This is a genomic window from Acinetobacter sp. YH12249, from assembly GCF_013417475.1.
Classification (GTDB): Bacteria; Pseudomonadota; Gammaproteobacteria; order Pseudomonadales; family Moraxellaceae; genus Acinetobacter.
Genome location: NZ_VPDX01000009.1, coordinates 1 through 57,671, shown reverse-complemented (window position 1 = coordinate 57,671; position 57,671 = coordinate 1). Strand labels below are relative to the sequence as shown.

The window sequence follows — 57,671 nt, the reverse complement described above, 5'->3', positions numbered from 1 at the left end:
TGCAACTGCATAAGACGTAATGACCCAGGTGCCTTGTGAGCTGGATACCGCCAGACTACCGGTAATATGCGGCACCGAGACATTGGCAATGGTCATGTCCAGCACGACCATGAAATTGGCCAATGCCAGCACAAAGGCTGCCAGCATCAGCTTGCCGCCAGTCAGATTCCCATATGGAACATATTTATTCATCGGGAATTACTTCTTGAAGTGGATTTCAGCTTCCATCGACAGACCCACACGTAGCGGATGCTCAGCCAGCTCTTTCGGATCCAGCTGAATACGCACTGGCAAACGCTGTACCACCTTAATCCAGTTGCCTGTGGCATTCTGAGCCGGAATCAGAGCAAAAGCTGAACCTGTACCGCCAGAGAAGCCAACCACAGTGCCGTGATATTTCACCGATTTACCATACAGATCAGACGTCAGTTCAGCTTTCTGCCCGACACGGACTTTTTCCAGCTGGCTTTCTTTGAAATTGGCATCAACATAGAGCTGATCTACTGGTACGACCATCATCAGCATTGTACCTGGCGCAACACGTTGACCCACCTGAATTGAACGGCGTGAAACCACCCCATCAAAAGGTGCTTTAATTACAGTACGTTCTAAGTCTAGCTCGGCCTGTTTCAGTTTGGCTTCAACCACAAGTACATCAGGAGTCGAATTTTCATTCGCGCCTTGAATCAAGGCTTCATTCGCCGCTAAATTGCTTTGTGCGGCTTTCTGGCTGGATCTTGCTTGTGCCAGACCCGCTTCAGCAGAAGCTACGCCAGCTTTGGCCGTATCCAATGCAGATTGTGCTGTACTGAGTTCTTCTTTAGACACTGCACCGCTCGCACTGAGTTTTTCACGACGCGTATATTCATCTTGTGCTTTTATGTAAGGCTGCCTGAGCCTGAGCCAGCTGGGCTTCGGCACTGCGAATTGCATCATCACTAACCCCAATCTGTGAGCTTAAAGCCCCGCTATTGGCCGCAGTCTGTTTGTACTGGCGCTTGGCTTTGGTCAGTTCTGCACGTGCCTGAGCCACTGCAATTTTGGCATCACGGTCATCGATTTTGGCCAGGATATCGCCCTGTTTGACCGCTTGGGTATCATGGACAAGTACTTCAGCAACCTGGCCACTCACCATAGACGTGATAGAAGCCGTTTCAGCACCGACATAAGCATTTTCAGTACTGACTGAATTGTTCAGAAAGAATTTCCACACCAGAAACAGCACCAGTGCAATCACCATAAGGAGGGCAACAATACTCAGGGCTTTTTTACGTTTATTTTTTAAAGCTTGATCCGAAGTTGTATCTGATGCGTTTTCTGGCAGGGTGTCTTGTACATCTGTCATTGATTTTTTCCTAAATCCAACAGACTTGGTCACGCAGCCACACTGACCAGCACTGACATGAATGTATAGATTCATATCCCGTTTATTGATCAATGGGTAAAATGAGAAAGCCGTATTAATTTAATTTTCATGCATTCTAATAATAAAAATTAGAAAATATGCAAAAAAATATTACTCGGAAGTTTAAAAAACTAAGCCCCTATTCCAGGAATAAGGGCTTAGTTCGGGCCCGAAGTGAGCCAGGATCGAGGAGATAAACTTAATTAATAGGCATATGAAGCAATCGCTGTGGCAATCGGCTTGTCATCATCGTTGACCATGGTCATGCGCATGGTGCAGCCCTTACGCCCCAAACGTAAGGTTTCTGCACGGGCAATAAAATATTTACCACGACCGGGTGCCAGATAATCCACGCGCATATCTACCGTCGCCAGACGTGATACCTTTTTAATCGTATCGGCAATAGTTTCCGGTTCGGCTTTCTTATACAGCTCACCCATCGCCACAATTCCGCCAATACTGTCGAGTATGGTCGCTGCAAGACCACCATGCAGAATCTGAAATGCCACATTGCCAATCATGAAATCCTGCATTTCAACATATGCTTCGATCTGACCATCGACCACTCGCATGGTCATGCCATTATGCTTAAAAAAAGGAGAGGTATTAAAAGCGTGTACCAGCTGGTTTAAGACCACTTCAATATCCACTTTTGCACCTAAATGTATATTACCTGTCCAATTTCTTTCTGTCTTAGTCATAAGTCTGCCCGAAGCTACAACAATAAAAAACCGCTAATTTATGCCCAAAAAATTCAGATAGGGCTACAATAGGGGCCTAGTTTAATACTGATTACTGAGATTTTTATGACCTATACGTTCAATCGTCCCGCGTTTCCTGCAACTCGCATGCGTCGTATTCGTAAAAATGAGCATTTACGTTCTATGGTACGTGAAACCCATCTCAGTGCTGATCACTTGATTTATCCAGTATTTGTGCTGCCGGGACAAAACCAGACCCAAGACATTCCAAGTATGCCAAATGTGCAGCGCCTGTCTGCTGACTTGTTGTTAAAAAAATCAGAACGTTTACTGGAACTGGGTGTCAATAAACTGGCGCTGTTTCCGGTCACACCCCAAGAAGATAAAAGCCTGACTGCAGAAGCGGCTTGGCATGAAGATGGCTTGGTACAGAAGACCGTTCGCCTGCTGAAAAAAGAATTACCGGAAATGGTGCTGATCACTGATGGCGCGCTAGACCCTTATACCACGCATGGCCAGGATGGCATCATTGATGAAACCGGTTACGTGCTGAATGATGAAACGGTTGAAGCACTGATCAAGCAGACTTTAAGCCATGCCGAAGCCGGTGCTGATATTGTCGCGCCAAGTGACATGATGGATGGCCGCATCGGTGCAATTCGTCAGGCCTTTGAACAGAATGGCCATATCTATACCTCTATTATGGCTTATTCAGCCAAATATGCGTCTAGTTTCTACGGTCCATTCCGTGATGCGGTTGGTTCTGCCAGCAACCTGAAAGGCGGCAATAAATACAATTACCAAATGGATTTCGGTAACCGTGCCGAGGCACTGCATGAAATTGCTCTCGATATCCAGGAAGGTGCAGATATGGTGATTGTTAAACCGGGTATGCCTTATCTGGATGTGGTTCGTGAAGTCAAAGATACCTTCGGTGTACCTACCTTTATTTATCAGGTTAGTGGTGAATATGCCATGCTGGCTGCTGCGATTCAGAATGGCTGGTTATCTGATAGCGTGATTCTTGAATCCCTGATGTGCTGCCGCCGTGCCGGTGCAGATGGTATCTGGACCTACTTCGCGGAAGAAGCGGCGCTCAAACTGAAAGACATGAAATAAAATAGAAGGACCTTGGCGCAATGCATATCGCCATTATCGGAGCAGGCATCACCGGTTTGATGTCAGCTCTGGAATTGCTTGAACAGGGATGTTCTATTACGATTTTCGATCAGCAAGCGGCTGGACAGGCAGCCTCTTGGGCCGGAGGTGGTATCCTCTCCCCAATGTATCCTTGGCGTTATCCTAATGCCGTTAATGCCCTCGCCCGCCATGCCAAACCGTTGTATCAGGAATGGAACCAGAAACTGCAACCGGTGACTGGCATTGATTTCCAGATTCACGAAACCGGTATGCTGATTTTTGATGAAACGGATTTTGAAATTGGACTGCGCTATGCCGAGCAATATCAGGATCCACAGCAACATGCCGAATATCTGAATCAGCCTCAAATCCAGCAAATCAATTCCAAAGTAGATCCGAAATTTAAACAGGCGATCTATTTTCCAGAACTTTCCAATATCCGCAATCCGCGACTGTTACAGTCCATTATTGCTTACCTTAAACAGCATCCGCGTGTCACTTGGCAAGAGCATTGCAATATTAGTCAGCTAAATATCCAGCAAGATCATGTACACAGTGTTTCCACTAAAAATGGCCTGAGCTTTAAAGCAGATCAGTTCGTCATTGCCACCGGTGCATGGTCTGCACGCTGGTCTGAACAGCTCGGTCTGGACATTCCAGTTCATCCGGTTCAAGGCCAGATGTTGCTCTTTAAAACACCAGAAAACTGGCTACCAACCATGTGCATGAACAAGGTCATGTATCTGATTCCACGTCGTGATGGTCATGTACTGTGTGGTTCCAGCATGCGTCAGGTCGGTTTTGATACTTCGCCTTCTGCTGAAATCCGTCAGGATATTTTGGAAGCCTGCCTGGAAATGGTACCGGAGCTGGCTGATTTCCCAATTGTGAAACAGTGGGCTGGTCTACGACCAAGCTCCCCGGATGGCATTCCCTATATCGGCAAAATTCCGCATCTGAACAATCTCTGGACCAATTTTGGCCAGTTCCGTAATGGCTTATGTATGGGTGCTGCTTCTGGAAAATTGCTGTCTCAGTTAATCCTGGAACAACCGACCATCGTAGATCCACAGCCTTATAGTCCGGTACAGCGTTTACAGCCGCACTCTTTAACGGTTTAAAATTTCAATCAAGGCTTCTTTCAGGGTCGGATAGCTAAATTCAAATCCGGCTTCCTGCAAAGCTTTGGGCTGGACATATTGACCATTCAGAATCAGTTGTGACTGTTCACCTAGCATCATTTTCATACTGCAAGCTGGTAACGGTAATAAAGGTTTACGCTTCAGCACCTGTGCTGCGATCCGGACAAATTGCGCCTGACTGACTTTTTCAGGTGCCACCACATTAAATACCTGTTGCTGGGTCGGCTGCTGCATCAGAAATTCGATCGCCCGCATGACATCCTGTAGATGTACCCAGGTCACCGGCTGACGCCCATGACCAATCCGGCCAAATATATTCAGCTTAATTGGCAATAACATCTGCGGAAGAATCCCGCCTCCTTGACCAAACACCACAGCAAAGCGAACAATTTTGGTGTCCTGCCCGGTATAGGACAAGGCCAGTTTTTCCCATTTCTCACACAGTTCTGACATAAAAATGGATTGTGGTGGACTTTGTTCAGTACACACCGTCTCCCAGTGTTCTTGCGGATCGATTCCATAGTAGCCGACCGCTGAAGTCGAAATAATACGTTTGGGCTTAATCTGATTTTTCTCTAGATAGTCATATAACTGCCTGGTGGTATTTAGCCGACTGTCCAGCAATTTCTTTTTCCGGGCGGCTGTCCAGCGACCCTGACCGATACTTTCACCAGCCAGATTAATCACATAGTCAATCTGATGATTTTTCAATTCTTCCAGATTATTAATCCAGTGAAAATCAGGATGCTCTTCTCGCAATTTTTTCTGCCGGGTCAGGCCGATCACGGCATAATCACGAGCCAGTAAAAATTTCACCAGATGGCTGCCAATAAAACCGCTGGCGCCTGTCATGAGGACTACAGGTTTATACATGGTTATTCTGTGCCATTATTATTGTATTGCTCAAATTATACGTCACTTATGAATCAGAATATTCGGGAAAGTGATATGGGTCGATGAATGCAAAATTGTCTCATCATGCCATACAGAAAACTTCTAATTTTCTATATAGCCTGATTTAGCATCTTGAATTTAATCTCAACGATTTTGATATAAAGAGTCGAAATCTTAGCCAAACATTTTTGCTGCCATACGCTGTGCCTGTTTGCCATAAAACCAGTAGGTCAGCAGATAAAGCGGAATCGCGATGAGCAGGAACATGATCACGACAATACTCATAAATTGGGGCTGTTGCAGATATAGTAAAAAGTCCTGCCAGGCATTCGGATTGGAACGCGTCGCAATAGCAATCCCTAGAATTAAAAATACCAGATTATAGCCCCAGTAAATCAGACTGAATCCTAAGGTGAATTTTTTACGTTCTGCTTGGGTTGGCGCCCGTTGTTCCTTTTTTAAAAAATTAAACAGTACCCAGATCATCGCCACCAGATAAGGCACAATGGTTAATACTGCGCCCATGCCAGTCGGCATTAACGCCGCCACGACCCCGCAAATGCAGGTAAAAATAAAGCATAGGAAGAAAAACCAGAGAAAATAGCGAGTTAGAGGCACCATTAGTAGGACTCAAGGACAATTAATCAACTAGTATAAAAAAAATTAATTTTTTTTTCATTTTATTGTCAACCTAAAGCGAGATGCTGACGTTATATAGGGTACAAGGTTCGGAAATTTGGACTGGCATCCACAAATTTTCGTTCTCTTTGCTAAAGCAATAAGTCCAGTGTTTTAGAAAATTTTGAATAGCAGCCAAAATTTTCACTATACACAAATCTTTGACCGACGATTTCATCATCACTCGAATCGTCGGTTTTTATTTTTTGGACGAACCGTTTTTAGCAATTCGCCTGCAAATTTTTATCAGCTTCTTATGCAGCATAAAATAATGATCGGCTGCATTTTTTCAAGTCTGTTTTTAGCAATTTTTATAAAAAATATTGGTTCTGCTACCCAGATGCTATGAAAAATGCCTGAAGTAAAATTTAAAATAAAAACGCTGTATTCAATACTTTATATATAAACATCATATTTTATTGATTTCATAGATATTATTCTAATATTCAAAACTACGCTGAAAATAGTTTTAATGACGGGCAGCAATGAAATAGATCAAAATATTTTTTTCAAGTAGATTTTTAGCTGGGCTTTTTTCTATAGTAGGAAGGCAAAAATAAAGGTGGGTATACATGGCAGTTCATTTTCTACATACTTCTGATTGGCATTTGGGACAGTTTTTCCATAACCATGACCGTGAATTTGAACATGCACAATTCCTGAATTGGCTCCTTGAACAAATCAAGGAAAAACAGCCACATGCCCTACTGATTGCCGGTGATATTTTTGATGTCATCAATCCCGCTTCCAGTGCCCAAAGACAGCTATACCAGTTCCTTGCCGATGCTCATGAGCTGGCACCGCATATGCAAACCCTGATGATTGCCGGCAACCATGATTCAGGTTACCGGATTGAACAGGTTCAGCCTTTACTCACTAAATTCAATGCCAAAGCGGTGGGTATTGTCGGCCGGACTGCGGACAATGCTCTTGATCTGGATCGTTTGCTGGTTCCGATTTATGACCAGCAGCAAGAGATTATTGCCTGGTGCCTAACTCTACCTTATTTGCGCAGTGCCGAAATTACCGGTATTAATGAACATACCCATAATAGCCAGAATGCCATCAGCTATCTGCACCAACAGTTGATTGCCGAAGCCAAAGCACGTAAGCAGCCACATCAGGCACTGATTCTTATGTCACATGCACATATGCAAGGCGGTGAAACTTCCGATTCGGAACGCCCCATTATTGTCGGCAATGAAGAGGCTCTCTCAACGGCGCTATTTGATGAAGTCATTGACTATGTCGCTCTGGGACATCTGCATAAACCGCAGAAAGTCGGTCAGCCGCATATTCGCTATAGTGGCTCCCCGATTCCCCTATCCTTTAGTGAGATCAACTATTCGCATCAGGTTGTTGAAGTCAGAATCGATCCTGAACAAAATGCTGAACAGCGTTTTCAGTTTGAAGCGCTGAAAGTTCCTCGTACTGTCGAGCTATTTAGAATTCGGGAAAATCTGGAAAATCTGCTCAGCAAAGTAAAAGCACTGCCGACTGGGGAAATTGAGCATCTGGCAGCACGACATTTTCTGGAAATTGAATACACTACCGATGCACCGCCACCGGTAGATTTACGTCAGCAGATTGAACAGGTACTGCCACCAGATCGTTATCGTCTGCTACGCATCAGCCGGATTTATCAACGACAAGCAGAAGATCAGACCGATAGCTCTAAAATTGACTTGGCACCTCCAACACCAGAAACACTGTTTTTCAATATCTGGGAAAAAATGGGCTATAGCCACGATCATTCGGTGCAGCAGGATTTTCAGCAGTTATTGGTCGAAGCCCAACATGAACTTGCACAAAAACAACAAGCTTAGGATCAGCCATGAAAATTATCCGTCTGAGCCTAAATAACATCGCCTCTCTCGCTGGTACGCATCATATTGATTTTGAATCGAATCCACTGGCACATGCCGGATTGATTGCGATTACTGGAAAAACCGGTGCTGGAAAATCTACCCTGCTCGATGCCATGTGCCTGGCGCTGTACAACGAAATTCCACGTTTAAAAGGCGCGACAGGCAGTCTGAAAGATGCAGGTGGTCAGGATGTCTCGATCAAGGATTCCAAAAATATTCTGCGCCGCGGCTGCGTACAGGGTTTTGCCGAGCTTGAATTTATTGCCCTAGACCAAAAACGTTATACCGCACGTTGGGAAATTCGTCGTGCCCGGCAGAAAGTGGATGGTAATTTAAAGGTCGATCGTGCCATTACCTGTCTGGATGATCAACGTGTGTTGAACCAGAAAATTTCTGAATGCACACCGCTGATTGAAAAACTGGTTGGCCTGAGTTTCGAGCAATTTACCCGTGCGGTTTTGCTGGCACAGTCCGAAGTTGGTGCCTTTCTAAAAGCCAAAGATAATGAACGTGCCGATTTACTCGAATATCTGACCAATTCTCAGATTTTCAGTCTGGTCAGCCAGAAAGCATTTGAAAAACACAGTGAAGTGAAGCAGAAACGTGCTGACCTGGAAAAATTAATCGGTCATCTGGAACTGTTATCTGAAGAAGATATTTCTGCCTTACAGCAGCAACACACGACTTTAAAACAGGTGGTTGAGCATCTAAACCAGAGCGAAAAGGTACTGGAAAATGACCTGAAATGGCATCGCCAGCAGCATTATCTTTATACTGAAATTCAGGCAAAAAAAGAAATCTATACGGTTCAACTGGATGCTGAACAGAAGATGGCACCGCAAAAACAGTTATTAGATCAACTGGACCAGTTTCAGCAGATTCGGGAACAGTTTGTCCAGCAACAGCAGTTTCAAAAGCAGCGTAGCTATTTACTGATTGAGCAGCAAAACTTTGTTGCCGAATTCACAGCAGTTCAACAGCAACGTGATAGCGAACAGCACAAGTTGCAGCACATTCAGCAACAGCAACAACAGCATGAACAAGAGTTCCAGAAGATCAAACCTTATCTGAATCAGGGACTCAAGCTGGATCATGAAATGCTGTCGATTGGCGATCAGTACAGACAGCTTGCAGCTGAACAGCAGACCTATAGAACCCAGAAGATTCAGCCTGTTCAGAATCAACTGGTGCAGACTGAGCAACGGTTACAACAGGTTCAGGCTCAGTACCAGCAGATTCAAAAGCAACTAGAACAACAGAGCTTTTTAGCGGTTTTTGATGACGAACCCCAGGCGACTCTGCAACGCTTACAGGATTATCAGGAACTGCACCAGAAATTCATGCGGCAGCACCCGGCACTTTTCCAATCCAGCCGGCCTGAATTGGAACAGCAGCAACAGGCTTTATCTGCTAGCTTGCAGGAACTCACTCAGCGTTATACTCATCTGGATCAGCTTGAACAGCAGATCCAACAGTTCCATACGCAACAGCAGCAACTCAGTACCCAGCATTCGAAGCTTGAAGCTTTAATGCGCACTGTACAGCAAATGGCTGGCTTAGAAACTGAAAGCCTGCAATTGAACCGCGAGTTAGAAAGCTATCATGACCGCTTAAAGCAACTAGAAACTGAGCTGGTTCAATTACAGCAACAACGTCAGGAAGCAGAACAGGCTTTCGAACAATTGCAACAAGTACTGGTTCATCAACGTTTATTACAGGCACAAAGTGTTCAGGAGTTACGTGCACAGCTGAAACCAAATGAGCCTTGTATGGTCTGTGGCAGTCATGAGCATCCTTTTGTACAGCATCAGGAACTGCTAGAAAATGCTTTGCAACAGCTACATGACCAGCAGCTTAAGGAAGCTCAGAAAAAACTACAGCAACTGACTCAGACATGGCAGCAAGCACAAATCCAGCAATCTCAACTACAAACCTTAATTGAGCAACATCAGCAACGCAGCAGTCAGCTCAATACGACACTACAACAGCAGAAGGTTCAGTTAAATCAGGATTTGCAGCAATTTGATTTGCTGTTTGATTTAAACCAGAGTACAGATCATTTGCAGCAACAGCTTGGCCAGCATGTGCTTCAACTTCAACAAGAGCAACAGCAGCTAGCACAGACCCTGCAAAATCAGCAAAGTGACTGGAAACAGTGGCGTCAGCAACAGCAACAGCGGGATCAGCTACTTTTTAGCATGCAGCAGCATTTACAGCTAGAACAAATGATTCATCCGGTTCTTAATCTACTGCCTGAGTCCTTGCAGAAATCCTGGATTACTGATGCCTCATCAAGCTGTCAGCAGTTATCCCAACAACTGCAACAACGTCAGAAACAGTCTCAGGAATTCAAAACCCTAGAGACTCACATCCAAAGCTTAAACCAGCAGATTGAAAAAACACGTGATCAGCTCAGCCTGCATCAACAATATGATGCACAGTTACAGCAAAAGATGGATACGGCGCTGAATATGGGTAAAGCGCTACGTGAACAGCTCAACCATCTGACCCTTACCCATGCCGGTCAGACATATCCTAAGGCACAAGAATGGCGTGACCGTTTGGAGCAACAACAACAGGCGTTGGATGAACAATTACGGGCACAGAGTCTGATGACCCAGCAGCATGATCAGCATTTGCAACAAGCTGAACTGAAAAAACAGAGTTTCATCACTCAGATTCAGCAACTAGAACAGCAGATTAGGCAATGCCAGCAATCTATTCAGAACTGGCAAAATATACATCCTGCGTTTGATGCCGAGTATATCCAGCATTGCCTGAATATTGACTTGCAACAGCATCAGCAAATTCGCCAGCAATTACAGGCACAACATCAGGTGGTTGAAAATGCCAAAACGGCTTGGGACATTCTGGAAGAACAATATCAGCATCATTTGAAATCCAAGCCTGAACTTAGCTTTGAAGAAGTTGAACTGCGCTTAAGTAGTCTGGCACAGGAAAAAGCTGAACAGGAAAATGCCTGTAATGAGGTTGCCACCAAATTAAGAATACATGCCAATAACCAATCGACCTTACAACGCTACCAGCATCAGATTGAACAGGTCAAAGCTGAAGAATATCGTTGGGGTCGGATCTATGACCTGATCGGCCATAAGGAAGGCACCAAATTCCAGAAAATCGCGCAGGAACATCACCTGGATATTCTGGTCGAATATGCCAATCAGCAATTACAGCCCCTGGCTCCGCGTTATCAGCTGTACCGGATTCCAGACAGTTTAAGTCTGGCGATTATCGATCTGGATATGAACAGCGAAGTGCGTCCTGTCCTGTCACTCTCTGGCGGTGAAACCTTCCTGGTCTCTCTGGCTCTGGCCTTGGCGATTGCCAATATGGCTTCCGGCTCAATGAAACTAGAATCGCTATTTATTGATGAAGGTTTTGGTACTTTAGACCCGGCTTCCTTACATATGGTCATGAATGCACTGGATCATTTGCAGAGTCAGGGCCGTAAAGTGGTGCTAATTTCACATGTACAGGAGATGCATGAACGGATTCCGGTTCAGATTCAGGTTAAACCGGTCGGTGCCGGTGCCAGTACCATTCAGATTATAGGTTAAAGCATGAACTCTATCCCGAACAAGCTCTCGCCCTATTTCAGCTTACAACTTGAGAGCTTACGGGGTATCAGTGCCATTGTGGTGCTATTCAGTCATAGTTTTCAGGCTTTTATCGCGCCTTTTGATCTGAGCCTATATTCCTGGGTACGTCTATTAGGCCAGGCTGCTGTGATGATCTTTTTTGTGCTCAGTGGCTATTTAATCGGAACATCAATCCAGAACAACATCCAAAAACATGAAAATTTTAATCTGCGGCAGTATATATGGCAGCGTTATCGCCGCATTTTACCGCCCTTTCTGTTTGCATCCGCTTTCAGTCTGCTTCTATATGCACTAGCACCTACATTTTTTGCTTCACATAGCCATGAGTTCCAGAACAGTTTTGGCATGATGATTCGGACTGCCTATAACATTGATACTCAGGATTTTTTGGGTTCTTTCTTCTTTCTCAATGGCTTTATTACACCGACGGTATCTGCCAATGCACCGCTCTGGAGCCTGAGCTTTGAAGTCTGGTTTTATGTGCTGGCCGGATTTCTGCCTTTTTTAAAAGATTCTGGAATCGCTAAAATCGGCTTTTTTATCTTGCTTCTAGGGCTTTCTCTACTGAACTATCAGTTTCTGTTTTATTTCCTGCTCTGGCTAGTTGCCTTTGCCAATTCATTCCGGCAGATCCAGCTGCGTTTTTTAAGTCGACTACAACCCATTAAATTGGGCCTATTTGGTCTGGCATTTATAATTGCCTGTGCGGATGCTTACCAGTTTCATGTCATTGAACAGGCTGACTTATATCGTGTAAATTATTTTGTGCCGTTTAACCTGTGTATGGGACTCGCCTTTGTCTGCTGGATTGTGCAGCTGCAACATCAACAAAGCCAATATCAACCAGTTTGGCCTCAGTCTGCAAATTTCTCCTATACACTTTATGTCACTCATTTCCCTTTACTGCTTTTTATTCTAGGCTGCTTTCCTGCAACGCTTGATCATGGTCTTGAGGGTGCCGTTTTATCCTTATTTATGAGCATGTGCAGCTTAATTTTCTTTGCCTGGTTCATGGCCAAATGGCTGGAACCCCAAAGAAAAAAAGCGTTATCAACTACTCTGCAATAACGCTTTCCCAAAACTCAATTGTCAGTACAAATCAGTCCGCTTTTTTAGGACGTGCGCCAAACAAGGCAGTTCCCACACGTACCATGGTAGAACCTGCTGCAATCGCCTCGGTCATGTCGGCAGACATCCCCATACTTAAAGTATCCCAGTCTTCAGGTTTTGCATGATGGCTTTTGACCTGCTCGAACAAGGCTTTGGCATCTGCGAAAGCCTGAGTATTTTCTGGCGCAGGAATGACCATCAGACCACGTAAGCGCAAATTCGGTAATTGACTGATCTGTGCTACTAGATCGGCCACTTCCTCAGGCTGACAACCGTCCTTGCTATCCTGCCCATCAATATTGACTTGCAGACAGATATTAAGTGCAGCTTGAGAATCACTACGCTGATTAGATAAACGTTCAGCAATAATCAGACGATCCACCCCATGCACCCAGGCAAAGTTTTCTGCCAGATGTTTGGTCTTGTTGCGCTGCACATGACCGATAAAATGCCACTCAATATCCAGGTCTTTGAGTGCCGTGATTTTTTCCAGTGCTTCCTGTAAATAGTTTTCACCAAAGGCACGCTGACCAGCCTGATACATTTCTGCCAGCACAGGGCTAGGCTGGGTTTTGGAGACGGCCAGAAGTTGCACCGAATCCGGCTCACGCCCCGCCAGAGCGCAGGCGGACTGGATCTGAGCTAAAACCTGATTTCGTGACTGTTGCAGCATATTCATTGATGGGGTTCTCATTTCGTGCGGATTTTTTTCCCTTGCTCATCAACTAAGTGTTGGTTAAGCTGTGGGAAAGCCTTATTATTCTAGCAAAATAAATAACATTTTAATGAACTCGGGGACCTTATGGATATTACAGAACTGTTAGCCTTTTCTGCTAAAAATGGTGCGTCGGATTTACACTTATCAGCAGGTTTACCACCCATGATTCGTGTGGACGGGGAAGTACGCCGCATCAACCTGCCTGCACTAGAACATAAAGAAGTACACAAACTAGTGTACGACATCATGAATGACAAGCAACGCCGTGATTATGAAGAAAATCTGGAAACTGACTTCTCTTTTGAAGTTCCAGGCGTAGCCCGTTTCCGTGTGAACGCATTTAACCAGAACCGCGGTGCAGGCGCAGTATTCCGTACCATTCCATCTAAAGTACTGACCATTGAAGATCTAGGTATGGGCCAGATCTTTAAAGATATCTGTGAATATCCACGTGGTATTGTACTGGTGACAGGACCAACCGGTTCGGGTAAATCAACGACGCTTGCAGCGATGCTGGACTATATCAATGACAACCGCTATGACCATATCCTGACCGTCGAAGATCCAATCGAATTTGTACACCAATCAAAAAAATGTCTGATCAACCAGCGTGAAGTGCATCGTGACACGCATGGATTTAATGAAGCATTACGTTCTGCATTACGTGAAGACCCGGATATTATTCTGGTCGGTGAGATGCGTGACCTTGAAACCATCCGTCTGGCACTCACTGCTGCGGAAACCGGTCACTTGGTCTTCGGTACCCTGCATACCACCTCAGCAGCAAAAACCATTGACCGTGTGATTGACGTATTCCCTGCTGAAGAAAAGGACATGGTGCGTGCCATGTTGTCTGAATCGCTGCAAGCTGTTATTTCGCAAACCCTATTGAAGAAAAATGGGGGTGGTCGTGTGGCTGCACACGAAATCATGATCGGTATTCCGGCGATCCGTAACCTGATCCGTGAAAACAAAGTGGCACAGATGTACTCTGCGATTCAAACCGGTGCCAACTATGGCATGACCACGCTGGATCAAAGCCTGAAAACGCTGGTATCGAAAGGCATTATCAGTCCGCAAGTCGCCCGTACTGCAGCAAAACAGCCTGAATCATTCTTATAAGAATAATTAATTTTTTTGGGGTTTTATCATGGACTTTAACGGCTTACTCAACTACATGGTAGAGAAAAAGGCCTCGGATCTGTTCATTACAGCCGATGTTGAACCCTCTATCAAAATTAATGGTCAGATTGTACCGATTGGCTCGGTAAAATTACCGGGTGCAGCTGTGGGACAGCTACTTAACTCAATCATGACCGAGAAGCAGCGCAAGGAATTTGCGGACACACGCGAGTGTAACTTCGCCATCAGCAACCCGGACAAATCGGCACGTTTCCGTGTCAGCGCATTCCAGCAACGCGATCAGCCAGGTATGGTACTGCGTCGTATTGAAACCGTCATTCCGACTATGGATGAGCTGAAATTACCGCCTATTCTAAAAGAATTGGCAATGACTAAACGCGGTATCATTATTTTTGTGGGTGCAACCGGTACCGGTAAATCAACTTCCCTCGCCTCTTTGATTGGCTACCGTAATGAAAATTCCAAAGGTCATATCATTACCATTGAAGACCCGATCGAATTTGTGCACCAGCATAAGGGTTGTATCATTACCCAACGCGAAGTCGGCATTGATACTGACTCCTTTGAAGTCGCATTGAAAAATACCCTGCGTCAAGCACCAGACGTGATTCTGATCGGTGAGATCCGTTCTCGTGAAACCATGGACTATGCGATTGCCTTTGCGGAAACCGGTCACCTGGTTTTTGCGACCCTGCACGCCAACAACGCCAACCAGGCCATCGATCGTATCATTCACTTCTTCGAAGCCGACCGTCACAGCCAGCTGTTTATGGATCTGTCCCTGAACATGAAAGCCATTGTGGCACAGCAGCTAATTCCAACTATCGATGGTAATGGCCGCCGTGCAGCGATTGAAATCCTGATCAATTCGCCATTGATTGCGGATCTGATCCGTAAGGGCGATGTGCATGAAATCAAGGATCTGATGAAGCGTTCACGTGAACTGGGCATGCAAACCTTCGACCAGGCATTATATGACCTGTATAAGGCCAAGCAGATTAGCTATAAAGATGCACTAAAACACGCCGACTCACCAAACGACCTGCGTCTGCAAATCAAACTGTCAGAAGAAGGTGGCGAGCATTTATTACGTGCGCATTCCAATATTACTTTTGATGGTCAAACCTGATCATTTTCAAAGCAAAAAAAACAGGCTTTTAATAAAGCCTGTTTTTGTTTCAACCTAAAGTCGAATTATTTCTTACGGTAAGCTTCCTGACATTCAGGCGCGTCACAATAACCGTAAAGATTAAGTGAATGTCCAGTCAATGCAAAACCAAATTTCTTCGCAACTTCGTGCTGTTCATGTTCAATCACATCATTTGTAAATTCAACGACTTTGTTGCAATTTTGACAAACCAAGTGATCATGGTGATCTTCCTGCATAATTTCAAAAACTGAATGATTATTTTCAAAATTATGACGCTCGATAATCCCTGCTGCCTCAAATTGTGTTAACACACGATACACAGTTGCAAGACCCACGTCTTCCCCTTGTTCGAGTAAAGTCTTATAAATGTCTTCAGCGCTAAGGTGATGCCGTCTAGAGTTTTCTAATAGTTCTAATATTTTAATTCGTGGAAGGGTAACTTTCAGTCCAGCTTTTCGTAAATCTTGGTTTGAAATAGGCATGTAAAAAGGTCTCTCAACAAAATCAAAGTTGGAATAGGCAACAAAGTTTAGATGCAGTATGATCTATCCTTGGATCAAATGCATCATAATTAATTTGGGATAGTGTAGCAAAATGCAAAAAATCATGCTGACGTTATTCGTCACTTCATTGCTTGTCGGCTGTTCGACATTAGGTGTGTACAAAGTTGATATTCCTCAAGGAACACCTTTAACTCAAGCACAAGCCTCTAAAATTCAGGTAGGAATGAGCCACCAACAGGTGCGTTTCCTGCTCGGTAGTCCAACAGTATCTGATCCGCTCAATCCGCTACGCTGGGACTACATCTACAACTATACCCCAGGAACCTATGCTAAAAAAGCCAAGATCCCAGCAGCCCAAGGCCAGCATCTAAAAATTTACTTTAATCAGTCTGGTATCGTAGAGCGTATTGAAGGTCTGGAAACCATTCCAGAATCTCAACCAGGTCTACCAGGTTCCAAAGAAGCGATCTTAAATGCCCCACCACTATAATCGCTTTTGCATAAAAAAACCCCTGTATGATCAGGGGTTTTTTTAATTAAATAGATTGATTTATCAAATAATCAGACCATCTGTTCAATAAAGCCACATTCCACTAATCGGAACGTTTATTTTGCTTGAAACGGTTACCTTTGGCATAACGTCCTACCGGATTCTTCTCAGCGCGTTTACGGCGGATATCCTTGGGATTAATGGTTAAAGCACGATAAATCTCTACCCGGTCCCCTGCTGCCAATGGCTGGGTATGATCCTGTAGCTTAGCGCCAAAAATACCCAGATTCAGAGGTTCAGACAATTCCACCTGTGCACGGATTCCGCTTTGCTCAATTGCATCCAATGCAGTCATGCCGGGCTGGAAAGGTACAGCAATATGAAACTGTTGTTCCGGGGTAGCATAGGCCACCCAGATCATTGCCTCAGTCATCAGAAAAATTGTCCTAATACCGCAACAATCGCCAGAATAATTGATACTGGTAAGACAATACGAACCGCAATACGCCAGATGTTATACACTGCTTCTGAGCTAAAGTTCATCGATTTACGCAAATGGCTAATCTTCATGATCCAGCCAGCAAACAAGGCATAAATCAGACTGATCACCAGTCCCCAAAGAATCAGCAGATTATTGAAAATTGGAGCAACATTTGGAATTAACCAGACCAAGGTGGCAGCGATCACAATCGCCCACTGAATGATAATATTCATTTGACGTTGCTGTAATTGCTCACGTGCCATTTGCATAAGCAAAGCAGCGGCTGCGACAATGGCTGCGATTAAAGCAAATGCAGGGATTTCAGCTTTTACTGCAAAGAAACCAAAGGCGATGATCGCTAATAGCTGCGCCACCCAAATCGGTAAGGCTGTTTTAGTCGCAACATCCTGCTGTTTTACGACAGCCAGACTTGATTGCCAATACAGCCCCATACCTAGACCACTCGCCACCAAAGCCAATACAGTGGCATTGCCCCACTCTACGAATTGGACGGGTGTTACCTGCCAAGCCGGTAATTCAGTTCCCATCACATTCGCCATAATCAAAGATGCAAGTACGCCGATCGTGGTAATCCCAACCAGAATTAAACGTGGTACCAGCGACAATACAAATGCAGCAATTGCCAGCACCGCAAAAATCACTGGCTGCTGAACATCGAGATTGGCCACTGCAATCACATTAGAAGCATGATTGAGCATCGCACCCGCAAGGAACGGAATAAATACAACTGCCAGCCAGCCGACGATCCGCCAGCGCTGAGAACTATCAGCTTCACGGGTAAGGCTCGACAATGCCTGTAATGCAGTGGTTTTTGAGCGTTTCGCCAGAGCAATTTCCAGATAACAGACTGGAAGGGCCAGTATTAGCATGGTCGCTAACCACAACATCCAGAAATCAAGCTGACGGTCAATCTGAATACCTGTTATCGGTGCGAGCGTCGCAATAATAAGAAAGGATAAACAGAAAGCCATCAGAGGCGATAACCATTTTGACATAGCATTGTCCTGCATGATGTATTCCTATAAAAATCTAGCGCTATTTTGCCTTGTGAGGCGATGAAAATCAAAAACAAAAAAGCAAACCACCATGCCCGTGATTTGCTGCGCAAATTTATTATTAAGCTTTATTTTTTATTTTCCCGATTTATCTTTATTTTAACAACAATCGAGTTATGAGAAGAAACGGGCAAACCAGTTTTTACCCTTTTTCTTTTCTTTATCTTTAATGATTCCCATCATATTTTCTTTTACCGCACCGACATAATCCGCGTCATCGTGCTGAATATGATTGATCAGCCATTTAGATAATACTTCATGTAATTCCGCTTCAATAGATTGGCCCAATTCAAAACGGTCACGATAAGATTCAATCTTTTTAATAAACAGGTCATGCACACGTTTATGTGGCACACGATATTTATAACCCGCTTCTTCCTGAAGTGATTCTTCAAAGGTAAAATGAGACTGGGTATAATCAATAATATTTTCTAGAATCTGTTTAATACGAGCACGATCGGTATTGGCATCAATTCCATCAATCTCATTGATATAATCGAGAATTCGTTTGTGCTGATCGTCAATCACATCGATACCAGTATTATAATCTGGAACCCATTTCATTTTCATTACGACCACCTATTGATATTAATGATTTATCGCTTGAAAAAGATCATATATCTAATTGATTTAAATAAAAATGAAGTAAATCGGTTGGTTTTCAGTTTATTTTCTACTTAATTAATGTAAATCATTGTTTATCCAATCAATTATATTTTAAACCCGACTACAAGAATAAAGTATTTTTTGATCGATTTTATATTTCATGGTTTATTTATTTTAATGATTTCACTATAAAATAAATATCAAATTCAAAAAAACAGGAGCGATGTCCTGTTTTTTAATATCGAATTTTAACCAGATTTAATATAAATCTGCTTTAGTCACTCTTTTAAGCGAAGGATCCAAACGTTCTCTTTCCAGACGGGCGACATGTGTCAATTGGGAACGATATTTGGCTCCATCTCTGAACAAAATCATTTCACCTTCCTGAAATGCTGTCCATTCTTCATTCTGCGTTAGCGGCTCTGTGGTAATCACAGCGACCCGATCTTCAGGCGTGGTGACTTGGCTAAAATCAACTTCAACTTCGATATCAATCAGGTGGGCTGGCTTAAATGGATATTCACGAACCAGCCAATGCAGTTTAGTCGTTGCATAGGTAAATAAAGCCTGACCATTGGACAGACAGAAATTAAAAGTGCCATGCTCTGCAATGGATGGAGAAATCTCGGCCAACAAATCAAAAACCTGATCCAGCTTCGGTTCATCATAACCAAAATGTTTCACCAGCTGATCCAGCAAATAACAGAAAGCGCGCTCACTGTCAGTGTTACCGACTGGCGTAAAACGTCCAGAAAGCTCAGGTAAAAAATCTTTTAAATCACCATTATGGGCAAAGATCCATTGTCGTCCCCATAATTCACGACTAAACGGATGCGAATTTTCCAGATTAATTTTGCCTTGCGTCGCCTTACGGATATGTGCAATTACATTACGGGATTTGATTGGATAATTGCGCACTAGTTCTGCAATCGGTGACTCAACAGCAGACTGATTATCAACGAATAATCGGCAGGCCTTATCCTCAAAGAAAGCAACCCCAAAACCATCAGAATGATCTGAGGTAATCCCCGCCCGCTGAGAAAAACCTCGAAATGAAAAGGTAATATCTGTTGGTGTCGCACAATTCATTCCCAGTAGCTGGCACATAATCTTCATTCAGGTCACAGAGTATTCTTAAGGTTATTGTGCATCACAGGCTGAACCTTTTCAAATCTCGATCATTGCAATGCTATGCGCTAAAAATGCTAATAAACTATTTTTTTATATTTAATTTAGCAAAAGGAGTTTAAGCTTCAAAACTTAGCTTAAAAATAAATACTTTAGATTTAACTTTCATATTTCTAGTGATCAAAATCTTAAAATAAAAGAAATAAAAAAGAGCCTCAAGTGAGACTCTTTGATATTCAATTTATCTTTATGGACGATGTGGATTAGAACGATTGGTAATTAAAGTTCCTACACCATGATCAGTAAAGATTTCTAACAGGCTCGCATGTGGTACACGACCATCCACGATATGTGCACTGATCACGCCGCCTTTTACTGCATCAAGCGCACAGCCGACTTTAGGAATCATGCCACCATAGATCACACCCGTTTCAATCAGACGATCAACTTCCTGCGTCGTTAAACCGGTCAGCAGATTTTTATTTTCGTCGAGCACCCCCGTAATATTGGTCAGAAGAATCAGCTTTTCTGCCCCTAATGCTTCTGCCACTTTACCCGCAACCAGATCCGCATTGATATTATAGGTGTTGCCTTCTTCATCGACACCGAGTGGTGCAATCACTGGAATGAAGTCACTGTTGGTAAACATTTCCAGTACGTCAGTTTTCACGCCAACGACTTCACCCACCATACCCAGGTCCACTTTTTGGATTGAACCGTCTTCAGCCGTCTTTTCCATTAATAGCTTTTTGGCACGCAGCAAGTTGCCATCTTTACCGGTTAGACCAATTGCACGGCCACCATGTTTGTTGATCAGGTTCACAATTGATTTGTTTACGCTACCGCCCAGAACCATCTCGACCACTTCCATGGTTGCCGGATCTGTCACGCGCATACCATCAATACGGTCAGATTCACGACCTAGCTGTTTCAGCATAGAATCGACTTGTGGACCACCGCCGTGTACCACAATCGGATTTAAACCGACTGTTTTTAATAAAACGATGTCACGTGCAAAAGAGCTTTCTAGCTCAGGATCCGTCATCGCGTTGCCACCGTATTTTACCACCAGGGTTTTACCCGCAAAGCGTTGGATATACGGCAAAGCTTCAGTCAAAATTTGTGCTTTGTCGATGCCTGTATGCTGATTTGGCATTCGCCTCTCCTTATTGAGCATCTAAAATGTCTTGAGCGATCTGTGGATAACGGTCACGCAACATGGATACAAACAGATGTCGAATTTCATTCAGGCCTTGTGCATCATTGGCATCAAAGCGCACCGTGAAATATTCACCCGTATTGGATGCTCGAATGATGCCAAAACCATCATCAAAATCAAGACGTATCCCGTCAATTTTACTGATTTGTGCATTTAATTGCGTAGATTGCTGCTCAACAAAGTTTAAAAGCTCAACAGGCTGCACCTGATGAGTGGAAATATATAAATCTTCAGTCCCATGACGTTTTGGATAAGCGCGCAAGGCCTTACTTAAAGTCATACTTTTCTGATCCAGATATTCCATGACCCGAAGCGCTGCATAAAGACCGTCATCATAGCCCCAGCCACGTCCGTCATTAAAAACATAATGCCCGGCATATTCACCACCAAAAATGGCCTGATGCTGGGACTGCGCCAGATATTTTCGCAGGAATGAGCTACCAGTACGAATCATCACCGGTTTTCCGCCCAGGCGTTGAACTGTATCGCGAATCAGGGTTGAACATTTAACGTCATAAACAAACTGACATGCTTTTGTGCCAGTCATACAAATTTCTGCGAATAAACAGAGAAGCTGATCAGCACTAATAATGACACCCTGCTCATCCACCAGTACCAACCGGTCCCCATCACCATCTAGGGCAATACCCAGATCCGCCTGCTGTTGCATGACAACCTGACGCAAGGTTTGTAAATGCGCTTCCTGAGAAGGATCAGGCGCATGATCCGGAAAATGCCCATTGGCTTCACAACGTAAGGCGGTAACTTCACAACCTAGTTTTTGCAGCACCAAGTTGGCACAACGTCCTGCTGAACCGTTCAGACCGTCCAGCACTACTTTAAATGGGCGCTTCAACTGAATATCTTCAAGCATTTCCTGCTGATATTGCAGACAAAATTCGGGAATAATTTGGTGAGGCAAATCATTCAAACACGATAAAGAACTATTTACATGAAGTTTTGCTTTTTGTGCGACCTGCTGAATCATCTCGGGACAAGGCGGCTCCCCTACAATAATCCATTTAATTCCATTATCTTCTTTAGGATTATGGCTGGCCGTGACCATCACACCATTACCATCAAACTGACGCGCTGTGTAATACAACATCGGACTGGAACAACAGCCGATAATGGCAGCTTCAATAGCATAGTCCTGAAAAATACGGCGAATGGTTTCAGCAAAAGCCGGACTGCTGATGCGGGCATCATAGCCAATCGCAACCCGAGTCTGCCCCGCAGCTTGATATTGCTGAGCCAGACCATGCGCAATAGCATCAATCACACCTGTACTGAGTAAACTGACTTTACCCCGGATATCGTAGGCACGAAAAATGTGAGCCGGAAAGGGTTGATTCATGGATCCCATAAACTGTTCTTTTCACTATTGAATATAAGGAGATAAAATAATGATTAAGCAATCATCATGACTTTAAACATTTGTTTTTGTTTTAAGACTCTGTATTTTTATATGAATTGAATGTGACAATCAATTATAAAAGTATAATTATTAATCTTTTATGTATTTAATTTGTATAACTAGTAAAATAAATAAACCCAACTAAAAATGACTTCTTGCATTATTTATCATCTATTTTCTTAAATTCTGAATGATTTTATTTTTCTATTTAAATGATACTAAAAATTTATTTAAATATTTTTCATTGAAATAAAATTCAAGAATAAAGTTTATTAAATAGCTCTGTCATTTTTTTATTGTTTTTATGATTAAAACTCTAAAAAAAGATGACTTAACTCAAAACATCCAAGTTAAGTCATCCTTTAATTTTAGTTTTTACCAGTATGACCGAAACCGCCCGCGCCACGCTCGGTTGCTTCAAACTCATTCACCAGATCAAATTCGGCCTGTACCACAGGGACTAATACATATTGGGCTAAACGCTCACCAGGTTCCAGGCTAAATGCCGTCTGACTGCGGTTCCATACAGAAACCATCAGCTCGCCTTGGTAATCTGAATCGATCAAGCCAACCAGGTTACCTAAAACGATCCCATGTTTATGACCTAAACCAGAACGTGGCAGAATCAAGCCAGCAAATGCTGGATCTTCAATATAAATTGCCAAACCAGTTTTCACTAAAACCGTTTGACCTGGTTCAATCACAGTCGTTTCATTGACACATGCACGAAGATCGAGTCCTGCTGAGCCAGTCGTTGCATAAGTCGGCAATGGCCATTCCTGCCCCAGACGCGAATCAAGGACTTTCACCTGAACTTTCATGTATTTATTCCTGTTGTTTAATATCAAAAAATTTAAAGAATCAAAATTGTAGCGTTCTGTTACTTTTACCGTTTAATCAAGGCACGCAAATTATCCAGATAGTGCTGAGCCTGCTGTTTTGGATCAATATTGCCTGCAAGTTTTTTCTTGCGACCTAACCATTCCAGTTCATCTTCTGGCAGCTCATCCAGGAAGCGGCTTGGGGTCATCTGTTTCATCTGTCCACCCGCCTTACGTTGCTCAGCCAAGGTAATAGTCAAGCCCTGACGCGCACGAGTAATCCCCACGTACATTAGACGGCGTTCTTCCTCGACTGTTTCGGCAGCAATCGAGTTCTTATGTGGCAGAATTTCTTCTTCCAGTCCGATTAAGTAGACATAAGGGAATTCCAGACCTTTGGATGCATGCAAGGTCAGAAGGTTAACCTTATCGGTATCTTCTTCTTCCTGCTGCTGTTCCAGCATATCGAGGAGCACCATCTTACGGATGACACTTTCAATATTCTTTTCATCGACATCTTCTGCACGATTGATCAGACTCTGAATACTGCTATACAGCACTTCAATATTATCGAGTTTGGTTTTTTCCTGTGCCGGCGTCGCTGCGGATTCCTTGATATAGTCAATATAGCCGGCTTCCACCATCATCTGGCGGATAATCGGTACGGGCTCATCATCTTCCAGCAAGTTACGGGTAAAGTTATTGATAAAATCTGAAAATTCTGCTAGTTGTGTGGTCGCTTTCTTTGGAATGACCATAGTTAAACGCTGATCGCCTGCCGCTGACAGTAGAGACAGATTATTTTCCTGGGCAAACAGACCGAGTTTTTCCAGCGTCACCGGGCCAATGGCACGTTTCGGTGTGTTAATAATCCGCAGGAAAGCACTGTCATCTTCCGGGTTAATGATCAGACGCAGGTAACTCATGATGTCCTTGATCTCTGCACGCGCAAAGAAAGACTGACCACCAGAGAGCTTGTAAGGAATCTGCATCTGGCGCAGCTGAGTTTCCAGAATACGTGCCTGGAAATTACCACGATACAGAATCGCGTAATCTTTCCAATTTTTACCATTCATCAGCTTATGCGTGATCAGGTCTTTCACTACGCGTTCTGCTTCATCATCATCATTACGACAAGTGATAACCCGAATCACTTCACCGTGACCTTTATCTGACCAGAGCTTTTTATCAAAGATATGCGGGTTGTTGCCAATCACGGTATTGGCAGCTTTTAGAATACGGCTAGTGGAACGATAGTTCTGTTCCAGCTTGATCACTTTCAGATTCGGGAAATCCTGTTGTAACAGCGCCATATTTTCTGGCTTGGCACCACGCCAGGCATAAATCGACTGATCATCATCCCCTACAGCGGTGAACTGCCCCATGACCCCGACCAGTAATTTCACCAGAATATACTGTGCAGTATTGGTATCCTGATATTCGTCCACCAATAGGTAACGCACGCGGTTCTGCCACTTATCCCGGACTTCAGCATTTTCCTGTAACAGACGCGTTGGCATGACAATTAGATCATCAAAGTCGACAGCGTTGTAGGCACGCAGATTTCGCTCATAAAGTTGGTATAAATGCGCGAACTGAACATCTTCTGGCGTTTCACAGGTGGTATGTGCTTGCTCTGGGGGAATCAGATCGTTTTTCCAGTCCGAAATCATCTTCATCGCTTTGGTAATCAATTCTTTGCTTTCAGCACCCGACAAGTTATCGCGATGCATCAGATCCATCAGAATCCGCTTACAGTCATCGGCATCCAGAATCGAGAAATTATTTTTTAGCGGTGTGTGTTTGAGCTCTAAACGTAATAAATTTAGACCAAAAGTATGGAAGGTCGAGACTGAAAGGCCTTTGGCTTCTTCTCGGGTCAGCAATTTGGTGACACGCTCTTTCATTTCACGTGCTGCCTTGTTGGTAAAGGTCATTGCCGTGATCCGGTGGGCCGGAATACCACAATGCTTGACCAAATACGCGATTTTTCTTGTAATTACCGAGGTCTTGCCTGAACCCGCTCCGGCAAGTACTAACAAGGGTCCTTGAGTATATTTCATGGCTTCAAGTTGCTTGTCATTTAACTGACTGGCGAGTGACATATGGCTTCCTCTTCTAGATTCGGCTCCGATTATAGTCATCTCATGCCCAGATGCCTAATTGAAAATTCATTTTCCTGCGTCATCTTTCAGACATAAAAAAACCACCCGAAGGTGGTTTTTCTGCAAAATCAGTGATTACTGAACGGCATATACTGCGATTTCAACACGACGGTTTTGTTCTTTACCAGCCGCAGTTGAGTTATCTGCGATCGGGTTCGCTGAACCAAGACCTTGTGCATTGATACGAGTACGTGCTACGCCTTGACCAGCAAGGTAGTTCGCAACAGATTGTGCACGTGCTTGAGACAATGGAATGTTGATTGAGTCATTACCAGTGCTGTCTGTATAACCAGTTACCAAGATACCGCTTTGGCTGTCTTCAGTCAGAACTTGGGCAACTTTATTCAATGTTGCATAGAAGTTTGGTTTGATGTTTGACTTGTTAGTGTCAAATGTAATCGCACCAGGCATTACCAAGTTGATTGAACCGTCTGGATTACGGTTTACATCTACACCAGTACCCGCAGTCGCTTGACGTAATTTTTTCTCTTTATTGTCAAGGTAAACACCCGCTGCACCACCAAGTACTGCACCAATTGCAGCTGCACGGTTGTTTTGACGGCTAGTATTGGCATTACTTTTAGAAATACCATAACCTGCAGCAGCACCAATTACTGTACCCAAAGCTGTTTTGTCGTACTCAACACCACCCAGGTTATTGCCAGTAGTTTGACAACCTGTAAGTGCTACTGCCCCTGCTACAGCTGCTGAAATTAATAGTGCACGCATTGCATGCCTCCTTTGTAGTGTAATTTGTATCTTAGGTCAGATAATGATTTAAAAATAATGGGATAACCATTGAATTTTTGTTAATAATAAATCTTTTAGTAATATTTTATAATGTTTATGTGTAACCAATTTCCTGAATTTCATCATAGTTTCTTCATAGTTTAACGATCGGACTTTTCTATTCGCTCAACTCCCTCTATATTGTTCAAAATGTGATGAAATTTAGACGATTATTCTCTGGGACTGTTTTTATATGTCATCTAAAAGCAAGCAACAAACGACTTTAAAAAAACTTACCCGTGGCCTCACGGTGACATCTGTCATGACTGGCAGTACTTTTTTTCATGGACCACCCGTACTGGCTTTGGGGCTGACCAAACTTTTTAAGAAATCTTCCAAGATTGATGAAACTAATATCAAGATTACCAATAGCTGGTTGGGCGTAAATAACTGGCTGATTGACAATGTCCTGAAAAATACCGAATGGCAAATCAGTATTGACGAATCTCTGGATCTGAACATGCAGGGGCGTTATTTAATGACCTGTAATCATCAGAGCTGGGTGGATACCACGGTAAACCAATATTTCGGTTTAACGCGCATGCCTCTCACCCGCTTTTTTACAAAATGGGAACTAATTTTTATTCCATTTGTAGGTCAAGCCTTTAAAATTCTGGGCTTCCCGATGATGAAAAGGCATAGCAAGGAACAGATTGCCAAAAACCCTTCCCTGAAATATCGGGATATGGAAGAAGCACGTAAGGCATGTGAACAACTGGTTAGCCAGCCATTTACCTTGCTGAATTATCTGGAAGGTACACGTTTTACCCCAGAAAAGCATGAACAGCAAAAATCGCCTTATAAGCATTTGTTGAAGCCTAAGGCGGGCGGTCTCGCGCTGGCACTGAACATTCTGGGGGACAAAATTGATGCACTGGTGGATATGACTATTGTTTATCCTGACGGTGTGCCAGGTTATGGGGAATTCTGGTTAGGCGAAGTTCCGCGTATTGCCGTGAACTTAAGAAAAATTGACATTCCGGATTGGGTACTCGGCGGCAATTATGAAGATGATGCAGATTACCGTGCACGTTTCCAGCAATGGGTAGACCAGATCTGGACTGAAAAAGACCAATTAATTGAGCAAATGCAGCAGAATCTGATTTCCGCTTCTGCCTGACATTTGCCAGAGAGACTATGAAGAACGACAATCCGGACCTCGTGTCCAGCTCATTTAAGTTTATTCGCAAAGGTACCTGGGGCTGGAAAATTGCACTGATTTACGACATTTTCATGATGGTTGTCATCATCATCAATTTGTTCTGTCTCTGTGCCAATGCCATTCTGATGAGCGATTTTGGGCACTGGTTGTTTGACTTTATTCGTCTGCCTGATGTCTTACAGTTTTATAAGAGTGAATTACGTCCCTGGGTAGTGATTACCGAGGGATGGTTTACCACCTTCCTGATTATTGAGCTCATCGTTCGCTGGTTCATTGCCATTATTATGCGCCACCATGCCCGCTGGTGGTTCTTTCCCTTTGTGCACTGGTATGAAATTTTATCCATCATCCCACAGCTACGTTTTCTGCGTTTGTTACGTGCAGTCGCGATTGGCTACAACCTGCATAGCCATGGATACAAAGTCATACCGGCAAGCTGGTATAGACGGGGTAATTTCTACTATAACCTGCTGATGGAAGAACTTTCGAGCCGTGTAGTATTGACGGTACTGGATGGCATTAAGCGTGAACTCAGCACCAGCACATCACATAAACAATTAATTGATGATTTGGTGGAACATCACCGTAAATTACTGGCTGTTGCTTTGACAGATATCTTGCAAGAGTCTTTGGGCAAGGAATTACAGGCACAGCGCTTCATGATTTCAAAAAATGTCGGGCAAGTCGTCAATCAGGCCATTGAAGATACACCTGAGCTCACCCAGCTTCTGCGTCTGATTCCCATTGTGGGTGGACGGCTGGAACGCCAGATCCAGAGTATTGGTCAACGTCTGGGAGAAAATATCACCCAAGGCCTGATCGATCCTTTTACACATAGTGGATCACAAGAAAACCCGACTTTTGCCATGATTTCAGATAAGATTAGCCAGATTCAGATTGAACATAATCCACATATTGATAAATTAGTCGAATCGGCTGTTTTTGAAACACTTGAAGCCATTCAAAAACAGGTCAAAGTAAAACAGTGGCAACAGATTTTAGAAGAACACGAACAAAATCAGGGCTCAATAGATAGATGAGTTTTCATTTGCAGACTCGGCTAAGATAAGCTGATTCTATTCGTATAAAAAAAATAACTTGGATCGCTAGAGAATTAACGAAATTTGTTCTAGGATTTGCACTATTTACAACATTGCTTCGACATAAAACAGCAAGTCAGAAGTATTAAGGAAAAATTATGGCTGACATACGGATAAAAGGCAGAATGGTCAATGCGCTACGCATTAGCCTCGATACCAATGATCATGATGCAATCCGCCAGCAACTGAAACCAAAATTACAAGCGGCTTTTCCGCCAGGCACATTGGCGGTAATTGAAAGTTCAGTCGATCAGGAACTGATTGCCCTGATCCAGTTACTGATTGATCTCGAAGTTCAGCCTATGGCAGTGACTGAAGGGATTCTGGGGGATCAGGCTCGTGCGATTCAGTTCCCTGTTCTGCCACCAGACCGTCAGTTACAGGAAATTAAGGCGACCAAAGAACAGGTCATGGAAGTCAAATCCGAATCTGCTGCTGACGATGAAAAAGCTGATGCAGCACCGATCGTCGCGCATGTGACTTCTTATCACGATGAAATTCTGCGCACCGGCCAATGCATTGTGCAGAATCAGGGTGACATTATTATTACGGCCGGAATAAACAGTGGTTCAGAAGTGATTGCCTCAGGCAATATCCATATTTATGGCAGCGCGCGTGGCCGTGTGATTGCAGGTGCGGGTGGCAATACTGCAGCGCGTATTTTCTGCCATGCGCTGGAAGCCGAACTGATTTCTATTGCAGGTACTTATTGTGTGGCCGACGACATTCCACCGAATGTTGTGAAAAAACCCGTGCATATTTACTTGAATGATCAACAAGAGCTTGTATTTGAAGCTCTACAATTTTAATGTATAAATAAACACCAAAAACCCCATTTTATAGGGGATTTGAACCATAACAGGAGTGGATTCGGTGGCGAAAATTGTTGTCGTAACATCAGGCAAAGGTGGCGTAGGTAAGACTACAACAAGTGCATCTTTTGCAACAGGTTTAGCCCTACGTGGCCACAAAACTGTGGTAATCGATTTTGATGTAGGCTTGCGTAACCTTGATTTGATTATGGGCTGTGAACGCCGTGTAGTATATGATTTTGTAAATGTTCTCAATAACGAAGCACGATTACAACAAGCACTGATTCGCGATAAAGATATTGAAAATTTATATATTTTACCTGCTTCACAAACACGTGATAAAGACGCTTTAACTGATGAAGGCGTAGAACGTGTAATGGATGAGCTTTCACAGGAATTTGATTATATCGTGTGTGACTCACCTGCAGGTATTGAACGTGGTGCCATTTTAGCCATGTACCATGCAGATGAAGCTATCATTGTGACTAACCCTGAAATTTCTTCAGTACGTGACTCTGACCGCATCATTGGCATGTTAGATAGTAAAACTAAAAAAGTAGAACAAAACGAAGGTCGCATCCGTAAACACCTGTGTATTACCCGTTTCAATCCGGAACGTGCCGATAAACAGGAAATGTTAACGATTGACGATATTTCTAAAGATATTTTACGTGTTCCAACCTTAGGTGTTATTCCTGAGTGTCCAAGCGTTCTACAGGCATCGAATGAAGGTAAACCAGTGATTCACTTTACCGAATCTGCCGCAGGTCAGGCTTATGATGACCTTGTAGCACGTTTCCTGGGTGAAGAGCGTCCTTACCGTCATATTGAAGTAAAACCTAAGGGCTGGTTAGCACGATTATTTGGAGCGTAAACATGGCTGGATTCTGGAGTAAACTTTTTAGTAGCGAGGATAAACCATCAAGCGCACAAACCGCGAAAGACCGTTTGAAAGTCATTGTTGCTTCTGAACAGGGTTTGGGGCGCCGTTTGAGTCAGGATAAAATTGACCAGATGAAGACAGAGATCATGCAAGTGGTCAATCGCTACGTCCGCGGGGTTGATGAACAGCACATTCAGATGCAGGTACGTTCTGAAGCAAACATTGAAATGCTTGAAATGAATATCAATTTACCTGAAGAGCGATAATCTGAATTTTGATTAGTCAAGTAAATTGATTCAAGGCAAAATATGAGCCTCAACAAAGCACCGCTTTGTTGAGACGCAAGACCAGAAGCTTGGCTTCGCGTAGACTTGATAGTAATTAGTATTTTTTTACCTCATCTCAAAACGTGAAGTGATACTTCGAATAGACAAAGTGCATGATAAGACTTTGCCTCTTGCGAACTCATATTTTGCCTTTTTTCATGCCGAAGAATTACATCAAGGAGATTGCGATGGCATTATCTCAACCAGCGACCTTTAACGAAGAATGGTCAGATGAGCGTGTATATGCCTACCTGAATCAGCTTCCTCCTGCAGGCGTCAATGCAGATTTTCATGTGCTTTATCATGCATTCAAGCATATGCGTCCTTTTGACTATGAGCGCCTGCTAACCAAATTTGTCGCAGATGGCCGCGATCTTAACGCCACCAATCCGGAAGGACAGTGCATTCATGACGTGATTGCCACTTATCCGCGTCAAAGTGCCGAGTTCCTCGCAGTATTAGAAAAATTTGCATAAGTTGTAATGCATAAAAAAGCCTGCTTAAAGCAGGCTTTTTTAATCGCTAGAGATTCTGGATTTAAACCAAGATCTCACGCTTCCCATTGGCACCCATTGAGCTGACAATGCCATTTTCTTCCATCTGGTCAATGATCCGTGCAGCACGGTTATAACCCAGACTGAACTTACGCTGCAAAGATGAAGTTGATGCTTTGCGGGTTTCCAAGACGAAGGCTACACACTGGTCATACAGCGCATCTCGATCCGATCCACCATCTCCACCATCCTCAAAGCCACGACTAGACGGTTCTTCATCAAATGGAGTCAGGATCTCATCCACATAGTTAGGCGCACCACGCTCACGCCATGCATCACAGATCCGGTTCACTTCATCATCGGCAATAAAGGCACCGTGTACGCGCTCCGGCTCAATTTTACCCGGGCCAAGGAACAGCATATCACCATGACCGAGCAGATCTTCTGCACCACCTGCATCGAGAATGGTACGTGAGTCGATTTTCGAGTTCACACGAAGTGCGACACGTGTCGGAATATTCGCCTTGATCAGACCAGTGATCACATCTACTGAGGGACGCTGAGTTGCCAGTAACAGGTGAATACCGGCAGCACGGGATTTTTGTGCCAGACGGGTAATCATCTCTTCAGCTTTCTTACCGACCTGCATGATCATATCCGCGAACTCATCGGCAACAATCACAATCGATGGCAATGGCGTTAAGCGCGGTGCACGTTCCCCTGCGACTGATTCACTCGCTTTCCAGGTTGGATCAAATAGCTCTTCACCATTGGCAAGCGCCTCTTCTACCTTACGGTTATAGTCGCTGAGCTTACGAATTTTCAGGAAAGACATCAGTTTGTAACGACGTTCCATTTCATTCACACACCAGTTCAAGGCACTGACTGCATCTTTCATATCGGTCACAACTGGGGTTAACAGGTGTGGAATATCGTTATAGTTGGCCAATTCAAGCTGTTTCGGATCGATCAGGATCAGGCGTAACTGGTCTGGTGTGTACTTCAATAGCATCGATAGAATCATCGAGTTAACCGCCACCGACTTACCAGAACCCGTAGTCCCTGCTACCAGCATATGCGGTGCTTTACCTAGTTCAGTAATCACCGGATTGCCCGAAATATCCTTACCCATGGCCATCGACAAAATGCCATCTGGATCATTGAATTTTGGAATCTGTACCAGTTCAATCAAACGCACCATTTCACGGCTACTGTTCGGAACTTCAATGCCGATATAAGGCTTACCTGGAATAACTTCGACTACACGTACTGAAGCCATTGACATCGAACGAGCCAAGTCACGTGAAATATTAGTGACTTTGGAAGCTTTCACACCAGGCGCAAGGTCCAGTTCAAAACGGGTCACGACTGGGCCTGGCTGAGCCTCGACCACTTTGGCTTTAACGTTAAATTCCTGAAGCTTGATTTCCAGAAGTTCTGATAAACGGGATAATTGCTCTTCAGTGAAATTCACTTTTTTGTTCGGATCGACTTTATCCAGCAATTCCAGACCCGGCAATGGTGACAGGTCTTTACGGCGCTCAGCGACCTGCATGGCACGTGACATTGGACGACCAGCGGCATCGGTCAGTGGCGCATCGAAGTCAAACTCGTCTTCATCCTGAGGCTTACCGGCAGTTTCATGCCAAGCTTCAATAAATTCTTCTTTGGACAATGCTTCCCGAACTGCTGCATTGGTCGCTGCGGTTTGAGCTGCTGTCTCTACACGCTGAATCGGTGCCTGAACAAAAGCAGAAGACTGGGCATAACTTGATGCACGTACAGGTGCAGGTTTTGGTTCATCAGCTTCAACCAGTAAATCGTCCAGATCCTCAAAGTCCGCTTCCAGGCTGGTATTTTTAATCGCATGTGCAGCCATAAGTGGAGCAGCCGCAGTTGAGCTGATTGTTCCAGCATCTTCTACAATTCTGAGGGATTTTTCAGCTGCTGCTGAATTGAACGGGCTATGCACATCCGTTGCGGTTTTACCTTGCGGGACTGCGGCCAATAACTCATCAAAAATTTCATCATCATCCCAGTCCAGATTATTCTTGGCGGTAGATGATGATGTCACTTCATGAGCATTGTGATTCGTTGACGCAGCTGCAAATGCATCAGGAGAAAAATCAGCTTGCTCTTCTTCTGCAGCTTTAAGCAAAGCATCGATATCCTGCTTGTGACGCTGGTCTTCATTGGAATGTAACGCACGCCACACCTCCCCTGTTGCCACCACACGATCCGGCTCTACTGTTCGCGGTGCTTGTTCCTGAACAGGTTCTGAAGCTGATGTCTGTACAGGTTCAGAAATATCTTCTTCATAGTGGTGAGGCTGGTGCGATTCTTTATCTGCAAAATCCTCAAACAGGCGTTCAGCGACATGATCGCGAACTACAGGGTCGACTTCTACCAGATCATGCTCAGGTGCGGCAGTGACTGGTACTGTCACTTTTTTGGCAGCTGCTTTTACCGCTTCTTTTTTAATTACAGGTGCGGTACGGTCAAAATCAGACATACCTTCTGGCACATTACGGTAGAACAGGTCTTGCAGATAAGCAGGTGTTGCCTTGAGACTGCTCCAGGTCTTGTTCCATTTCACACCAAATGCCAAGGTAAACAGAACCACCCAAAGCACCAGCAAGAAAAAAGCTGCGCCATAGACAGTTAGTAATTGTTCAAGACTTTGGCCCAGTTCATAGCCAATGATCCCGCCTGAAGAATTATCCAGCGTATCGGCTGGAACTTGCCAGAACAGGAACAGCAACGCCGATGTAGTCAATAACAGGAAGAATTGGGCAGCATAACGGAATGGACGGTTCAGGAAGCTGCGCGGCCACCAGACCTGGATTGCTTCCATAAACAGATACACAGGGATCAGCAGGCTTGCCCAACCGAGAAAACCAAATAACAGGTCTGAAATCCAGGCCCCTGCAACCCCACTGGCATTTGAAACTGTCTGCGTATCACTAGAGATATGCATCCACCCCGGATCAAATGGTGTATAGGTCACTGTTGCAAGAAACAGATAAATCCCAAATGAGACTAAAAATAATGTCATTACTAAGCGCTGTGCATAGGCACTCGACACCGCTGTCATATACTGTCCTGTAACCAATTCTTCATGAATATTCTTTTGCTGGTATGCTTCAAAAAAAGCGTCGCAATAAAATGCATATTATGCACCTGTTGCATCAAAAAAGATGCATTATTGTGTACTTCTTCTATATAGCCCAAATCGATTTCGATGATCAATAATATCGACTTTAATCTCACACCACTGTTATACAGTTTCACGTATAATTCAATAAATTTCTAAATAAAAAAGGATACAGCGAATGAGCGCACGTCACTCACGACTGATTATTTTAGGTTCTGGCCCTGCTGGCTATAGCGCAGCAGTCTATGCAGCGCGTGCAAACTTAAAACCGACCCTGATTGCAGGTCTGCAACTGGGTGGTCAATTAACCACAACGACTGAAGTAGATAACTGGCCTGGCGATCCTGAAGGTCTGACAGGTCCAGCTTTAATGGAACGTATGCAGGCTCATGCAGAACGTTTTGGTACTGAAATTGTCTATGATCACATCAATGAAGTTGACCTTAACGTTCGTCCATTCGTTCTCAAAGGCGATATGGAAGAATTCACTTGTGATGCCCTGATCATTTGTACTGGTGCAACTGCGCAATACCTGGGTCTGGAATCAGAAGCTGCATTTATGGGTCAAGGCGTGAGCGCTTGTGCAACCTGTGACGGTTTCTTCTATAAAGAGCAAAAAGTGATGGTTGTGGGCGGTGGTAATACCGCTGTTGAAGAAGCGTTATATCTCTCTAACATCGCTTCTCATGTGACCCTAGTTCATCGTCGTGATACGTTGCGTTCTGAAAAAATCCTGCAAGACCATCTTTTTGAAAAAGAAAAAGAAGGCAAAATCAGTATTATCTGGAATCATCAGGTAGAAGAAGTGTTGGGTGATACCACTGGCGTCACTGCGGTACGTTTGAAATCCATCCAAGATGATTCAACTCAGGATGTTGAAGTTTCAGGTCTGTTTGTTGCTATTGGTCATAAACCAAATAGCACTATGTTCGAAGGCCAGCTAGAACTGCGTGATGGTTATATTCAGGTTCAAAGTGGTACCGCAGGGAATGCCACCCAAACCTCTATCCCGGGTGTATTCGCTGCAGGCGATATCGCAGACAGTATCTACCGTCAGGCGATTACTTCTGCAGGTTCAGGCTGTATGGCGGCACTGGATGCAGAAAAATATCTCGATGCAATGGGTAAATTAGACTAAGCAGCGAAAATAAAAAGACCGTCCATCATGGGCGGTTTTTTTATGTATGATAAAAACAGTCTATTTCAAGATCAGGGTTCTGCATGCATCTTCTTCCTCCTTCACAGTACATTTTCCCCAATCCTGAAGAAGCAGATCTTGAGGGTGAAGGCCTGATTTGTATCGGTGCAGACCTCTCCCCTTCTACTTTGTATGAGGCCTATACCCATGGTCTCTTCCCCTGGTTTTCTGAAGGTGATCCGATCTGCTGGTGGAGTCCGGAACCACGCTGTATTATTCGGCCAGAAGATTATCATCCAAGTAAATCCCTGCTTCGAAGCATGAAAAAACAGGATTATAAAATTACGGTGAATCATGCTTTTGAAAGAGTCATCCGTTCCTGCTCATTGCCTCGCGCTTATGCAGATGAGACCTGGATTAGTGAAGAGATCATTCAAGGTTATTGCGACCTGTTTAATGCGGGTTATGGTTATAGTATTGAGGTTTGGGATGAAGATCGCCTAGTAGGTGGACTCTATGGGGTGACTATCGGCAAGGGCTGTTTCGGTGAATCTATGTTTAGTACCCAAACCGATGTTTCTAAAATGGCTTTCTATACATTAATGCTGATTGGCAGAGAAAATCAGTTGCCCTGGATTGACTGTCAATTGGTGAATGATCACTTGATGAGTCTAGGTGCCTGTACAATTTCTCGCCACACATATCTTAAATCGTTACAAGATGTGATAAAACAGCTTGCGATCAATTGGAAAAAGTATCAAGACGGTGTATTTTCAAGTAAAACAATAGCGCAGTCTGCGCGATTAAGTGAATGAAAATAACAGAGGGCACTTGTTATGAACTCTTATCAACCACAGTCCCTGCTGAACGATTTACAGTATTATATTACGCCGCCGCATGATTGTAGCTATCTGCCCAACAAGTCCGCGCGCATGGTTTTTCTTGATCCAGCGCATCGTATTGATGTAGTGACGCTGTCCGAGCTTTCTCGTACCGGTTTCCGTCGTAGTGGTGATTTTGTCTATCGGCCTGAATGCCACCTGTGCCGTCAATGTTTATCTTCACGTATTCCTGTTCATGAATTCCAAATGAACAGCTCGCAAAAAAAAGCCTGGAAACGTAATCAGGATTTGACGGTTAAAATTACCCATCCTGAACAGGCCACAGATATACATTACGCCCTCTATGAACGTTATATTAATGAACGTCATGCAGATGGTGATATGTATCCACCTAGCCGTGACCAGTTCGAAAAGTTTTTACTGCAAAGCTGTACCGATAGTTTCTTTCTGGAATTATGGAAAGATGACCGTCTCATCAGTGTATCGACTTGTGACCTGCTCGATGATGGCGTTTCAGCGGTGTATACTTTCTTTGATCCTGATGAGAACCGCCGTTCCCTTGGTGCCTTTGCGATTCTGAAACAGATTGAGCACACTCAAAAACTTGGCTTACAGTTTGTTTATCTGGGCTACTGGGTGCCACATTCAGCCAAAATGAACTACAAGTCTCAATACCTGCCACTTGAATTATTGATTGACGGGCAATGGCGCCGATTAAACCGTACCCTTACCCCTGTGGAGATTGAACATCTGGGAAACTCCTTGATGACGACCTTGCCTAGCGGATGGAATAATCCCATCATCAAGTAATTTAGTCGTCAAATAAGAGCTGGAATATTATTTAAACAGGCTGGCAAAATCATCAGTACAGGACTTCACCATAATAATGGCATGTTCCCGAGTGCCATTCGAATTCGGATAATAGTTCTTGCGCAGATCAATCTGATGAAAACCGGTTTTTTCATACAGTTTAATTGCAGCAGTATTGCTTTCCCGTACTTCCAGAAAGATTTGTACTGGACTATTTTTCAATAATGCAATTGAGGCATCTAGCAACTGATAACCTAAACCTTTGCCCTGTTGCGCAGGATCAATTGCCATCAGTAATAAATTGGCTTCATCCAACACCGGCTGTAAAATGCAGAACCCTACGACTTGCCCTGCTTGTTCAATCACAGTGCTTTGATAGGCAGTAACAGCATCTTCAAATTGTTTAAAGGTCCAGGGATGGGATTGTACTTTGGTTTCAATCTTGGCAACGGCTGGTACATCCGCAGCTTGCATCAAACGAATCATCTTCGTTCATCTTATCTAGAATTAACCTCCGCATTATAGAAACTTTATTTAAAAAATCGAGCAAAAAAAAGAGCAACTTAGGTTGCTCTTCAGTCTTTTAATCTAGTTTTAAATTAAAGGCCCAGTTTTTGTTTCCAGCTTTGTAATAAGCTATGGGTGTCATGATCATTTGGATGAAAACCAGGTTTAAAGTACATCAGCATTTCTTTACCCATACCGGTAATAATTCCTTTAGATGGGCTATAACCATAAGTATAGATTTCTTTTAAAGCTCCAAGACTTAACTGACGGTCTTCTTTCAATAAACGCAATACGAAGTAGCTTTGTACAAAGAATAGCGTGACCATCGCTGCAACCAGTGAAGTGGTACGCAGTAGATAAGATTTTAAACCTTTACCGAAAACACCTTCGAATACATCATAGGCCACGGCCTTATGTTCATTCTCTTCAATTGCATGCCAGAGCCACATGGTTTTCATGGTGTCATCTTTCATCAGTTCCTGAATATGCTGATTGGTCAGTAACTGAGATGCAATGGTCGCAGTAAAATGTTCTAGTGCAGTCGTCGCAGTGAGGTCGACCATTTCCTGGGTAATACCGACTGGCTTACCGACTGCCGCGAAGATTTTGCGTGCAGTTTGAATGACTCGGTCAGTATAACGATCTAGCGTATCAACGTCATGGCCATGGCGTTGCGCTGAAGCATTAAAACCAACATGTTCCTGGGTATGCATGGCTTCCTGACCAATAAAGGCAGAAATTTCTTTTTGCAATGCTTCATTGTCCTTAATTGCTGGATGCTGACGTACAGCGCGAACAGAATCAATAAAGAATTTTTCGCCTGCCGGGAATAGTGCAGAGAGTGCAGTCATAAAGTGAGTCAGTCCTGCTGAACCATTCATCCAGTATTCTGACACCTGATCAAAATCAAAACTCATACGACGTACCGGAAAACTTGCACCTGCACGGTTGGTAATTTTCACTTGAGCATTCATACACTTACTCCCATCAGTTCTATATAGAGCTGAAATCTAATTATTAAAATTCTTATAGTTATATTACTGCGTTGAATTTTTCACATAAGGGCAGATAAGGTCAGTGAAATATCACTTAAGGACAGCTTGTAAATATATTGTTAGACAATTTAAATATGCTTGAAAATGAGTAAGTTGAATTCACAGATATAAAAAAAGCGCCCCAAAGGGACGCTTTTTTCACACAATCAGTGATTATGCAGTTACTTTAGCAACTACACCAGCACCAACTGTACGACCACCTTCACGGATCGCAAAACGTAGACCTGGGTCCATTGCGATTGGGTGGATTAGTTCTACTGACATTTCTACGTTGTCACCAGGCATAACCATTTCAACGCCTTCTTTCAAAGAAATCGCGCCAGTTACGTCAGTTGTACGGAAGTAGAACTGTGGACGGTAACCATTCAGGAATGGAGTGTGACGACCACCTTCGTCTTTAGAAAGTACGTATACTTCTGCATCGAATTTAGTGTGCGGTTTGATAGAACCTGGTTTAGCAAGTACTTGACCACGTTGTACGTCTTCACGTTTAGTACCACGAAGCAAGATACCACAGTTCTCACCAGCACGACCTTCGTCAAGAAGTTTACGGAACATTTCAACGCCAGTTACAGTAGTCTTAACTGTGTCTTTGATACCCACGATTTCAACTTCTTCACCAACTTTGATGACACCAGTTTCTACACGGCCAGTTACTACTGTACCACGACCAGAAATTGAGAATACATCTTCGATTGGCATCAAGAATGCTTGGTCGATTGCACGTTCTGGTTCTGGGATGTAAGAGTCAAGCGCTTCAACAAGAGCTACAACTGCGTCTTCACCGTATTGACCAGCTTCACCGTTCAGTGCAGCAAGTGCTGAACCACGGATTACAGGAGTGTCATCACCTGGGAAGTCGTAAGTAGAAAGAAGTTCACGAACTTCCATTTCAACCAGTTCAAGAAGCTCTTCGTCGTCTACAAGGTCGCATTTGTTCAAGAATACAACGATGTAAGGTACACCTACCTGACGAGAAAGCAGGATGTGTTCACGAGTTTGTGGCATTGGACCGTCAGTCGCAGCACATACAAGGATCGCACCGTCCATCTGAGCAGCACCAGTAATCATGTTTTTAACATAATCGGCGTGGCCCGGGCAGTCTACGTGAGCATAGTGACGAGTTGGAGAATCGTATTCTACGTGTGAAGTATTAATTGTAATACCACGTGCTTTTTCTTCTGGTGCAGAGTCGATTGCAGCGTAGTCTTTCGCTTCACCACCGAATTTTTTCGCACATACAGTTGCAATCGCAGCTGTTAAAGTTGTTTTACCATGGTCAACGTGACCGATTGTGCCCACGTTAACGTGTGGCTTATTACGTTCAAACTTAGCCTTAGCCATGTTCATCTTCCTTTGTAGATTACTCATGCAGTAAACCTGCATGAGTATTAGATTTTAACTATAAATTTAGTTAGGCAATATAGTAATCGAAAGATTACTCGTCGTCACCTTTTTTGCCGCCAGCTTGGAACTTAGCAATGATGCCTTCAGCCACGTTACGTGGAGTTTCAGCATATTTAGCAAATTCCATAGAGTAAGTCGCACGACCTTGAGACATAGAACGCATGTGAGTTGCGTAACCAAACATCTCAGAAAGTGGAACTTCAGCACGGATTGCTTTAGTACCGCCAGGAAGATCGTCCATACCTTGAACCATACCACGACGACGGTTTAAGTCACCCATGATATCGCCCATGTAGTCTTCTGGAGTTTCTACTTCAACTTTCATGATTGGTTCAAGAAGAACAGGATCTGCTTTCATGAAACCGTCACGGAAGGCATAAGAACCCGCCATTTTGAACGATAATTCGTCAGAGTCGACATCATGGTAAGAACCGTCGAACAATGTCGCTTTGATGCCAACTACTGGGTAACCAGCAAGGACACCATTCTTCATACGTTCTTGGATACCTTTGTCAACCGCACCGAAGAATTCTTTCGGTACTACACCGCCGACAACTTCTTCAGCGAACTCGTAGTCTTTACCAGATTCAGGGTCCATTGGCTCAAGACGTACGTATACGTGACCAAATTTACCTTTACCACCTGTTTGACGAACGAATTTACCTTCTTGTTCAACAGATTTTTTGATCGTTTCACGGTAAGCAACCATTGGTTTACCAATGTTTGCTTCAACGTTGAACTCACGTTTCATACGGTCAACGATGATGTCAAGGTGAAGCTCACCCATACCAGCAATAATTGTTTGACCAGATTCTTCGTCAGTACGTACGCGGAACGATGGATCTTCTTTCGCCAAACGACCTAAAGCAACTGACATTTTTTCTTGGTCAGCTTTAGTTTTAGGCTCAACTGCAAGTGCAATTACTGGCTCTGGGAATTCCATACGCTCTAGTGTAATTACGTGGTTTTCATCACATAATGTATCACCAGTCGTTGTATCTTTAAGACCTACACATGCCGCGATGTCGCCCGCACGAATTTCTTCGATGTCGTGACGGTCATTTGCGTGCATCTGTACGATACGGCCGATACGCTCACGTTTCATTTTCACTGGGTTATAAACCGGGCTACCCGCTTTAAGAACACCAGAGTAAACACGTACGAACGTTAAGTTACCAACGAATTTGTCGTTCATGATTTTGAACGCTAACGCAGCAAACGGTGCATCATCAGACGCTTCACGAGAACCTTCAGTTTCGTCTTTGTCGTCTAAGATACCTTTGATTGCTTCAACGTCAGTCGGCGCTGGAAGGAATTCAATTACTGCGTCCAACATACGTTGAACACCTTTGTTTTTGAACGCCGAACCACACATCATCGGTTGAATTTCGTTTGCAAGCGTACGCGTACGTAAACCAGCTACGATTTCTTCTTTCGTCAAATCACCTTCTTCAAGGTATTTGTCCATAAGCTCTTCAGATGCTTCCGCAGCTGCTTCAACCATGTTTGTACGCCATTCATTAGCAGTATCAACTAGGTCAGCTGGGATGTCGCCATATTCGAACTTCATACCTTGAGATGCTTCATCCCAGATAATCGCTTTCATTTCGATAAGGTCAACAACACCTTGGAAGTTTTCTTCAGCACCGATTGGAACAACGATTGGCACTGGGTTAGCACCCAAGCGAGTTTTCATTTGTTCAACCGCACGGAAGAAGTTCGCACCAGTACGGTCCATTTTGTTAACGAACGCAATACGTGGAACTTTATATTTGTTCGCTTGACGCCATACAGTTTCAGACTGAGGTTGTACACCACCTACAGCACAGTAAACCATACACGCACCGTCAAGAACACGCATAGAACGCTCAACTTCGATTGTGAAGTCAACGTGTCCTGGGGTGTCAATAACGTTAATACGGTGTTGTTCGAACTGGTTGCCCATACCTTTCCAGAAGCATGTTACAGCTGCTGAAGTAATGGTAATACCACGTTCTTGCTCTTGTTCCATCCAGTCCGTAGTTGCCGAACCTTCGTGAGTTTCACCTAGTTTGTGGCTCTCACCTGTGTAGAACAAAATACGTTCAGAAGTCGTTGTTTTACCAGCGTCAATGTGCGCTGAGATACCAATGTTACGGTAACGAGAAATTGGGGTTTGACGAGCCATGATTTCTTGCATTCCTAAATTTTGTTGTTTAAAACAGGACGCTTTAAGCTGCTGGGCAGCTTAAAGCGATTCGATGACAAAACAGCGAAAACTGGCTCATCATCCTCCTGAATAGGGGCTGTTTTAACCGCTTAGAAGCGATAGTGAGAGAAGGCTTTGTTGGCTTCAGCCATACGGTGCACATCTTCACGTTTTTTAACCGCTGCGCCTTTACCTTCAGCTGCATCAAGCAACTCGCCAGCAAGACGTAAAGCCATAGTTTTTTCAGAACGCTTAGCAGCAGCATCTACTAACCAACGCATAGCCAAGGCAGTACGACGGGATGGGCGCACTTCCATAGGTACCTGGTATGTAGCACCACCAACACGGCGTGCTTTTACTTCGACCATAGGACGAACTTTTTCAAGAGTAGTCTCGAAAAATTCAACTGGATCTACTTTAGATTTTTCTTGAACGCGGTCTAAAGCACCGTAAACGATACTTTCAGCAATAGATTTTTTACCATCTTGCATTACGTGGTTCATGAATTTAGCGATTGTTTGGCTGCTGAACTTAGGATCCGGAAGGATTTCACGAGCAGCGACTACGCGACGTCTTGGCATTTTAAAACTACCTATAAATATGACACTTCAGGTTAATCCAGCAGTAGCACAAAGTGTCGTGTGCATTCGCTGGCCTTACTACACGTCGCTTGAATTTTCACAAAATTAAATGCAGAAATCAGACAAGCGAGACGATAAAGGATTGCAGTTCTAGAGAACTAAGAGCTTAATCTCGAAAGATTATTTCTTAGGACGTTTAGTACCGTATTTAGAACGAGCTTGGTTACGATCTTTAACACCAGCACAGTCTAAAGAACCACGAACGGTATGGTAACGTACACCTGGTAAGTCTTTAACACGACCACCACGGATAAGAACAACACTGTGCTCTTGCAGGTTATGGCCTTCACCACCGATGTAGCTAGAAACTTCGAAACCTGAAGTTAAGCGAACACGGCAAACTTTACGCATTGCTGAGTTAGGTTTTTTAGGTGTAGTTGTGTAAACACGTGTACAAACACCACGGCGCTGTGGACAAGCCTTCAACGCAGGAACTTTAGATTTTTCAACTAAAGTCGTACGACCCTTACGGATCAACTGATTTGTTGTTGCCATGTGGCAATTCTCCCGTTAATAAAAAGCCCCAAAAAAATACTACTTTTTGAGGGCATGCAATTGTATGTCAAGATGCAAAATCGGTCAATATGCCGGAGTCAGGCAAAACACGATCGCATCTCGACTTTAAGCGTTTATTTTATGGTGAAAATCATTCATTTTTTCGATTTCGTGGCAGCATTTTTTGTAACATCTTCCGTAGTTTCCTCAGCTTGCGTTTGTTTGTCTGCAGTCTCGGAGTTTTCTGGATTGTTTGTATCCGTCTCTTCTTCAGCGGCTGCCTGTAACATTTCTGTGTCATTTTCCTGCAAGCCGAGCTCTTCTTCCAGGGCTGCATCTGCATCAAAAGAATCTTTTGGAATAGCCGGTTTTTGTTCCTGTCTAGCGTCGGCATGTTCAACCAGTTTATCGGTCAATTCATCCAGACCTTCACTGACCTTTTCATCTTTTTTCACTTCAGCTTCTTCCGGGCTCAAGCTTTCCTGCTCTTTCTTAACCAGTTTGACTTGCTTGATGGTTTGATTGCCTTCAATTGGGATTTCTTTATCCAGAATTGGCTTATCTTTATCAGCGGCTGAATGATCAAGATTTTCCATCAGCTTCGGGGTCGCCTGCTGGAGCAGGTCAACGGCTTTTTCATAGGCAGCATATGGCGACAAACCTAGATCCTGATGCTGCTGCAAATACTGACGAGCATGCGAGAATACTTCTTGAGCTTTCTGGTTCACATCATTCACAAAGCGATGGCTATAGACTGCACCAATCCCTGCACTTGCCAATGGAGTCAGTTTGGTTAGCTGCTCTAATAAAGACAGTTTCGGAAAATGGTTCATCCATTCCCACTTCATGCTGCCATCCTGATTACTGAGCCATTTTTTCAGTGTTTCTACATCATTGCTTGACCCGAGCATAGTCTGTAGCTGGGACAGATCATGTGTCTTTAAAGTACTGCTCAGCGCTTTAAGCCCCATTAAGAGCGCCTGCTTTTCTGCAATCAGACTGAGATCAATCTGTCTAAAGATATGCTGTACGATTTCCTGATCGTCTTCCTTGCTCAGATCAAAACCATAAGAACGTCCTACTTGATAGATGGTACGCAGTGCCATCAATAAAGAAGCTGGAATATCAATCGCGGTTCCCAATACGCCAGTGACGCCACTTACAGCACCTTGTACTGTCGCCATCCATTTATTTTGTTCGGCAAACGCCTGAGAAATGCGTTGTGAACGCGTAGTATCCTGAGTCAGTTCTTCTAGATCCTTCGCCCCTGCTTCATTCAGAATGGCATCAACCGAACTCATCTGGTTACTGAATTGATTCAGGTGATTATAAAAGTAGTCAGATACTTTGTCGGCCAGCTGGGGAGAAACAAAATGCGCGACATTATTCACGGTATTAAAACGACGGCCCAGCAGCTGACGGGAAACATTGGGAAGATGTTCGCGTAGCATGTCTTTAGGATTTTCATATTTTTTTGAAGCAAAAGGGCTTTTGACTTTTGCCGAGCCATCAACAGCATGATCGGTATTGAAGGTTTTAGTCACAGAATCTGGTGCAACATGATTTAACAATTCCAAACCTGTTGAACTGAACTTTTTCGCCACTCCAAAGGCATTCGAAATCAGACCATTAGATTGTTTATTATTAGCATTTACCATTTTTTACCTCAGCATGCACGTGCTTGTATTTGGTATAAATACTAGGTGTAGTCAGCATTTATCTCAACCTTATTCTGTTTCATTTAGTAAAAGCTCTACACAGTACTTTATAAACTCAACCTACTGTCACACGGCATAACATTTGCCATAAGATTTCAAAAATCTTTCTGCTATGATGTTCTGCATTGTGAAATAGGGGTCAGCGCTATATTTTGCAGTCTTATCAACGCCAAATATCTCCCGCTGCCCCAGAGATAAACTATAAGGATCTGTAGATGAAACGTGTTGTCATCACTGGTATGGGTATTAACTCGTGCATTGGTAATACATTAGAGGATGTGAATCACTCTTTACAAAACGGGATTTCAGGAACACGTTTTAATCCGACTTATGCTGAACTGAATTTCAAGAGTCATGTTAGCGCTGCTGCTGAACAGGATTTTGATGGTATTGACCGTAAGCTGAAACGCTTTATGGGCGTGTGCGCGATGTATGCCTATAATGCTGCTGTGGCTGCTGTTGAGCATGCGGGTTTAAAGCAGGAAGATCTGGCGAATAATCCACGTTATGGTATTGCGGGTGGTTCAGGTGGCAACTCGACAGCTTCTGTAGTAGAAATGACAAAATTGCTGGAAGAAAAAGGCGCACGCAAAGTTGGTCCATTCTTCGTACCACGTAACATGTCGAATACCATTACAGCAAACGTCGGTGTGGCATTCAAATTACAAGGGATTGCCCACTCGATTACCAGCGCCTGCGCAACTTCTGCCGATGCCATTGGTTATGCTTATAACCTGATTCAATTAGGCAAACAGGATCTAATGCTTGCCGGTGGTGGCGAAGAAGATCACTGGTCTCAAAGCCTGCTGTTTGATGCGATGGGTGCACTGTGCTCTAAATACAACGACACACCTGAAACAGCTTCTCGTCCATATTCAGCAGACCGTGACGGTTTCGTGATTGCTGGTGGTGGCGGTTTTGTGGTGCTTGAGTCACTGGAACATGCTCAGGCACGTGGCGCGAATATTCTGGCTGAGGTTGTGGCTTATGCAGCTAACTCTGATGGTGCTGACATGGTTGCTCCATCTGGCGAAGGTGCAACACGTTGTATCCTGATGGCTCTAGAAGAAGCCAAACAGCATGGTGTAGATAAAATTGACTATGTGAATACACATGGTACTTCTACCCCAGCAGGTGATGTTACTGAACTTAAAGCTATGGCACGTGCCTTCGGTGAAGGTCAGGTTCCTCCACTCAGCTCGACTAAATCTATGACAGGTCACAGCCTGGGTGCTGCAGGTGTACAGGAAGCGATCTACTCTATCCTGATGATGCAAAATGACTTTATTGCACCAAACATCAATGTGACTGAACTGGATGAAGGCGCAAAACCATTTGATATCGTACTTGAAAAACGTGACGCAAAATTGAATACTGTGATGAGTAACAGTTTCGGTTTCGGCGGCGTAAATGCTTGTCTCGTTTTCAAAAAATGGGAAGGCTAAGCCGCCCATTTTAGGGTGACTTGATGGATGCTCCTTCTGATGCTTTCTTGTGGGTAAAAGCATTACATATTATTGCTGTGGTTTGCTGGTTTGCTGCATTGTTTTATCTGCCACGGCTTTATGTCTACCATGCCATGAGCGAAGATGTCGTAAGTCATCAACGCTTTGAAATTATGGAACGCAAGCTGTATCGCGGGATTATGTGGCCAGCTATGGTCGCCACGCTGATCACAGCACACTTTCTGGTCGATTGGGGTGATGCAACGCGTCATTACCATGAAGCCTTATGGTTCTATCTGAAAGTCGGCTTGGTTGGCTTGCTGGTCATTTACCATTTGGTATGTGGTTATTATCGTAAGAAACTGATGGGAAATGCCCATTACAAGTCACACAAGTTCTGGCGCTTCTTTAATGAAATGCCAACGCTGATTTTATTTGCTGTGGTGATTTTAGTGGTGGTAAAACCTACTTTCTAAAATTCCCTAAAATAAAAAATCCCCGATTGATCGGGGATTTTTTATGTCTGCACTTTATTCTCCGGAGAGAATTTGCTGACATTTACGAAGACGTGGTTTATACAAAGTATGATAGGTAGCGAACAAAATCACCAACCACAGCGGACTAATCATCAGTGCTTTCATGGTATCTGCTTCCAGACTTAAAATAACTAAGGCAAAGAACAAGAAGATCAGCACCAGATAGGACATCCAGATTCCGCCCGGCATTTTGAAGGTCGAAGTGGCATGTTTTTCAGGTTGCTGTTTACGGTAACGGATATAACACACCATAATCAGCCCCCAGATACTGATAAACAGAATCACACAGAGTGAGCTGGCCAGCGTAAAGGCTTCCATCGTGTTCGGCACAAAATACTGGAAAGCTGCACCCGCCATAATAAAGGCACAAGAAAATAACAGACCTTTAGCCGGAACTGCACGACTTGAAAGCTCAGCCAAAGCCTGGGGTGCCTGACCATCACGTGCCAGACCAAACAGCATCCGGCTGGTAGAGAACACGCCACTGTTCATGGAAGACATTACAGAAGACAGCACCACCAGATTCATGATAATGGCTGATACGGGAATACCCGCATGCAAGAAAAGAGTCACAAAAGGACTTTGATCAGCAGGAATTTCTACCCACGGCGTTACAGACATAATCACCAGCAGAGACAATACATAGAACAAGATGATCCGTGTAGGAATCGCATTCACTGCTTTAGGCAAGTTCTTTTCCGGATCCTTGGTTTCAGCCGCCATCGTACCCAGCAACTCTACCCCTACAAAAGCAAACATCGCAATCTGAAAACCAGCCAGAAAGCCCATTGTGCCCTTAGGGAACATACCATCATAGGCCCAGACATTGGTCAGGCTGGCAGCCGATCCACTTGGTGCCTGGAAGTCGCTGAAGATCATATATCCGCCAATCACAATCAGGCCCAGAATCGCCAGAATTTTAATCAGGGCGAACCAAAACTCGATTTCACCAAACAGCTTCACGGTCAGCAGGTTAATTCCCAGTACCAGCAATACACAGCCCGCACTGATCATGGCCTGTCCCATGGGTGTAAAAGCCATATCGGGTGGCAGCCAGAAATTCAGATAATTGATAATTGCCGCTAAGTCGGCAATACCGACCAGAATCCAGCCCAGCCAGTACGACCAGCCAATATAATAGCCAGCCCCCGGACCAATCAGGTCATGCGCCATATCAATGAAGGATTTATAGTGCAAATTGGATAACAGGATTTCCCCTAATGCACGCATCAGGAAAAAGAACATGGCTCCAATAATCATGTAGATAAACAAGATTGAAGGCCCTGCCAGTGCAATCGTTTTACCAGAACCCATAAACAGGCCTGTACCAATGGCACCACCAATGGCAATTAACTGCAAATGGCGGTTAGAGAGCTTACGTTGTAATTCATGGGGAGATGATGATGCATCATCTTTAGAAGAGGCTGTATTCATATTCGGTTCCTTTTTCACATCAAGCCTTCGCTTATCTGATCGGATTTCTTCCTGAAATCCTGATTGCAGATGCAGTTTCATTTAATGGATTAAATGATCAGGCCTGATATGCTTACAAAATCAAGTTGGGAGATATAAAAATCTGAAGCAACTTAAGGGAGTGCTGCAATCACTGCAATTTCAATTAACCAGGCGGGATTTACCAGATCCGCCTGAATGGTTGCGCGTGCTGGTGTGCCACATCCCTCGAGCCATTCAATCCAGAGTGCATTGACGGTTTGAAAGTCTTCCAGGTTTTTAACAAAGAGCTGTGCAGATAACAGACGGCTTTTGTCTGTACCTGCCAGTTTAAGGAGTTGATCAATCTTCATGAGCACTTCCCGCGTTTGACCACGAATATCCAGACTGCTGCTGTCTGGCACCTGCCCTGATAAATACACCGTTTTATTGTGAATGGTGACAGCACTCATGACCTGATTGCTGTTCAAACGCTGAATATCTGCATGTTCCGTCATAATTTTATCCTCTCTTATTTCTAATATTTGTTTAATCTTTAGCTTTCAATCTGCACGGGCACACGTTGAGTAATGGCACACATCAGCTCATAGCCAACCGTACCCGAACCCGCGGCCACTTCATCAATCGGCAATACTGTGCCGTGTATGGATTGTCCCCACAGCACAACTTCGCTACCAATCTGCGCATCAGGTACAGAACCTAGATCAACCGCCAGCATATCCATACTGACGCGACCGACCGTTTGGGTTCGAATCCCATCTACCAAAACTGGTGTTCCAGTTTGTGTGATTCGCTGATAACCATCCGCATAACCACAGGCCACAATTCCAATCTGCATATCTTGCTCAACTATAAAAGTAGAGCCATAACCAATGCTGTCTCCTGCCCGAACCTGCTGAATCGCGATCAGTTCGCTACGCAGACTCATGGTCGGCTTTAAGTTCCAGTGATCAATCGTATGGGCGGGATAGTCAGGTGAGCTGCCGTAAAGCATGATGCCGCTACGTACAATGTCTGACTGTATATGCTGATGATGACGCAGAATGGCAGCACTATTACTGAGTGAAGTTTTGCCCGGCAGATTTTGAATGGTTTCGGTAAAGACCAGCTGTTGATGTTCAATACCTTCCTGTCCAAGGCGCATGCCATCCGCATCGGAAAAATGTGTCATATGACTGATGGAGCATACTTGCTTAATATTTTTTAATTCCTGAAAAGCGACACGATACTGCTCAGGTAAAAAACCCAGTCGGTTCATTCCGCTATTCATTTTTAAAAAGACATCAAACTGTACGTCTGGTTGTAAGTCGACAAAGGTTTTTAACCATTCCAGTTGATGCTGGGCATGAATTGCAAAACTTATCCCGTACTTGGCGCAGTCGAATAAATCTTCAAGGCCAAAAATGCCTTCCAGTAACAATAAGGGTTTGTCACAGCCTAAGGCACGCAAACGCTTTCCTTCAGTAAGATCCAGAAAGGCAAAACCATCAGCACTTTTTAATGCGGGATAAACCCGCTCAATACCGTGCCCATAGGCATCAGCTTTAACCACTGCAAAGACCTGGCTTTGAGGTGCGCAGGAACGTGCAACTTGCAGGTTATGTTGCAATGCCTGTTGATGAATCACCGCGTGTATTGGACGTGGCATAAATTTCTTCCCTGAAACTGATAATCCTTAAAAGCTTAAGCAACCTGCTGATAACGATTCAGCGACAAGCCTTCAGTACTAATCTCAGGTGCTTGACCCAGTACCAGATCACTGATCAGCTTTCCTGAACCACAGGCCATGGTCCAACCTAGGGTACCGTGTCCAGTATTTAGGAACAGGTTATTAAAGCGTGTTGGTCCAATGATTGGCGTACTATCCGGGGTCATTGGACGTAAGCCGGTCCAGAAACTGGCCTGCGCCATATCGCCGCCCGGGAACAGGTCACGAGTGACCATTTCCAAGGTTGCGCGACGATCTTCATTCAGACCCAAATTAAAGCCTATCAGCTCTGCCATACCACCGACACGGATGCGCTGATCAAAACGAGTCAATGCAATCTTGTAAGTTTCATCCAGCACAGTCGATTGTGGTGCATGAGTCTGATCCACAATTGGAATGGTCAATGAATAACCTTTGACTGGATACACCGGCAGATCCAGGTGTAACGGCTTCAGAAAATCACGGGAATAGCTGCCGAAAGCCAGCACATATCTATCTGCGGTCAACACCTGACCATTAACCAGTACACCTTTGATGTGGTCGCCTTCAAATAGCAGTTTTTCAACATGCTGGTTAAACTTGAATTGTACGCCCATGCCTTTGGCGTAATTGGCCAGCGCATTGGTGAACAGGTAGCAGTCTCCAGTTTCATCATTTGGCAGATGCAAACCACCTACCAGTTTATCTTTAGCTTCTGCCAGTGCCGGTTCAACTTTAGCTAGCTGCTCACGATCCAGCAACTCAAAATCCACGCCGGTTTCTTTCAGCACTTCGATATCACGTTGCACTGCATCGAGCTGTGCTTCCTTACGGAAAATCTGCAAGGTTCCTTTAGAACGGTTTTCATAAGAGATGCCGATATCACGACGTAGATTACGTAAACAGTCACGGCTATATTCAGCGACCCGCACCATACGTTCTTTATTCACTGCATAATGCTGAGCATTACAGTTTTTCAGCATTTGGGCCATCCACTGTAACTGCCACAGACTACCATCGACATTAATCGCCAATGGTGCATGATGCTGAAACATCCACTTCACTGCTTTAAATGGAATGCCTGGTGCTGCCCACGGTGTCGAATAACCAGGAGAAATCTGGCCTGCATTACCAAAACTGGTTTCTTCAGCCGGACCTGCCTGACGGTCAAGGACAGTCACTTCTGCTCCCTGCTGCGCAAGATAGTAGGCACTTGTTACACCAATGACACCACCACCTAATACAATTACGCGCATGACATTACCCTCAATGACATTTATAGTTTATTTCACCAGTATATTTTTGGATCAATAGTGAATTTCACTGTTTTAAACTGATATATTCAGCAAATTCACTAGATTTTTCGCGTCATTTTTAAAAATTAAGGGAATAATAGATGCGCAAATTAGACCGCATTGATCGCATGATTTTAGATATCCTGCAGCGCGATGGACGCATTGCAATCAGTGAACTCGCTTCCCAGGTCAACCTCTCTACCACGCCTTGTTCCGAGCGGGTGAAGCGGCTAGAACGCGATGGAATCATCATGGGTTACCATGCCCGGCTCAATCCGGAAAAGCTGGAAAAGAACCTGTTAGTGTTTCTGGAAATCAAACTTTCTGCCAAATCGGGCGATGTATTTGAACAGGTCGCGCGTGACTTAAGTGAAATTCCTGAAGTGCTGGAATGTCATCTGATCTCGGGAGATTTTGATTACCTGGTGAAAGCCCGCCTAAAGGAAATGAGTGCTTACCGGCGTCTGCTTGGGGATTTATTAAAAAAGCTCCCCTCTTCTGCTTCCTCACATAGTTATGTGGTGATGGAAGAAGTAAAGGAAAGTTCATATCTGGATGTAGGAATCTAATTCTGACCCGAGTTCAAGTGGTAGACACAACAAAACCCCATAAGGGGCTTTGTTGTGAACCGTTTATCTGAATCAGATAAGTTTAAAATAAAATTTTATTATTTATATTGATGATTATTTAAAACTAGGCAGGAATACGTAGTACCTGACCTGGGAAAATATCATCTGCATTTTTCAATAAAGGGCGATTCGCCTCGAAAATCTTGTTGTACTGATTGGCATCACCATAAAACTCTTTCGAAATTTTAGACAAAGTATCACCCGATTTAACCGTATAGAACTTACTTTCAGGTTCCGGATTCGCCACAGTCAGCTGGTCATCCACTTTAGCGACATGATCAACATTTCCTACCGCTAAAATAATCTTTTCACGATCCGCCTGACTTTGTACCTGTCCGCGTACGGTTGCCAGATCTGAGGTTGAGTTATAGCTGATCGACAATCCTGTAATTGGCAGTCCTAGGCTTTTGACATGCCCTAACAACTTATTTGCTATTTCCTGTGCAGAAGGTTCAGCCGGTGCTGCCTTAGGTGCAGCTGCAGGCGCTTGCTGAGTTGCTGCAGGTGTTTGTTGTGGCTCCGCAGCTGCAGTGTTCTTTTTACCAATGCCTTTTACAAAATCAAAAAGACCCATAGTGGACTCCATTCTTGTTATTCATCAGATCATTCTTATTTGTATAAGGAAAGCAGCAGATACAAAGTTAGTCATTGGTAAGCAAAAGGTTATCGATTGTAAAATCACCCTATATCTATTCTACAGGCACAAAAAAACCACCTTGCGGTGGTCTTTAGGTTCAGCAAAGCTGAAAATCAGTATTAACCAAGTTTTTTAGTAACATAGTCAATAGCAGATTGAACAGTTGTGATTTCGTTAGAATCTTCATCAGGAATAGTGATGTCGAAGTCATTTTCGAAAGACATAACAAGTTCAACTAGGTCTAGAGAGTCAGCACCTAAGTCATCCATGAAAGATGCTTCGTTTTTAATCTCTTCGACTTTAATACCAAGTTGTTCTGCAACCGCTTGTTTAACGCGTTGTTCGATATCGCTCACAGGAATTCTCCTCATTGCTTGTGGCGTTTTTAATGCCGTTAGTTTAATTGAATCTATAAAATTTGGAAAGTTAATACATGTGCCGTTTAGCTCATGTATAAACCACCATTAACGTGAATGACTGTACCTGTAATGTAACTGGCTTTGTCCGATGCCAGGAAACTTACGGCATTCGCGATATCTTGTGGATCACCTAAACGGTTTAAAGCCACTTGATCACTCATTTTCTTGCGAATTTCTTCACTTAACTGTTCAGTCATTTCAGTCGCGATAAAGCCTGGTGCAACAGCATTGACAGTAATCTGACGACTACCCATTTCTTTAGCCAGACTGCGACCAAATGCCTCAATACCTGCTTTTGCTGCAGAGTAGTTTGCCTGACCTGGGTTAGCAAAATGCGCCACCACAGAACTGATATTAATGATACGGCCGAAACGTGCCTTAGTCATACCTTTCAGCACACGTTTAGATAAACGATAAACAGCTTTCAGATGAATGTTTAAAATATCATCCCAGTCGTCTTCCGACATACGCAATAACAGATTGTCTTTGGTAATACCGGCATTATTCACCAGTACCATCACAGGACCATAGTTTTGCTCAATATCGCTGACCAGTGCATCAATCGCAGCACCATCACGTACATCTAAAACTTTACCGGCACCATGTTCAGCAAATTGTACGTTAAGTTTCTCTGCACCCGCTTCAGAAGTTGCAGTACCTACGATAAAATAACCGTCTTGAATTAATTGTTGTGCAATTGCAGCACCAATGCCGCGGCTTGCACCTGTCACCAAGGCAACTTTACGTTCCTGTGTCATGCAATTTTCCCTTCTGCCACCAATACGGTGTTCAACGCATCTTCCAGACGAGATTGAGTATCTAATGGAAGTGCTTTTTCGATATTCGGTAAACGTTTTGCCATATTGGCCAGTACATTACCTGGGCCACATTCTACAATGTACTCAACGCCTTCATCTTGAAGGAATTGTAGTGTTTTAGTCCATTGTACTGACTCATACAGCTGCTCAGTCAAAGCCTGACGAAGCTCACTCACGTCCGCAGCTGCTTTTGCGCCTACATTTTGTAATACAGGTATGTGTGGCATCTCAATGGCAGTTTGTTCCAAAGCTGTTGCGAACTGCTCAGCGGCAGGTTTCATCAGTGAACAATGTGAAGGAACTGAAACTGGCAGTGCAATCGCTTTACCGCCATTTTCTTTCGCCAGTGCCATTACGGCTTCTACACGTTCTTTATTACCAGCAACTACGACTTGCCCCTGAGCATTATAGTTGGCTGCTTCAACTGAACCTTCGCCTGCTGCTGTTGCTTGTGCACAAAGCTCGATCACTTTGGCATCATCCAGACCCAGAATCGCTGCCATTGCACCTACGCCTTGAGGTACAGCAGTTTGCATCAACTTACCACGCAGGTTCACCAGCTTGACTGCATCACCCAGACTTAAAGCACCCGCTGCAACTAACGCGCTGTATTCACCGAGTGAATGGCCCGCCATATATTTTGGTGCTACCCCACCCAGCTCTAACCATACACGCCATAATGCGATGGATGCTGTTAATAGTACCGGTTGAGTAAATTCGGTTTGATCCAGACCTTCACCCGTCTGTGCAATCTGCCACAGATCAAAACCCACCGCTTCAGATGCTTCAGCAAATGTATCGCGGATACCACTAAACTGTTCTGCAAGTTCAGCGAGCATGCCGACTTTTTGTGAACCCTGACCTGGGAACACAAATGCAGTTTTAGTTGCTTGAGCTGCTTGTTCGAGTTGTTTAGCAGACATAAATAAAATCCTTTCATTCAAGAGGTGCGAATCTTTTCTTAGACCTAAAATTGGCCGATCAGATCACCTTACCCATTGTGGAGCGCAATTTAACACGTAATTTTGGCTTGGGTAATTGCCAAATACAACAAAAACCGCGACTTCACATGATGGCCGCAAAACCTGAACATAAAATCAGGCATAAAAAAAGGGAGCTTAACGCTCCCATTTTTTCTACTAAGCTTTAACGCTTAATACATCATCAATTATTCAGCAGATGCTTTAGCGAATAATTGACGACCACGGTAGATACCATCTTTAGATACGTGGTGACGACGATGAGTTTCACCAGTAGTTTGGTCTACAGTTAATGCATTCTCAGTTAAAGCGTCATGTGAACGGCGCATGTCACGGCGAGAGCGACTTTTACGGTTTTGCTGAACGGCCATGATGGCTCCTTACAAATATCGAAAAAATGGATCAGAACAAATTCGATTGTCTTATACGCATGAGTATAACACAAAAATTAGTTAAGTTTACCCTTCAAAGCTGCCAAAACTTCAAACGGATTATCCCGTTTTTCTTCAACAACTTCTTCTGCGGCAGGTTGATGCTTATGCTCACAAACGTCATGCTTAGGAGACAGCGGCATCAACAATAACAATTCATCTTCTATCAGTGCGAGTAAGTCAGCGGTGGCAGGTGCATCATATGAACCCTTCGTCGTTGCTTCACTTTCACCTAAGACGATGAAATCAGCATCCTCATCCAAGCGCTCTATCAGTGACTCATCATCCACAAGAGCTAGATGAAAATCTGAAACGAGTTCGATTTCAACGGTCTCCAGACAACGCTGGCATTCCATTGGAACTTTCGTTTCAACATGACCATCCAACCATGCAATGCGATGATAGGCATCCATTGATAGCTTACAGTCTATGTTAATCAATTGATCATCAATTGATCCAACAGCTTCACGAGCAATACGAACAAAGCGGGATAAAGGCAGTTGACCTGACCATTTAAAGCCCTGTTCAGCCCATTTAAACGGCTCAATCTGTGCCGGAAAGGTATTTGCTGACATAATTAAGGCGGCAATTCTACAAATTCATCAGAACTCTGTCAAAGATTAAGATACAATTTTGTACTTATTTTTAGACAGACCAATTGGGTAATTTCAGTCATGCATCTGTTGCAGCCGCAAACAGAAGTGAATGTTTCATCACTCGTTAGCACACTTTCAACCTCCGATTCTGACAGCTCACTACAGCAAGTGCAACGCTTACCGTGGGCGAATTTATCCTCAGAAGCGGAACAGGTTGATTGGCTCATCTTACACTTTAATCACTGGTTTTCCCACCTAAATGTCACTTTAGTCCGTGGTGAGTTTGAACCGGAGTATTTCCCGGCAACAAAAGATAGCCCTGCCCGGATCCAGTTTGCGCATGGCTTCTTTAATAGTGCCCTGCATGAAATCAGTCACTGGACGATTGCCGGTGATAAGCGCCGTCTGCTACCAGATCTAGGTTATTGGTATGCGCCAGATGGTCGCACCAAGGAACAGCAAGCATTATTTGAGCAGGTCGAAATCAAGCCACAAGCGATTGAATGGATGTTTTCCAAAGCATTTGGCCGTAAGTTCCGTGTGTCCCTGGACAATTTAACCGGCGATGGTGGCGATGGCTCCAGCTTTAAAGATAATGTTTATGCTCAGGTACAACGCTATTTTAGTGGTGAAGCCAAACTGCCATGTGATGCCAAACGTTTCATTGATTGTATCTGTGTCTGCACCCGTGCGGGCAAAAGTTTACAATCTGATGAATTTCAACGTGAAATGCTTGATTAAATTACACAAATCTACCTGTTTGTCATTGTTACTTTATACAAAGGCATTTCATAATAAGTTTAAGGCAGGTTGGGAGGAATATTTATGCTGCATTTACGTGTACACCCGGATAATCCGCAAGCTCGTCTGATCAGTCAGGCAGTAGAACGTATTCGTGCCGGTGATGTTGTGGTTTATCCGACCGATGCAGCCTATGCGATTGGCTGCCAGATCGGGAATAAACATGCGATGGAGCGAATCGCACAGATTCGTGGTCTAGGACCTAAGCACCAATATGCCATTATCTGCTGTGACTTATCCGATCTTGCGACTTATGCCAAAGTCGACAATGCCGTCTATCGTTTGCTGAAAAATAATACACCTGCTGTGACCACGTTTATTCTTCCGGCAACCAGCGAAGTGCCTAAACGTTTAATGCATCCAAAGAAAAAAACCATTGGTTTGCGTATCCCTACCAATCCTGTGTGTCAGATGCTGCTTCAAGAGCTGGGCGAACCGCTGCTCACTTCAACGCTCATCCTGCCAGACCAGACGGATCCTTTAGATGATCCTTATGACATTGAAATGCAGCTTGGTAAGCGTATTGATGTGTTTATCGACAGTGGACTAGGCACATTAAGTACGACTTCTATTGTGGATTTATCAGGAGATCAGCCTGAAGTGATTCGTCGTGGTGTTGGTGATGTCAGTGCTTTTGAATAAATAAAGCTGCTTCTAATGAAGTCTCAGAAGAAAATAAAATGGATTTGTTTTATATCCTCCTGAACCTGAATGAATTTCCTGCCGATCATCTGATCTATGCTGAATTGCCTTGGACACTGGAATCCAAGGCAATATCTATCGATAAAAATTCCAAGCCAGAATTAAATCTGAATATCAACAATATTAGATCTCTTTCATAAATCAAAAAACGATCTTCTTTTTGGTTAATATTTGCACTCCGGATTTCTTAGCATTCGTGCATAATCTGCGGATGAAATACATCGATTCAAACAAGCTTTCTGATCCT

General features: G+C 43.9%; 56 protein-coding genes and 1 pseudogene (1 of these 57 running past the window's edge). 23 read left to right on the top strand and 34 right to left on the bottom strand.

The window, feature by feature from the left end:
- The 3 genes and pseudogenes from FTV25_RS07190 to FTV25_RS07180 form a co-directional block, all read right to left on the bottom strand.
- Positions 1 to 192: the start of a DHA2 family efflux MFS transporter permease subunit gene (locus FTV25_RS07190; protein ID WP_180002429.1), read on the bottom strand. Its footprint begins 1,335 nt before the window's first position; the window shows 192 of its 1,527 coding nt (coding positions 1-192); it begins with the start codon at positions 190 to 192; its stop codon lies off the left edge, out of view.
- A 6-nt stretch (positions 193 to 198) separates the two neighbouring features.
- Positions 199 to 1,345: pseudogene (locus FTV25_RS07185) on the bottom strand (HlyD family efflux transporter periplasmic adaptor subunit).
- Between the two features lie 263 nt (positions 1,346 to 1,608).
- The gene (locus FTV25_RS07180) at positions 1,609 to 2,106 is read right to left on the bottom strand and encodes a thioesterase family protein (RefSeq protein ID WP_034703122.1); all 498 of its coding nucleotides are present in this window, start codon (positions 2,104 to 2,106) and stop codon (positions 1,609 to 1,611) included.
- A 105-nt stretch (positions 2,107 to 2,211) separates the two neighbouring features.
- Between FTV25_RS07180 and hemB the strand changes: the two genes are divergently transcribed.
- A complete protein-coding gene (hemB, locus tag FTV25_RS07175) occupies positions 2,212 to 3,225 on the top strand; it encodes a porphobilinogen synthase (protein WP_175966866.1) in 1,014 nt (337 codons plus the stop codon).
- Between the two features lie 20 nt (positions 3,226 to 3,245).
- Positions 3,246 to 4,367 (top strand): glycine oxidase ThiO, encoded by a 1,122-nt coding sequence (thiO, locus tag FTV25_RS07170; RefSeq protein ID WP_180002428.1) that lies wholly within the window; start codon positions 3,246 to 3,248, stop codon positions 4,365 to 4,367.
- Here the strand turns inward: thiO and FTV25_RS07165 are convergent.
- Both FTV25_RS07165 and FTV25_RS07160 read right to left on the bottom strand, forming a co-directional pair.
- Positions 4,356 to 5,261: a TIGR01777 family oxidoreductase gene (locus tag FTV25_RS07165; protein WP_179992938.1), complete on the bottom strand. Its 906-nt coding sequence runs from the start codon at positions 5,259 to 5,261 to the stop codon at positions 4,356 to 4,358. The genes thiO and FTV25_RS07165 overlap by 12 nt on opposite strands.
- A 195-nt stretch (positions 5,262 to 5,456) precedes the next feature.
- Positions 5,457 to 5,903 (bottom strand): ABZJ_00895 family protein, encoded by a 447-nt coding sequence (locus FTV25_RS07160; protein ID WP_005234325.1) that lies wholly within the window; start codon positions 5,901 to 5,903, stop codon positions 5,457 to 5,459.
- 629 nt (positions 5,904 to 6,532) lie between these two features.
- Here FTV25_RS07160 and FTV25_RS07155 point away from each other — a divergent pair.
- Genes FTV25_RS07155 through FTV25_RS07145 form a run of 3 tightly spaced genes read left to right on the top strand, consistent with a single transcriptional unit; the run spans position 6,533 to position 12,516 of the window.
- Positions 6,533 to 7,786 (top strand): exonuclease SbcCD subunit D C-terminal domain-containing protein, encoded by a 1,254-nt coding sequence (locus tag FTV25_RS07155; RefSeq protein ID WP_180002427.1) that lies wholly within the window; start codon positions 6,533 to 6,535, stop codon positions 7,784 to 7,786.
- A gap of 8 nt (positions 7,787 to 7,794) precedes the next feature.
- On the top strand, positions 7,795 to 11,406 hold the full coding sequence (locus tag FTV25_RS07150) for an AAA family ATPase (RefSeq protein ID WP_180002426.1): 3,612 nt from the start codon (positions 7,795 to 7,797) through the stop codon (positions 11,404 to 11,406).
- Between the two features lie 3 nt (positions 11,407 to 11,409).
- Entirely contained in the window at positions 11,410 to 12,516 is a 1,107-nt protein-coding gene (locus tag FTV25_RS07145; RefSeq protein WP_180002425.1) for an acyltransferase, read from the top strand.
- 31 nt (positions 12,517 to 12,547) lie between these two features.
- Here FTV25_RS07145 and FTV25_RS07140 read toward each other — a convergent pair whose 3' ends face one another.
- Positions 12,548 to 13,237, bottom strand: coding sequence for a YggS family pyridoxal phosphate-dependent enzyme (locus FTV25_RS07140; protein ID WP_180002424.1), 690 nt, complete (start codon positions 13,235 to 13,237; stop codon positions 12,548 to 12,550).
- A 123-nt stretch (positions 13,238 to 13,360) separates the two neighbouring features.
- Between FTV25_RS07140 and FTV25_RS07135 the strand changes: the two genes are divergently transcribed.
- Together FTV25_RS07135 and FTV25_RS07130 are read left to right on the top strand one after the other, a co-directional pair.
- Positions 13,361 to 14,398, top strand: a complete 1,038-nt coding sequence (locus tag FTV25_RS07135; RefSeq protein ID WP_004783232.1) for a type IV pilus twitching motility protein PilT — start codon at positions 13,361 to 13,363, stop codon at positions 14,396 to 14,398.
- Between the two features lie 28 nt (positions 14,399 to 14,426).
- Entirely contained in the window at positions 14,427 to 15,548 is a 1,122-nt protein-coding gene (locus tag FTV25_RS07130) for a PilT/PilU family type 4a pilus ATPase (RefSeq protein ID WP_004783234.1), read from the top strand.
- 65 nt (positions 15,549 to 15,613) lie between these two features.
- Here the strand turns inward: FTV25_RS07130 and fur are convergent, their stop codons facing one another.
- A complete protein-coding gene (fur, locus tag FTV25_RS07125; protein ID WP_004783237.1) occupies positions 15,614 to 16,051 on the bottom strand; it encodes a ferric iron uptake transcriptional regulator in 438 nt (145 codons plus the stop codon).
- A gap of 112 nt (positions 16,052 to 16,163) precedes the next feature.
- Between fur and FTV25_RS07120 the strand changes: the two genes are divergently transcribed.
- The gene (locus FTV25_RS07120; protein WP_004783238.1) at positions 16,164 to 16,562 is read left to right on the top strand and encodes an outer membrane protein assembly factor BamE; all 399 of its coding nucleotides are present in this window, start codon (positions 16,164 to 16,166) and stop codon (positions 16,560 to 16,562) included.
- A gap of 103 nt (positions 16,563 to 16,665) precedes the next feature.
- On the opposite strand, the gene FTV25_RS07115 is transcribed toward FTV25_RS07120, so the two are convergent.
- From FTV25_RS07115 to FTV25_RS07075, 9 genes are all read right to left on the bottom strand, one after another.
- Positions 16,666 to 16,995, bottom strand: a complete 330-nt coding sequence (locus tag FTV25_RS07115) for an RnfH family protein (RefSeq protein ID WP_180002423.1) — start codon at positions 16,993 to 16,995, stop codon at positions 16,666 to 16,668.
- Positions 16,995 to 18,074, bottom strand: a complete 1,080-nt coding sequence (locus FTV25_RS07110; protein WP_180002422.1) for a hypothetical protein — start codon at positions 18,072 to 18,074, stop codon at positions 16,995 to 16,997. Before FTV25_RS07110 ends, FTV25_RS07115 begins: the two co-directional genes overlap by 1 nt.
- A gap of 159 nt (positions 18,075 to 18,233) precedes the next feature.
- Positions 18,234 to 18,689 carry a bacteriohemerythrin gene (locus tag FTV25_RS07105; protein ID WP_004783243.1) on the bottom strand — a complete coding sequence of 152 codons (456 nt, stop codon included), beginning with the start codon at positions 18,687 to 18,689 and terminating at the stop codon, positions 18,234 to 18,236.
- A gap of 294 nt (positions 18,690 to 18,983) precedes the next feature.
- Complete coding sequence (locus FTV25_RS07100) at positions 18,984 to 19,832, bottom strand: class II glutamine amidotransferase (protein ID WP_180002481.1); 849 nt, start codon at positions 19,830 to 19,832, stop codon at positions 18,984 to 18,986.
- 268 nt (positions 19,833 to 20,100) lie between these two features.
- Positions 20,101 to 21,009: an acetylglutamate kinase gene (gene argB, locus FTV25_RS07095; RefSeq protein WP_159123314.1), complete on the bottom strand. Its 909-nt coding sequence runs from the start codon at positions 21,007 to 21,009 to the stop codon at positions 20,101 to 20,103.
- A gap of 10 nt (positions 21,010 to 21,019) precedes the next feature.
- On the bottom strand, positions 21,020 to 22,438 hold the full coding sequence (locus tag FTV25_RS07090; RefSeq protein WP_179992930.1) for a phosphomannomutase/phosphoglucomutase: 1,419 nt from the start codon (positions 22,436 to 22,438) through the stop codon (positions 21,020 to 21,022).
- A gap of 419 nt (positions 22,439 to 22,857) precedes the next feature.
- Complete coding sequence (gene dut, locus FTV25_RS07085) at positions 22,858 to 23,310, bottom strand: dUTP diphosphatase (RefSeq protein ID WP_004783254.1); 453 nt, start codon at positions 23,308 to 23,310, stop codon at positions 22,858 to 22,860.
- Between the two features lie 65 nt (positions 23,311 to 23,375).
- Positions 23,376 to 25,415 (bottom strand): DNA helicase Rep, encoded by a 2,040-nt coding sequence (rep, locus tag FTV25_RS07080; protein ID WP_180002421.1) that lies wholly within the window; start codon positions 25,413 to 25,415, stop codon positions 23,376 to 23,378.
- A 135-nt stretch (positions 25,416 to 25,550) separates the two neighbouring features.
- The gene (locus FTV25_RS07075; RefSeq protein ID WP_159124472.1) at positions 25,551 to 26,204 is read right to left on the bottom strand and encodes an OmpA family protein; all 654 of its coding nucleotides are present in this window, start codon (positions 26,202 to 26,204) and stop codon (positions 25,551 to 25,553) included.
- A gap of 253 nt (positions 26,205 to 26,457) precedes the next feature.
- Between FTV25_RS07075 and FTV25_RS07070 the strand changes: the two genes are divergently transcribed.
- The 6 genes from FTV25_RS07070 to FTV25_RS07045 all read left to right on the top strand — a co-directional run bounded on the left by FTV25_RS07070 (position 26,458) and on the right by FTV25_RS07045 (position 31,023).
- A complete protein-coding gene (locus FTV25_RS07070) occupies positions 26,458 to 27,384 on the top strand; it encodes an acyltransferase (RefSeq protein ID WP_166137960.1) in 927 nt (308 codons plus the stop codon).
- 17 nt (positions 27,385 to 27,401) lie between these two features.
- Positions 27,402 to 28,466: a preprotein translocase subunit SecA gene (locus FTV25_RS07065; protein WP_180002420.1), complete on the top strand. Its 1,065-nt coding sequence runs from the start codon at positions 27,402 to 27,404 to the stop codon at positions 28,464 to 28,466.
- Positions 28,467 to 28,624: 158 nt separating this feature from the next.
- Positions 28,625 to 29,335, top strand: coding sequence for a septum site-determining protein MinC (gene minC / locus FTV25_RS07060; RefSeq protein ID WP_180002419.1), 711 nt, complete (start codon positions 28,625 to 28,627; stop codon positions 29,333 to 29,335).
- Positions 29,336 to 29,399: 64 nt separating this feature from the next.
- Complete coding sequence (gene minD / locus FTV25_RS07055; RefSeq protein WP_166137968.1) at positions 29,400 to 30,212, top strand: septum site-determining protein MinD; 813 nt, start codon at positions 29,400 to 29,402, stop codon at positions 30,210 to 30,212.
- Between the two features lie 2 nt (positions 30,213 to 30,214).
- Positions 30,215 to 30,487, top strand: coding sequence for a cell division topological specificity factor MinE (gene minE / locus FTV25_RS07050; RefSeq protein ID WP_004783265.1), 273 nt, complete (start codon positions 30,215 to 30,217; stop codon positions 30,485 to 30,487).
- Between the two features lie 248 nt (positions 30,488 to 30,735).
- Positions 30,736 to 31,023, top strand: a complete 288-nt coding sequence (locus FTV25_RS07045) for a PA4642 family protein (protein ID WP_180002418.1) — start codon at positions 30,736 to 30,738, stop codon at positions 31,021 to 31,023.
- 61 nt (positions 31,024 to 31,084) lie between these two features.
- Here the strand turns inward: FTV25_RS07045 and FTV25_RS07040 are convergent, their stop codons facing one another.
- A complete protein-coding gene (locus FTV25_RS07040; RefSeq protein WP_180002417.1) occupies positions 31,085 to 34,135 on the bottom strand; it encodes a DNA translocase FtsK in 3,051 nt (1,016 codons plus the stop codon).
- Between the two features lie 238 nt (positions 34,136 to 34,373).
- Here FTV25_RS07040 and trxB point away from each other — a divergent pair, with 238 nt between their 5' ends.
- The 3 genes from trxB (at position 34,374) to FTV25_RS07025 (ending at position 36,985) form a co-directional block, all read left to right on the top strand.
- On the top strand, positions 34,374 to 35,333 hold the full coding sequence (gene trxB / locus FTV25_RS07035) for a thioredoxin-disulfide reductase (protein ID WP_180002416.1): 960 nt from the start codon (positions 34,374 to 34,376) through the stop codon (positions 35,331 to 35,333).
- Between the two features lie 83 nt (positions 35,334 to 35,416).
- The gene (gene aat, locus FTV25_RS07030; RefSeq protein ID WP_180002415.1) at positions 35,417 to 36,148 is read left to right on the top strand and encodes a leucyl/phenylalanyl-tRNA--protein transferase; all 732 of its coding nucleotides are present in this window, start codon (positions 35,417 to 35,419) and stop codon (positions 36,146 to 36,148) included.
- A gap of 21 nt (positions 36,149 to 36,169) precedes the next feature.
- Positions 36,170 to 36,985, top strand: a complete 816-nt coding sequence (locus FTV25_RS07025; RefSeq protein ID WP_005234302.1) for an arginyltransferase — start codon at positions 36,170 to 36,172, stop codon at positions 36,983 to 36,985.
- A gap of 27 nt (positions 36,986 to 37,012) precedes the next feature.
- On the opposite strand, the gene rimI is transcribed toward FTV25_RS07025, so the two are convergent.
- The 7 genes from rimI to FTV25_RS06990 all read right to left on the bottom strand — a co-directional run bounded on the left by rimI (position 37,013) and on the right by FTV25_RS06990 (position 44,936).
- On the bottom strand, positions 37,013 to 37,471 hold the full coding sequence (gene rimI / locus FTV25_RS07020) for a ribosomal protein S18-alanine N-acetyltransferase (protein ID WP_180002414.1): 459 nt from the start codon (positions 37,469 to 37,471) through the stop codon (positions 37,013 to 37,015).
- Positions 37,472 to 37,584: 113 nt separating this feature from the next.
- Entirely contained in the window at positions 37,585 to 38,466 is an 882-nt protein-coding gene (locus FTV25_RS07015) for a metal-dependent hydrolase (protein WP_180002413.1), read from the bottom strand.
- A gap of 234 nt (positions 38,467 to 38,700) precedes the next feature.
- The gene (gene tuf / locus FTV25_RS07010; protein WP_179991967.1) at positions 38,701 to 39,891 is read right to left on the bottom strand and encodes an elongation factor Tu; all 1,191 of its coding nucleotides are present in this window, start codon (positions 39,889 to 39,891) and stop codon (positions 38,701 to 38,703) included.
- A gap of 94 nt (positions 39,892 to 39,985) precedes the next feature.
- A complete protein-coding gene (gene fusA, locus FTV25_RS07005; RefSeq protein ID WP_159123545.1) occupies positions 39,986 to 42,121 on the bottom strand; it encodes an elongation factor G in 2,136 nt (711 codons plus the stop codon).
- 131 nt (positions 42,122 to 42,252) lie between these two features.
- A complete protein-coding gene (rpsG, locus tag FTV25_RS07000) occupies positions 42,253 to 42,723 on the bottom strand; it encodes a 30S ribosomal protein S7 (protein WP_004783282.1) in 471 nt (156 codons plus the stop codon).
- 180 nt (positions 42,724 to 42,903) lie between these two features.
- Positions 42,904 to 43,278, bottom strand: coding sequence for a 30S ribosomal protein S12 (rpsL, locus tag FTV25_RS06995; protein ID WP_004783283.1), 375 nt, complete (start codon positions 43,276 to 43,278; stop codon positions 42,904 to 42,906).
- Positions 43,279 to 43,433: 155 nt separating this feature from the next.
- Entirely contained in the window at positions 43,434 to 44,936 is a 1,503-nt protein-coding gene (locus FTV25_RS06990; RefSeq protein ID WP_180002412.1) for an EcsC family protein, read from the bottom strand.
- 275 nt (positions 44,937 to 45,211) lie between these two features.
- Between FTV25_RS06990 and FTV25_RS06985 the strand changes: the two genes are divergently transcribed.
- Both FTV25_RS06985 and FTV25_RS06980 read left to right on the top strand, forming a co-directional pair.
- Positions 45,212 to 46,441 carry a beta-ketoacyl synthase N-terminal-like domain-containing protein gene (locus FTV25_RS06985; protein ID WP_005234293.1) on the top strand — a complete coding sequence of 410 codons (1,230 nt, stop codon included), beginning with the start codon at positions 45,212 to 45,214 and terminating at the stop codon, positions 46,439 to 46,441.
- Positions 46,442 to 46,464: 23 nt separating this feature from the next.
- Positions 46,465 to 46,917, top strand: coding sequence for a CopD family protein (locus FTV25_RS06980; protein WP_179992879.1), 453 nt, complete (start codon positions 46,465 to 46,467; stop codon positions 46,915 to 46,917).
- Between the two features lie 54 nt (positions 46,918 to 46,971).
- Here FTV25_RS06980 and FTV25_RS06975 read toward each other — a convergent pair whose 3' ends face one another.
- The 4 genes from FTV25_RS06975 to FTV25_RS06960 form a co-directional block, all read right to left on the bottom strand.
- On the bottom strand, positions 46,972 to 48,411 hold the full coding sequence (locus FTV25_RS06975; protein ID WP_180002411.1) for an amino acid permease: 1,440 nt from the start codon (positions 48,409 to 48,411) through the stop codon (positions 46,972 to 46,974).
- A 152-nt stretch (positions 48,412 to 48,563) separates the two neighbouring features.
- Positions 48,564 to 48,926: a RidA family protein gene (locus tag FTV25_RS06970; RefSeq protein WP_034701622.1), complete on the bottom strand. Its 363-nt coding sequence runs from the start codon at positions 48,924 to 48,926 to the stop codon at positions 48,564 to 48,566.
- 38 nt (positions 48,927 to 48,964) lie between these two features.
- Positions 48,965 to 50,077 carry an alanine racemase gene (alr, locus tag FTV25_RS06965; RefSeq protein ID WP_180002410.1) on the bottom strand — a complete coding sequence of 371 codons (1,113 nt, stop codon included), beginning with the start codon at positions 50,075 to 50,077 and terminating at the stop codon, positions 48,965 to 48,967.
- Positions 50,078 to 50,112: 35 nt separating this feature from the next.
- On the bottom strand, positions 50,113 to 51,372 hold the full coding sequence (locus FTV25_RS06960) for a D-amino acid dehydrogenase (RefSeq protein ID WP_180002409.1): 1,260 nt from the start codon (positions 51,370 to 51,372) through the stop codon (positions 50,113 to 50,115).
- 140 nt (positions 51,373 to 51,512) lie between these two features.
- On the opposite strand from FTV25_RS06960, the gene FTV25_RS06955 reads away from it, so the two are divergent.
- Positions 51,513 to 51,980, top strand: coding sequence for an Lrp/AsnC ligand binding domain-containing protein (locus FTV25_RS06955; protein ID WP_180002408.1), 468 nt, complete (start codon positions 51,513 to 51,515; stop codon positions 51,978 to 51,980).
- Positions 51,981 to 52,104: 124 nt separating this feature from the next.
- Here the strand turns inward: FTV25_RS06955 and lysM are convergent, their stop codons facing one another.
- The 6 genes from lysM to FTV25_RS06925 form a co-directional block, all read right to left on the bottom strand.
- On the bottom strand, positions 52,105 to 52,614 hold the full coding sequence (gene lysM / locus FTV25_RS06950) for a peptidoglycan-binding protein LysM (RefSeq protein WP_034701613.1): 510 nt from the start codon (positions 52,612 to 52,614) through the stop codon (positions 52,105 to 52,107).
- Positions 52,615 to 52,796: 182 nt separating this feature from the next.
- Positions 52,797 to 53,033, bottom strand: a complete 237-nt coding sequence (gene acpP / locus FTV25_RS06945) for an acyl carrier protein (protein ID WP_004783299.1) — start codon at positions 53,031 to 53,033, stop codon at positions 52,797 to 52,799.
- 86 nt (positions 53,034 to 53,119) lie between these two features.
- Complete coding sequence (gene fabG / locus FTV25_RS06940) at positions 53,120 to 53,854, bottom strand: 3-oxoacyl-ACP reductase FabG (protein ID WP_180002407.1); 735 nt, start codon at positions 53,852 to 53,854, stop codon at positions 53,120 to 53,122.
- Entirely contained in the window at positions 53,851 to 54,837 is a 987-nt protein-coding gene (fabD, locus tag FTV25_RS06935) for an ACP S-malonyltransferase (RefSeq protein ID WP_180002406.1), read from the bottom strand. The genes fabG and fabD overlap by 4 nt, the downstream gene beginning before the upstream one ends.
- Before the next feature lie 245 nt (positions 54,838 to 55,082).
- Entirely contained in the window at positions 55,083 to 55,265 is a 183-nt protein-coding gene (gene rpmF / locus FTV25_RS06930; protein WP_004783304.1) for a 50S ribosomal protein L32, read from the bottom strand.
- A gap of 77 nt (positions 55,266 to 55,342) precedes the next feature.
- The gene (locus FTV25_RS06925) at positions 55,343 to 55,900 is read right to left on the bottom strand and encodes a DUF177 domain-containing protein (RefSeq protein WP_004783305.1); all 558 of its coding nucleotides are present in this window, start codon (positions 55,898 to 55,900) and stop codon (positions 55,343 to 55,345) included.
- A 99-nt stretch (positions 55,901 to 55,999) separates the two neighbouring features.
- Here FTV25_RS06925 and FTV25_RS06920 point away from each other — a divergent pair, with 99 nt between their 5' ends.
- From FTV25_RS06920 to FTV25_RS06910, 3 genes are all read left to right on the top strand, one after another.
- A complete protein-coding gene (locus tag FTV25_RS06920; RefSeq protein WP_180002405.1) occupies positions 56,000 to 56,662 on the top strand; it encodes an elongation factor P hydroxylase in 663 nt (220 codons plus the stop codon).
- Positions 56,663 to 56,746: 84 nt separating this feature from the next.
- Complete coding sequence (locus tag FTV25_RS06915; RefSeq protein ID WP_004783309.1) at positions 56,747 to 57,364, top strand: L-threonylcarbamoyladenylate synthase; 618 nt, start codon at positions 56,747 to 56,749, stop codon at positions 57,362 to 57,364.
- Between the two features lie 38 nt (positions 57,365 to 57,402).
- A complete protein-coding gene (locus FTV25_RS06910) occupies positions 57,403 to 57,564 on the top strand; it encodes a hypothetical protein (RefSeq protein WP_180002404.1) in 162 nt (53 codons plus the stop codon).
- The last annotated feature ends 107 nt before the right edge of the window (positions 57,565 to 57,671 follow it).

Bases quoted from the DNA above. Each gene is read 5' to 3' on its own strand.
- FTV25_RS07180 (WP_034703122.1), bottom strand. From the start codon at position 2,106: ATGACTAAGACAGAAAGAAATTGGACAGGTAATATACATTTAGGTGCA.
- hemB (WP_175966866.1), top strand. From the start codon at position 2,212: ATGACCTATACGTTCAATCGTCCCGCGTTTCCTGCAACTCGCATGCGT.
- thiO (WP_180002428.1), top strand. From the start codon at position 3,246: ATGCATATCGCCATTATCGGAGCAGGCATCACCGGTTTGATGTCAGCT.
- FTV25_RS07165 (WP_179992938.1), bottom strand. From the start codon at position 5,261: ATGTATAAACCTGTAGTCCTCATGACAGGCGCCAGCGGTTTTATTGGC.
- FTV25_RS07160 (WP_005234325.1), bottom strand. From the start codon at position 5,903: ATGGTGCCTCTAACTCGCTATTTTCTCTGGTTTTTCTTCCTATGCTTT.
- FTV25_RS07155 (WP_180002427.1), top strand. From the start codon at position 6,533: ATGGCAGTTCATTTTCTACATACTTCTGATTGGCATTTGGGACAGTTT.
- FTV25_RS07150 (WP_180002426.1), top strand. From the start codon at position 7,795: ATGAAAATTATCCGTCTGAGCCTAAATAACATCGCCTCTCTCGCTGGT.
- FTV25_RS07145 (WP_180002425.1), top strand. From the start codon at position 11,410: ATGAACTCTATCCCGAACAAGCTCTCGCCCTATTTCAGCTTACAACTT.
- FTV25_RS07140 (WP_180002424.1), bottom strand. From the start codon at position 13,237: ATGAATATGCTGCAACAGTCACGAAATCAGGTTTTAGCTCAGATCCAG.
- FTV25_RS07135 (WP_004783232.1), top strand. From the start codon at position 13,361: ATGGATATTACAGAACTGTTAGCCTTTTCTGCTAAAAATGGTGCGTCG.
- FTV25_RS07130 (WP_004783234.1), top strand. From the start codon at position 14,427: ATGGACTTTAACGGCTTACTCAACTACATGGTAGAGAAAAAGGCCTCG.
- fur (WP_004783237.1), bottom strand. From the start codon at position 16,051: ATGCCTATTTCAAACCAAGATTTACGAAAAGCTGGACTGAAAGTTACC.
- FTV25_RS07120 (WP_004783238.1), top strand. From the start codon at position 16,164: ATGCAAAAAATCATGCTGACGTTATTCGTCACTTCATTGCTTGTCGGC.
- FTV25_RS07115 (WP_180002423.1), bottom strand. From the start codon at position 16,995: ATGACTGAGGCAATGATCTGGGTGGCCTATGCTACCCCGGAACAACAG.
- FTV25_RS07110 (WP_180002422.1), bottom strand. From the start codon at position 18,074: ATGCAGGACAATGCTATGTCAAAATGGTTATCGCCTCTGATGGCTTTC.
- FTV25_RS07105 (WP_004783243.1), bottom strand. From the start codon at position 18,689: ATGAAAATGAAATGGGTTCCAGATTATAATACTGGTATCGATGTGATT.
- FTV25_RS07100 (WP_180002481.1), bottom strand. From the start codon at position 19,832: ATGTGCCAGCTACTGGGAATGAATTGTGCGACACCAACAGATATTACC.
- argB (WP_159123314.1), bottom strand. From the start codon at position 21,009: ATGCCAAATCAGCATACAGGCATCGACAAAGCACAAATTTTGACTGAA.
- FTV25_RS07090 (WP_179992930.1), bottom strand. From the start codon at position 22,438: ATGGGATCCATGAATCAACCCTTTCCGGCTCACATTTTTCGTGCCTAC.
- dut (WP_004783254.1), bottom strand. From the start codon at position 23,310: ATGAAAGTTCAGGTGAAAGTCCTTGATTCGCGTCTGGGGCAGGAATGG.
- rep (WP_180002421.1), bottom strand. From the start codon at position 25,415: ATGTCACTCGCCAGTCAGTTAAATGACAAGCAACTTGAAGCCATGAAA.
- FTV25_RS07075 (WP_159124472.1), bottom strand. From the start codon at position 26,204: ATGCGTGCACTATTAATTTCAGCAGCTGTAGCAGGGGCAGTAGCACTT.
- FTV25_RS07070 (WP_166137960.1), top strand. From the start codon at position 26,458: ATGTCATCTAAAAGCAAGCAACAAACGACTTTAAAAAAACTTACCCGT.
- FTV25_RS07065 (WP_180002420.1), top strand. From the start codon at position 27,402: ATGAAGAACGACAATCCGGACCTCGTGTCCAGCTCATTTAAGTTTATT.
- minC (WP_180002419.1), top strand. From the start codon at position 28,625: ATGGCTGACATACGGATAAAAGGCAGAATGGTCAATGCGCTACGCATT.
- minE (WP_004783265.1), top strand. From the start codon at position 30,215: ATGGCTGGATTCTGGAGTAAACTTTTTAGTAGCGAGGATAAACCATCA.
- FTV25_RS07045 (WP_180002418.1), top strand. From the start codon at position 30,736: ATGGCATTATCTCAACCAGCGACCTTTAACGAAGAATGGTCAGATGAG.
- FTV25_RS07040 (WP_180002417.1), bottom strand. From the start codon at position 34,135: ATGACAGCGGTGTCGAGTGCCTATGCACAGCGCTTAGTAATGACATTA.
- trxB (WP_180002416.1), top strand. From the start codon at position 34,374: ATGAGCGCACGTCACTCACGACTGATTATTTTAGGTTCTGGCCCTGCT.
- aat (WP_180002415.1), top strand. From the start codon at position 35,417: ATGCATCTTCTTCCTCCTTCACAGTACATTTTCCCCAATCCTGAAGAA.
- FTV25_RS07025 (WP_005234302.1), top strand. From the start codon at position 36,170: ATGAACTCTTATCAACCACAGTCCCTGCTGAACGATTTACAGTATTAT.
- rimI (WP_180002414.1), bottom strand. From the start codon at position 37,471: ATGATTCGTTTGATGCAAGCTGCGGATGTACCAGCCGTTGCCAAGATT.
- FTV25_RS07015 (WP_180002413.1), bottom strand. From the start codon at position 38,466: ATGAATGCTCAAGTGAAAATTACCAACCGTGCAGGTGCAAGTTTTCCG.
- tuf (WP_179991967.1), bottom strand. From the start codon at position 39,891: ATGGCTAAGGCTAAGTTTGAACGTAATAAGCCACACGTTAACGTGGGC.
- fusA (WP_159123545.1), bottom strand. From the start codon at position 42,121: ATGGCTCGTCAAACCCCAATTTCTCGTTACCGTAACATTGGTATCTCA.
- rpsG (WP_004783282.1), bottom strand. From the start codon at position 42,723: ATGCCAAGACGTCGCGTAGTCGCTGCTCGTGAAATCCTTCCGGATCCT.
- rpsL (WP_004783283.1), bottom strand. From the start codon at position 43,278: ATGGCAACAACAAATCAGTTGATCCGTAAGGGTCGTACGACTTTAGTT.
- FTV25_RS06990 (WP_180002412.1), bottom strand. From the start codon at position 44,936: ATGGTAAATGCTAATAATAAACAATCTAATGGTCTGATTTCGAATGCC.
- FTV25_RS06985 (WP_005234293.1), top strand. From the start codon at position 45,212: ATGAAACGTGTTGTCATCACTGGTATGGGTATTAACTCGTGCATTGGT.
- FTV25_RS06980 (WP_179992879.1), top strand. From the start codon at position 46,465: ATGGATGCTCCTTCTGATGCTTTCTTGTGGGTAAAAGCATTACATATT.
- FTV25_RS06975 (WP_180002411.1), bottom strand. From the start codon at position 48,411: ATGAATACAGCCTCTTCTAAAGATGATGCATCATCATCTCCCCATGAA.
- FTV25_RS06970 (WP_034701622.1), bottom strand. From the start codon at position 48,926: ATGACGGAACATGCAGATATTCAGCGTTTGAACAGCAATCAGGTCATG.
- alr (WP_180002410.1), bottom strand. From the start codon at position 50,077: ATGCCACGTCCAATACACGCGGTGATTCATCAACAGGCATTGCAACAT.
- FTV25_RS06960 (WP_180002409.1), bottom strand. From the start codon at position 51,372: ATGCGCGTAATTGTATTAGGTGGTGGTGTCATTGGTGTAACAAGTGCC.
- FTV25_RS06955 (WP_180002408.1), top strand. From the start codon at position 51,513: ATGCGCAAATTAGACCGCATTGATCGCATGATTTTAGATATCCTGCAG.
- lysM (WP_034701613.1), bottom strand. From the start codon at position 52,614: ATGGGTCTTTTTGATTTTGTAAAAGGCATTGGTAAAAAGAACACTGCA.
- fabG (WP_180002407.1), bottom strand. From the start codon at position 53,854: ATGACACAGGAACGTAAAGTTGCCTTGGTGACAGGTGCAAGCCGCGGC.
- fabD (WP_180002406.1), bottom strand. From the start codon at position 54,837: ATGTCTGCTAAACAACTCGAACAAGCAGCTCAAGCAACTAAAACTGCA.
- rpmF (WP_004783304.1), bottom strand. From the start codon at position 55,265: ATGGCCGTTCAGCAAAACCGTAAAAGTCGCTCTCGCCGTGACATGCGC.
- FTV25_RS06925 (WP_004783305.1), bottom strand. From the start codon at position 55,900: ATGTCAGCAAATACCTTTCCGGCACAGATTGAGCCGTTTAAATGGGCT.
- FTV25_RS06920 (WP_180002405.1), top strand. From the start codon at position 56,000: ATGCATCTGTTGCAGCCGCAAACAGAAGTGAATGTTTCATCACTCGTT.
- FTV25_RS06915 (WP_004783309.1), top strand. From the start codon at position 56,747: ATGCTGCATTTACGTGTACACCCGGATAATCCGCAAGCTCGTCTGATC.
- FTV25_RS06910 (WP_180002404.1), top strand. From the start codon at position 57,403: ATGGATTTGTTTTATATCCTCCTGAACCTGAATGAATTTCCTGCCGAT.